Here is a 57,671-nt window from a genome sequence, read left to right as displayed (position 1 = left end):
CATGCCGTCTCGTCATCGCACTCACCTCTCTTTCCATTCATAGAGCAGACGCGGGCCGGGCGGGAAGTGTGAGGTGCGAGTCCGGACTCCTCTTCGGTCCTGCCTCGCGTTGGCCTAAGGTCGACGTCGATGAACGGCGACGAGGTCTGGTACGCGAGCTACGGCTCCAACCTGTGCGCGGCGCGACTGACCTGCTATCTCGCCGGTGGGCGCCCGGTCGGCGGCAGGCGCACGTACCCGGGCGCGCGCGACGCGACTGCACCGGCGCGCGACCTGGCGCTGACCCTGCCGGGCCGGATCTACTTCGGCGGCTCGTCGACCACCTGGGGCGGCGGCATGGCCTTCTACGATCCTCATCGGCCCGGACCGACCGCTGCCCGTGCCTACCTCGTCACCGTCGAACAGTTCGCCGACATCGCGATGCAGGAGATGGATCTCGCCCCGCATCCGGGCAGCCCGGTGGAGCGGGCCCTGCGCGATCGGTCGCTGCTCGCCGCGGACGGGCAGTCGTACCAGTGCGGCTCCGGACTCTATTCACGGCTGCTGCGCGTCGGCACACTGGACGACCTGCCGGTCCTCACGTTCACCGCGTCGCACGGGATCGACGACGTCCCGCACATCGCGCCGACTCCCCCGTATCTGTCGATGATCGGCGCCGGGCTCGCCGAGTCGCACGGGTGGTCGGAGGCCGAGGTCGCGGAGTATCTCGCCGTCCGCTCCCCGCGCTGACAGCCGCTCCCTCAACCTGCATCCGCGCATGTCCGGAGGTGAGCGGATGCAGGTTGAGAGAGCGGATGCGGCCGGAGTACGCGGAGCGGGGAGTTCACCTCCGCACGAGCCGCTAGGGTCGGGGTTGTGAACCGTCCGAACAGTCCCGGCGCCGACGATCGAGTCACACTGCGTGTCCTCGTCTACTCCGACGATTCCGGAACGCGCCGTCAGGTTCTCGGAGCACTCGGCGAGCGGCTGCACCCCGATCTTCCCGACCTGGAGTTCATCGAGGTCGCCACCGCACCGATGGTGCTGGCCCACCTCGACGACCGCAGCGTCGACCTCGCCGTGCTGGACGGCGAGGCCGCGCCGACCGGCGGCATGGGACTGGCGAAGCAGATCCGCGACGAGTACGAGCCGTGCCCGCCGCTGCTGGTCCTGATCGCGCGAGAGGCCGACCGCTGGCTCGCCGACTGGTCCCGCGCCGACGCCACCGCGATGCTGCCCGTCGACCCGCTGGAGTTGCCGCGGACGGTCGTCGGACTGCTGCGGTAGCGCGCCGACTGACCGGCATCGGGCGTGGGACTAGTATCCCGAACGCCGGGCGATGGAACGCATCTCGATCGTCGGGTGGACGAACTCGTCCGACCCGGGATGCGCTGACTGCAGAAGGACGACCAATGCAAACGCCGACCGGGGCGACGACCGCCGAACGGATCATCGTCGCCGCCGAACGACTGTTCAGCGAGCGAGGCCTGAACGCCGTCTCACTGCGAGAGGTCGGCGCCGAGGCCGGACAACGCAACAGCGGCGTGGTCCAGTACCACTTCGGCGACAAGGAGAAGCTGCTCGCCGCGATCCTCGACTACCGAATGCAGAGCATCAACGACGCCCGCACTCGAATGCTCGCCGAGCTCGACGCGGACGGCCGGTCCGGCGACCTGTGCGCGATCCTCGAAGCGTTCATCCTGCCGCTGGCCACCGATGACGCGACCGACACTCACTACGTGCGCTTCCTGTCTCAGCTCCTCGCCGATCCGCTGCGCCGCACCGGATTCAGCAGCGCTGCCGCCAGCAGCCTGCGCGACGTCTGGGGACGGATCGGCCAGGCGCTGGCGGGCCTGCCCGACGACGTCGTCGCCGACCGGCTGTCGATGCTCGTCAACATGGCGATCCGGACCGTCGCCGACCACGAGGGCGAGGCCACCCGGCCCGGCACCCCGTGGCTGGTCCACCTCGTCGACGCCTCGCTCGGGCTGCTGACCGCACCGGTGACCCCGACCGCGACTCAGAGCTGAAGCGACTTGGTCTCCAGGAACTCCTCGAGGCCGTGCTCGCCGAGTTCGCGGCCGACGCCGGACTGCTTGTAGCCGCCGAACGGTGCGTTCGGATTGAACGCACCGCCGTTGATGGCCACCTGGCCGGTGCGGATGCGACGGGCGACCCCGCGCGCCACCTTCTCGTCGGCCGACCACACCGCGCCGGACAGTCCGTACACGGTGTCGTTCGCGATCTCGACCGCTTCGTCGATCGTGTCGTAGGCGATGATCGACAACACCGGTCCGAAGATCTCCTCGCGATGGATGTCCATGTCGCGAGTCACCTCGGAGAAGACCGTCGGCTGGACGTAGTAGCCGCGGTCCAGCCCGTCGACGGGCGCACTGCCGCCGGTCACCAGCTTGGCACCCTGCGCCACGCCGCCGTCGATGTAAGCGCGCACGCGGTCGAGCTGCGCCGACGACACCAGCGGCCCGAGGCGCACACCGTCGGCCTTCGGATCGCCGACGGTGAACGTCTCGGCGATGGTCGCCGCCAGCTCCTCCACCTCCGCGAGCCGCTCACGCGGCACGACGAGTCGCGTGAGCGCGGCGCACGTCTGTCCCGAGTTGATCATCGCGCCGGCGATCGCCGCGGGCATCACCTCGGCCAGATCCGCGTCCGGCAGCACGACGTTCGGGCTCTTGCCGCCGAGTTCGAGGGCGACCCGCTTGACCGTGTCGGCCGCGGCCTTGGCGACGAGCTTGCCCGCGGCGGTGGAACCGGTGAACGACACCGCGTCGATGTCGGGATGCGCGGCGATCGCGTTCCCGACCACCGGACCGGTACCGCTGACCAGATTGAACACGCCCGGCGGCAGTCCGGCCTCGTCGAAGATCTCCGCCAGCCGCCACGCGTCGAGGGGCGCGACCTCACTGGGCTTCACGACGACGGTGTTGCCGCCGGCCAGCGCGTAGGCGGTCTTCGCGGCGATCTGATGCAGCGGGTAGTTCCACGGCGTAATGGCTCCGACGACGCCGATCGGCTCCCGGACGATCGTCGAATTGCCTTGCTGTGTCTCGAATTCGAAGGCCTCGGCCACGTCGGCCGCATGCCTGAACGAGTTGATGGGCATGCCCATCTGAACGGCTCCGGCGAACCAGGTCGGCGAGCCCATCTCCTCGGAGATCAGATTCGCGAGGTCCGCACTCGACTCCGTGAGCCGGTTTCCGACGTCACGCAGTAGCGCGGCGCGCTCGGCGACGGGTGTCCGCCACCAGCCGTCGAACGCGGCGCGTGCGGCGGCGACCGCCGCGTCGACGTCGGCCGCCGTGCCCGCGGGGACCGCGGCGATGACCTCTTCGGTCGCCGGGTTGATCACGTCGATCAGTCGCTCGCCCGCGGAGTCCACCCACTGGCCGCCGATGTAGAGCTTCGTGTAGTCGGTCACGTCTCTCCGATTCCTTCGTTGTCAGCGCCGGTCACAGCCCGTAGCTGCGCAGCACGCCCTTGCTGATGATGGTCTTCTGGATCTCGCTGGTGCCCTCGCCGATCAACAGGAACGGCGCTTCGCGCATCAGCCTCTCGATCTCATACTCCTTCGAGTACCCGTATCCGCCGTGAATCCGGAAACTCTCCTGCGTCACTTCGGCGCAGTACTCGCTCGCCAGGTACTTCGCCATCCCGGCGGCGACGTCGTTGCGGTCTCCGGAGTCCTTGAGCCGGGCAGCGTTGACCATCATCAGATGTGCCGCCTCGACCTTGGTGGCCATCTCGGCGAGCTTGAACGCGATCGCCTGGTGATCGACGATCGGCTTCCCGAACGTCTGCCGCTGCTGGGCGTAGCGGGCGGCGAGTTCGAAGCTGCGCAGGGCGACGCCGCAGGCGCGCGCCGCAACGTTGACCCGCCCGACCTCGACGCCGTCCATCATGTGCCCGAATCCCTTCCCCGGCGTGCCGCCGAGGATGTCGGAGGCCGCGGCGCGGTAGCCGTCGAAGATCAACTCCGTGGTGTCGATTCCCTTGTAGCCCATCTTGTCGATCTTTCCCGGGATCGTGATGCCGGGAACCACCTCGCCGAACCCGGCGGGCTTCTCGACCAGGAACGTCGTGAGGTTCCGGTGCGGCTTGTCGGCGCCCTCGTCGGTCTTCACGAGCGCCGCGACCAGCGTCGACGTTCCGCCGTTGGTCAGCCACATCTTCTGACCGTCGATGACGTAACCGTCGCCCTCGCGCACGGCGCGTGTCCGGATCGCCGCGACATCCGACCCGAGCTCGGGCTCGGACATCGAGAACGCGCCGCGCACCTCACCGGTCGCCATGCGCGGCAGGAACCGCTGCTTCTGCTCGTCAGTGCCGTGCCGACTGATCATGTACGCGGTGATGAAGTGCGTGTTGATCACGCCCGACACGCTCATCCATCCGCGCGCCAGTTCCTCGACGCACAGCGCGTACGTCAGCAGCGACTCACCGAGCCCGCCGTACTCGGTCGGGATCATCAGCCCGAACAGACCCATCTCCGCCATCTGGTCGACGATCTCCTGCGGATAGGTGTCGGAGTGCTCCAATTCCTGCGCGTTCGGAATGATCTCCTTGTCCACGAACGTCCGGACTGCGGCGAGCACGTCGGACTGGAATTCGGTGAGGCCGGGAGTCTGCGCGAGTCTGGTCACTGAGCTGATCCTGTCGGAGTCGGACGGGCGAGGAACGGTCGTGTGCGGCGCGGGTCACAGCGCACGCCGCTGGTGCCGTTATACGGGCAGGTCGACCGGCTGCCTGCGTCATGAGCATCGACTCTCGATCTGCTGACGACGCTCCGCGGCGCCCTGGGAGGGCCCACCGACCGACCGTTCCGTCGCCGCCCCCGGAACCACCTCGATCCCCGATTCCGCTGGCACGCTTCGGCGTTGCCGTCCGGCGGCCCCGAGGACACGCGACTTCACTGAGAAGTCCCACAGCGCACGCGTTTACGTGAGTAGGGTGTGGATTGAGTCACAGACCATCGCGGACGTGACAGCCGTCTCCCGGACGCGTTCGCGGAAGTGGAGGCTTTGCCGGAATGAACGCTTACGGACCGATCCTGATACTGGGCGGCGTCGCACTGGCGTTCGCCGTCGTGTCCGTGGTCATCTCGTCCGTGATCGGTCCGCGCCGGCGCAATCGAGCCAAGCTCGAAGCGTACGAATGCGGCATCGAACCGCTGCCTCCCACCGCCGGACTGGTCCAGCGCTTCCCGGTGAAGTACTACCTGACCGCGATGCTCTTCATCATCTTCGACATCGAGATCGTCTTCCTCTACCCCTGGGCGGTGGCGTCCGACAGCCTCGGCTGGTTCGGCCTGATCGCCGTCGCCCTCTTCATCGTCAACGTGTCGGTCGCCTACGCCTACGAGTGGCGCCGCGGAGGACTCCGCTGGGACTGACCCGAGAAGGACCCGTCAACCGAATACCAACCGACGTATCGCTCCCGCTCGTCCCGGGAGGTCGATCTGCCACGACTGGAGGAGGCGCACCATGGGGCTCGAGGAGCAACTGCCCGGCGGATTCGTGCTTAGCACCGTCGAGAGCCTCGCGGGGTACTTCCGCAAGGGGTCGCTCTGGCCCGCGACCTTCGGGCTCGCCTGCTGCGCGATCGAGATGATGGCGACCACCGCCGGCCGGTACGACCTCGCAAGGTTCGGCATGGAGGCGTTCCGCGCGTCCCCGCGCCAGGCCGACCTGATGATCGTCGCGGGCCGCGTCAGCCAGAAGATGGCGCCGGTGCTGCGCCAGATCTACGACCAGATGGCCGAGCCCAAGTGGGTACTCGCCATGGGCGTCTGCGCGTCGTCTGGCGGCATGTTCAACAACTACGCGATCGTCCAGGGCGTCGACCACGTGGTGCCGGTCGACATCTACCTGCCCGGGTGCCCGCCGCGTCCGGAGATGCTGCTGAACGCGATCCTCGAACTCCACGATCAGATCCAGCAGATGCCTCTCGGCGTGCACCGCGACGAGGCGATCCGGGCGGCCGAGGCGGCCGCGCTGTCGGCACCCGCCACCATCGAGATGAAGGGGCTGCTCCGATGAGCGACGAGGTCTCGCGGCCCGGGTCCGGGCACGAGGTGATCGGGACTCGGCACGGGCTGTTCGGCGCCACCGGCCCCGGCGACACGTCGGGATACGGTCGGCTGGTTGCACCGATCACTCTGCCCGGCAACACTTCCCGACCTTTCGGCGGCTATTTCGACGAGATCGCCGACGAACTCGAAGCCGGCCTGGCCCGGCGCGGTGTCGCCTACGACGACGCGGTCGAGAAGGTCGTCGTCGACCGCGGCGACATGACCGTCTTCGTCACCCGCGAGCATCTGCTGCCGGTCGCGGCGACGCTGCGCGACGAGCCCACTCTGCGTTTCGAACTCTGCCTCGGCGTCAGCGGCGTGCACTACCCGGAGGAGTCCGGCCGCGAACTCCACGCCGTCTACCCGCTGCGATCGATCACCCACAACCGGCGCATCCGGCTGGAGGTCGCGATCCCCGACGCCGACCCGCACGTGACCACCCTGCTGCCGGTGTATCCGACCGACGACTGGCACGAACGTGAGACCTACGACTTCTTCGGCATCGTCTTCGACGGCCATCCGTCATTGACGCGCATCGAGATGCCGGACGACTGGGAGGGGCACCCCCAGCGCAAGGACTACCCGCTCGGCGGCGTTCCGGTGGAGTACAAGGGCGCGACCATCGCGCCTCCCGAACAACGCAGGCGGTACAACTGATGACCGGCCGATCCTCGACGTTCACCGTAACCGGACGCGACTGGGAGGACGTGGTGACCGCGGTCCGCGAACGCGCGGCCGCGGGCCCCGACGACGAGCGGATCATCGTCAACATGGGCCCGCAGCACCCGTCGACGCACGGGGTGCTGCGGCTGATCCTGGAGATCGACGGCGAGACGGTCACCGAGGCCCGCTGCGGCATCGGCTACCTGCACACCGGGATCGAGAAGAACCTCGAGTTCCGAACCTGGACGCAGGGCGTCGCGTTCGTGACGCGGATGGACTACCTGGCGCCGTTCTTCAACGAGGTCGCGTACTGCCTGGCCGTGGAGAAGCTGCTGGGCATCACCGACGAGATCCCGGCTCGCGCCTCGGTGATCCGCGTGCTGCTGATGGAACTGAACCGGATCGCCTCCCACCTGGTGGCGCTCGCGACCGGCGGTATGGAACTCGGCGCGGTGACCCCGATGTTCCTCGGCTTCGGCGCGCGCGAGAAGATCCTCGACCTGTTCGAAGACATCACCGGCCTGCGGATGAACCACGCGTTCATCCGTCCCGGCGGCATCTCCCAGGACCTCCCGGACGGTGCCGAGCGGAAGATCGCCGACGTCCTCGACGCCCTCCCCGGCCAGATCGGCGAGGTGGAGTCGCTCCTCACTGAAAACTACATCTGGAAGGCCCGCACCCGCGGCATCGGGTACCTCGATCTCACCGGCTGCATGGCGCTGGGCGTCACCGGGCCGGTACTGAGGTCCACCGGACTGCCTTACGACCTGCGGAAGTCGGACCCGTACTGCGGCTATGAGAACTACGACTTCGACGTCGTCACCGACACCGGCTGCGACGCCTACGGCCGCTACCTGATCCGCGTCGAGGAGATGAAGCAGTCCATCCGGATCGCCCGGCAGTGTCTGGCGGCGCTGGAGCCGGGCCCGGTGATGGTGGCCGACCGCAAGCTCGCGTGGCCCGCCGATCTGGCCGTCGGTCCTGACGGTATGGGCAACTCCCCCGAGCACATCGCCGAGATCATGGGCATGTCGATGGAGTCGCTGATCCACCACTTCAAGCTCGTGACCGAGGGCATGCGAGTGCCCGCCGGACAGTGCTACGTCGCCATCGAGTCGCCGCGGGGCGAGCTCGGCGTGCACATGGTCTCCGACGGCGGCACCCGCCCGTACCGGGTGCACTTCCGCGACCCGTCGTTCACGAATCTGCAAGCCGTGGCCGCGATGTGCGAGGGCGGACTGGTGGCCGATGTGATCACCGCGGTCGCCAGCATCGACCCGGTGATGGGAGGCGTCGACCGATGAGCGAACCGGTCCGAGTGGAACTGACGACGAGACCGCAGGCCTTCTCCACCGGGGTCCCGAACCCGCCGGTGGAGTTCGGCGGACCCGAGGCGTACACCGCGGAAGCCGGCGCGGCGCTGGCCGCCGAGGCCGCGACCGTCATCGCGAGGTACCCGCGGTCCGGGTCGGCACTGCTGCCGTTGCTGCACCTGGTTCAGAGCCACGACGGCTATCTGACCCGGGCGGGCGTGGCGTTCTGCGCCGAGCAGCTCGGCCTGACGGCTGCGCAGGTCGCGTCGGTCGCCACCTTCTACTCCATGTACCGGCGCGAACCGACCGGCGACTACCTCGTCGGCGTCTGCACCAACACCCTGTGCGCGGTGATGGGCGGCGACGCCATCCTGTCCGAGCTCACCGAGACGCTGGGCATCCGGCCCGGCGAAACCACCCCGGACGGGCGGGTGACCCTCGAACACGTCGAGTGCAACGCCGCGTGCGACTTCGCACCGGTCGTGATGGTCAACTGGGAGTTCTTCGACGACCAGACGCCGGACTCGGCGAAAGCGCTCGTCGACGACCTCCGCAGCGGGGTGCCGCGCGCGCCGAGTCGCGGACCCGAGATCCTGTGCACCTTCCGACAGACCGCCCGGCTGCTCGCCGGTGTGAGCGAGCGCCCCGAAGCGCCGGAGGCCCGGTCATGATCGCCGTCAGCCTGCCGTCGACGACCCCGGAGCCGGCCGAGGTCCCGGTCCTGAGCAGGCACTGGTCGGAGCCGGAGTCGTGGACGCTCCGCAGTTACCTGCGCCAGAACGGCTACCAGGGCCTCAAGTCGGCACTGCGACTCTCCCCGGACGAGGTGATCGAGCAGGTCAAGGCCTCCGGCCTCCGCGGCCGCGGCGGCGCGGGCTTCCCGGTGGGCACGAAGTGGTCGTTCATTCCGCAGGGACCGCGACCGGGCGGCGCCGACACACCGCACTACCTCGTGGTGAACGCCGACGAGTCGGAGCCGGGCACCTGTAAGGACATGCCGCTGATGCTGGCCTCCCCGCACACTCTGATCGAGGGCGTGATCATCGCCGCCTACGCGATCCGGGCGCACCACGCGTTCATCTATGTCCGCGGCGAGGTCGCCGGCGTGATCCGCCGGCTCCGAACGGCGGTCGACGAGGCGTACTCGGCGGGGCTGATCGGCCGCGACATCTTCGGCTCCGGCTTCGGGATGGACCTGGTGGTGCACGCGGGCGCCGGTGCTTACATCTGCGGTGAGGAGACCGCGCTCCTCGACTCGCTCGAGGGTCGCCGCGGGCAGCCGCGCCTTCGGCCGCCCTTTCCCGCCGTCGCCGGCCTGTACGCGAGCCCCACCGTCGTCAACAACGTCGAGTCCATCGCGAGCGTCCCGTCGATCATGCGCAACGGCAGCGACTGGTTCCGCGAGTTCGGCACCGAGAAGTCGCCCGGATTCACCATGTACTCGCTCTCCGGCCATGTGGCGCGGCCCGGGCAGTACGAGGCGCCGCTGGGCATCACCCTCCGTGAACTGCTCGACCTCGCCGGCGGCGTCCGCGCCGGACATCAGCTCAAGTTCTGGACACCGGGCGGTTCATCGACGCCGATGTTCACCGCCGAGCACCTCGACGTGCCGCTCGACTACGAAGGCGTCGGCGGCGCCGGATCGATGCTCGGCACCAAGGCGATCCAGATCTTCGACGAGACCGTCTGCGTGGTCCGGGCCGTACTGCGGTGGACCGAGTTCTACGCCCACGAGTCCTGCGGCAAATGCACACCCTGCCGCGAGGGCACCTACTGGATGGTGCAGATGATGCGGCGACTCGAAGCCGGCGAGGGCACCGAGGACGACCTCACCACCCTCACCGAGATCACCGACAGCGTGGTCGGCAAGTCGTTCTGCGCGCTGGGCGACGCCTCGGGTGCCCCGATCACCAGTTCGCTCGCGCACTTCCGCGACGAATACCTCGCTCACTTCCCGCACGACGACCACCCGGGCGGCTGCCCGTTCGACCCGTCGAAGGCCACCGTGTTCGACCGCGCGGGCACGACCGAAGGAGGTGCCCGGTGACCGCTGCCGATTCGGCTCCGACCGATTCGGACCTGGTGTCCCTGACGATCGACGACGTCGAGGTCTCGGTGCCGCCGGGCACCCTGGTGATCCGCGCGGCGGAACTGGTGGGCGTCGAGATCCCGCGTTTCTGCGACCATCCGCTGCTGGCTCCCGTCGGCGCCTGCCGCCAGTGCCTCGTCGAGGTCGAGGGGCAACGCAAGCCGATGGCGTCGTGCACCATCACCGCGACCGAGGGCATGGTGGTCCGCACCCAGCACACGTCGGGGGACGCCGAGCGCGCCCAGCGAGGCGTGATGGAACTGCTGCTCATCAATCACCCGCTCGACTGCCCGACCTGCGACAAGGGCGGCGAGTGTCCGCTGCAGAATCAGGCGATGACCGCCGGTCGCCCGCAGTCGCGGTACGCGGGCGTGAAGCGGACGTTCACCAAGCCGGTGCCGCTGTCGAGCGAGGTGCTGCTGGATCGCGAACGGTGTGTGCTGTGCGCTCGATGCACGCGGTTCTCGAACGAGATCGCCGGCGATCCGCTGATCGAGCTCGCCGAGCGAGGTGCCTTGCAGCAGGTCAGCGCGTACTCCGAGGAGCCGTTCGAATCGTATTTCTCGGGCAACACCGTGCAGATCTGCCCGGTGGGGGCGCTCACCGGCACCGCCTACCGATTCCGGTCCCGCCCGTTCGATCTCATCTCATCGCCGAGCGTCTGCGAACACTGCGCGGCCGGATGCGCCCAGCGCACCGACCACCGGCGCGGCGAAGTCCTGCGGCGCATGGCCGGCGACGACCCCGAGGTCAACGAGGAGTGGAACTGCGACAAGGGTCGCTGGGCGTTCACCTACGCGAGCCGGCCGGACCGGATCACCTCGCCGCTGGTACGCGGCGACGACGGCGAGCTCCACCCCGCGCCGTGGTCGTACGCGCTGGCGACCGCCGCCCTCGGTCTGCGTGCCGCGGGCAGTCGGACCGGCGTGCTCACCGGCGGTCGCGTCACCGTGGAGGACGCCTACGCGTACGGGAAGTTCGCCCGCGTCGTCCTCGGCACCAACGACGTCGACTTCCGCGCCCGCACCCACTCCGCGGAGGAGGACGACTTCCTCTCCGCGCATGTCGCGGGCACCGGCATCGGCCTCACCTACGCGGAACTGGAGCAGGCTCCGGTCGTCGTCCTCGCCGGCCTCGAACCCGAGGAGGAGTGCCCGATCCTGTTCTTGCGGCTCCGCAAGGCGTCGCGGCGCCACGGACAGGCGATCCACGCGATCGCACCGTGGACCAGTCCCGGTGTCGCCAAGCTCGGCGGCACCATCGTGCAGTGCGTGCCGGGGCGAGAGGCTGCGGTGCTGCGCAGCCCGCACCTGCGCGAGCTGCTGTCCGCACCCGGCGCGGTGCTCCTCACCGGGGAGCGCCTCGCCGGGTGTCCGGGCGCACTGACGGCGGCGGCCGACGTCGCCGCCCAGACCGGTTCGCGCCTCGCGTGGGTTCCGCGTCGCGCAGGCGAGCGCGGTGCGCTCGACGTGGGCGCTGCTCCGAGTCTGCTGCCCGCCGGCCGGCCCCTGGGCTCGGAGCGGGCGCGTCGCGACGTCGCCGCGGTATGGGGTTCACAGCCGCCGGCGACTCCCGGCCGCGACACCGCAGGCATCCTCGAGGCCCTCATCTCCGGCGACCTGTCCGCGGTCGTCGTGGGCGGGGTGGAGACCGGCGATCTGCCGTGCCCGTCCGCGGCCGACGCCGCGCTCGAAGCCGCGGACTTCGTCGTGAGCCTGGAGCTCCGGCACAGTTCCACCACCGCCCGCGCGGATGTGGTCTTCCCGGTCGCGGCGGTCGCCGAGAAGTCCGGGACCTTCGTCGACTGGGAGGGCAGGCCGCGACCGTTCGACGTCGCGCTGCCTCCCGCGCAGCAGAGCGGTGGCTCGCTGCCCGTCTCCGACCATCGGGTACTGCACGCGCTCGCCGCCCAGCTGGACGTCGACCTCCGCTGCGACGACGCCGCGTCGATCCACCGCGAGCTCGGCGAGCTCGGCGCCTGGCCGGGTGAGCGGCACACGCCCGGCGTTGTGGTCGACGGCGCCGCACCCGCCGAACCCGTCGCAGGCCAGGCGGTGCTGGCGTCGTGGCGAATGCTCCTCGACTTCGGCCGCCTGCAGGACGGCGAGCCGCATCTGGCGGGCACCGCCCACGCCGCGACCGTCCGCTTGTCAGCCGCCACCGCCGCCGAGATCGGTGCCGCCGAGGGGGAACGCGTAGCGGTATCCACCGGTCACGGCACCGTCGTTCTGCCTCTCACCGTCGCCGATCTCCCCGACCGGGTGGTCTGGTTGCCGATGAACTCCCCCGGGTCCCGGGTGCATCCGATGCTCGAGGCCGAACCCGGACAGCTCGTCACGATCGGGAGGGACGATCATGCCTGATCTGTCGAGCTTCGGGCACGACGCCTGGTGGCTGATGCTGGCGAAGGCGATCGGAATCTTCGTCTTCCTGGTCCTGACCGTGCTGATCGGCATCCTGGCGGAGCGCAAGATCATGGCGCGTATGCAGTACCGGATCGGCCCCAACCGAGTGGGCTGGCACGGCGCACTGCAGTCGCTCGCCGACGGTGTGAAGCTCGCATTGAAGGAGGGTCTGACCCCGCTCGGCGTGGACAAGGTGCTGTACCTGCTGGCGCCGATCATCTCGGTGGTGCCCGCGATCATGGCGTTCGCCGTCATCCCCATGGGCCCGGAGGTCTCGGTGTTCGGTCACCGGACACCGCTGCAGCTGACCGACCTGCCGGTCGGAGTCCTGTACGTGCTGGCTCTCGCGTCGATCGGCGTGTACGGCATCGTCCTGGCCGGCTGGTCGTCGGGGTCGACGTACCCGCTGCTCGGCGGGCTGCGCTCCACAGCCCAGGTGATCTCCTACGAGATCGCGATGGGTCTGTCGTTCGCGGCCGTGTTCCTGCTGTCGCGCACGATGTCGACGTCGGAGATCGTCGGCGGGCAGGTGCACCACTGGTACATCCTGCTGGTGCTGCCGTCGTTCATCATCTACGCGATCTCCATGGTGGGCGAGACCAATCGCGCGCCGTTCGACCTCCCCGAAGCCGAGGGCGAACTCGTCGGCGGCTTCCACACTGAGTACTCCTCCCTCAAGTTCGCCATGTTCATGCTCGCCGAATACGTCAACATGGCCACCGTCTCCGCCCTGGCGACCACCCTCTTCCTCGGCGGCTGGCAGGCGCCGTGGCCGATCTCGATCTGGGACGGCGCCAACTCCGGATGGTGGCCGCTCCTGTGGTTCGTCGCGAAGATGTGGACCTTCCTGTTCGTGTTCTTCTGGCTGCGCACCACCCTTCCGCGGCTCCGGTACGACCAGTTCATGAGCCTGGGCTGGAAGGTTCTCATCCCGTTCGCACTCGGCTGGGTGATGGTGGTCGCGGTCATCCGCGAGGCCAGCCGCGACTCGTCGGAGTGGACTTCGAGCCTGATTCTCGCCGGCGCCGGTCTGGTCGTCGCAGCACTGCTGATCGTGGCGATCGCCAAGGTCGTCGGCGGCGGACGTCCCGCGCCCCCAACCGCACCGCCCACACCGGGCGCCCCGTTCGACCCGATGGCGGGCGGCTTCCCGGTCCCGCCGCTGCCCGGCCAAGTTCTGCCCGACCTGCCCGACCGGCAACTCCCGCCTGCAAAGGAGGCCCCCGTTGTCTGAATCCCAGCCCGGCTTGGGCGACGCGCTCGCCGGATTCGGTGTCACCTTCTCCGGAATGTTCCGCAAGACCGTCACCGAGCAGTACCCGGAGCAGAAGGAACCGACGTCGCGCCGCTACCACGGCAGGCATCAGCTGAACCGCTACGACGATGGACTGGAGAAGTGCATCGGCTGCGAGCTGTGCGCGTGGGCGTGCCCGGCCGACGCGATCTACGTCGAGGGCGCCGACAACACCGACGACGAACGCTATTCGCCCGGCGAGCGTTACGGCCGCGTCTACCAGATCAACTACCTGAGGTGCATCGGCTGCGGCCTGTGCATCGAGGCGTGCCCCACCCGCGCGCTGACGATGACCAACGACTACGAGATGGCCGGACCGTCGCGCGCCGGAATGATCTACGAGAAGGATCAATTGCTCGCGCCGATGGAACCGGGCATGACGCCGGCCCCGCACGCGATGGCCGACGGTGCGCGCGCTGAGAACTACTATCGCGGCGACGTCGGCGCAGAGGGCTTGAAGACCAGCGGCTTGACGAGCACCGACAAGCAGAACAGCGGCGACGCATGACGGCAGCGCTGCTCGCTCAGGAACTGACCCGCACCTCCGGCACCGAGGCGGTGACGTTCTGGGTACTCGGGGCGGTCGTGGTGATCGGCGCGCTCGGCGTGGTGCTCAGTCCCAAGGCCGTGTACTCCGCGGTCTTCCTCGCAATGACGATGATCATCCTCGCCGTCTTCTACGTGATGCAGGGCGCGCTGTTCCTCGGAGTGGTCCAAGTCGTGGTCTACACCGGCGCGGTGATGATGCTGTTCCTGTTCGTCCTCATGCTCATCGGCGTGGACTCGTCCGAATCGCTGGTCGAGTCGATCCGGGGACAGCGGCTCGCGGCCGCGGGCCTCGGTCTGGGGTTCGCGGTGCTGCTGATCGCGGCGATCGGCAGCGCCACTCTCGCCGTCTTCGTCGGCGCCCCCGATTTCAGCCACGGGACCGCACCGGGAGGCCCTTCGACGGAGCTCAGGACAGGCGGGAATCAGAACATCCGCGCGCTCGCCGAACTGATCTTCGGCCGCTACCTGTGGGCGTTCGAGCTGACCGGCGCGCTGCTGATCACCGCCACGCTCGGCGCGATGGTGCTGGCACACCGTCAGCGGTTCGGCCCGCGGAACGGCCAACGCGAACAGTCCGTCGAGCGGTTCTCGTCCGGCGCGCACGCCACGCCGCTTCCGCCGCCCGGGGTGTACGCCCGGCACAACGCCGTCGACGTGCCCGCGCGCGAGCCCGACGGCAGCCCCTCACGCCTGTCGGTGAACGCGAACCTCACCGCACGAGAACTGTTGGCGAGCGGCGCCGCCGAGGCGATCGAACCGGATCGCGGATCGAGCGCCGATTCCGAGTTGGAGGACCATCGATGAACCCGGCGAACTACCTGTACCTCGCCGCACTGCTGTTCGCGATCGGCGCCTCGGGGGTCCTGCTCCGACGCAATGCGATCGTGGTGTTCATGTGCGTGGAGCTGATGCTCAACGCGGGCAACCTCTCGTTCGTCACCTTCGCTCGCATGCACGGCAGCCTCGACGGCCAGGTGATCGCCTTCTTCACGATGGTCGTGGCCGCCGCCGAGGTCGTCGTCGGACTGGCGATCATCATGATGATCTTCCGGACACGGAGATCGGCCTCGGTCGACGACGCGAACCTGCTGAGGCGGTGAGGCGATGAGCCACGACCTGTCCGGAGCGCTCCTCTGGTTGATTCCCGGACTGCCCGCGCTCGGCGCGCTCTTCCTCCTGCTCGCCGGTCGTCGCACCGACCGCTGGGGTCACCTCCTCGCGACGGGCCTGGCGGCCGTCGCCGCCGTGCTCGGCATCGCGATGTGGATCGGCATGATCGGCCGCGACGACGCCTCCCGCACCGTCACCAGCGGAAGCTACCGGTGGATCACCGCCGGCAGTTTCAGCGTCGACGCCTCGCTGCGGCTCGACCAGCTGTCGATGTGCTTCGTCCTGCTGATCACCGTCGTCGGAACCCTGATCCACATCTATTCGATCGGCTACATGGCCGACGACCCCGGCCGCAGAAGGTTCTTCGCATACTTGAACCTCTTCGTCGCGGCGATGCTGTTGCTCGTCCTCGCCGACAGCTACCTCGGCCTGTACTTCGGCTGGGAGGGCGTCGGGCTCGCGTCGTACCTGCTGATCGGCTTCTGGCAGCACAAGCCGAGCGCCGCGACCGCCGCGAAGAAGGCTTTCGTGATGAACCGCGTCGGTGACATCGGCATGGTGATCGCGCTCGCGATCATGTTCGCGACCTTCGGCTCGGTCAGCTTCGACGGCGTCTTTTCCGGCGCGGCCGGCACGAGCGAGGCGACGCTGACCGCCATCTGCTTCATGCTCCTGCTCGGCGCGTGCGCCAAGTCCGCCCAGGTGCCGCTGCAGGCCTGGCTCGGCGACGCGATGGAGGGCCCGACACCGGTCTCGGCACTCATCCACGCCGCGACCATGGTCACCGCTGGCGTCTACCTCATCACCAGGTCCGCACCGCTGTTCGACCTCGCCCCGAACGCACAGACCGGCGTCCTCGTCATCGGCGCCGTCACCCTGCTGTTCGGCGCGATCATCGGCTGCGCCAAGGACGACATCAAGAAGGCGCTCGCCGCGTCCACGATGAGCCAGATCGGCTACATGGTGCTGGCGGCCGGTCTCGGTCCGGCCGGCTACGCGTTCGCGATCATGCACCTGCTGACCCACGGGTTCTTCAAGGCCGGCCTGTTCCTCGGATCCGGGTCGGTGATGCACGCGATGAACGACGAGACCGACATGCGTCGCTACGGCGGACTGCGGGCGGTCATGCCGATCACGTTCGTGACGTTCGGCCTCGGGTATCTGGCGATCATCGGCGTGCCGCCGTTCGCCGGCTTCTACTCCAAGGACCGCATCATCGAGGCGGCCTTCGGCGACGGTGGGCTGCGCGGCTGGCTGCTCGGGATCGTCACCGTCCTCGGCGCCGGGATCACCGCGTTCTACATGACACGCGTGATGATCATGACGTTCTTCGGTGATCGGCGATGGCAGCCCGAGAGCAAGCCGCACGAGGCACCGCGGTCGATGACCTGGCCGATGATCGTGCTCGCCGTGGGGTCGGTCCTGTCGGGCGGGCTGCTCGCGATCGGCGGAACCCTGGCCGACTTCCTGGCGCCGGTCGTCGGCTCGGCGCCCGAGTCGGCCGGTCCGCTGCCCGCGTGGGCGATCACGGTGGTCGTGCTGGCGGTCGTGGTCGTCGGCGCGGCGATCGCCTGGCGTCGGTACGGCCGCGCAGAGGTGCCGACGACGGCGCCCGACGACGTCTCGGCGCTCACCGTCGCAGCCCGGGCCGACCTGTACGGCGACGCCTTCAACGAACGCGTCTTCGCCGGGCCCGGTCAGCAACTCACCGCGGCGCTGGTCGACGTCGAGGATCGCGGACTCGGTGCCGTCCCGGCCGAGATCGGCGCGGGCGTGACGGCCTTGTCTCGGGTGTCCAGAGGCGCGCAGAACGGCTTCGTTCGGTCGTACGCCCTGTCGATTCTCGCGGGCACCGTCGTGGTGACCGCCCTGACCCTGGTGGTGAGCGCACTGTGAACGCGACAGCGACCCTGACAGAGACGGCAGCCCTGACTGATTCGACGCCCGTGCCCTGGCTGACCGTCCTGTGGCTGCTGCCTGCGGTCGCCTCGGTGGTCGTGATGCTGCTGCCGGCCGACCGCGGTGACAACGCCAAGAAGGTCGGTCTGGGCGCCGCGCTCCTGACACTGGTGTGGGCCGTGGTGGTGGCGACGGAGTTCTCGTCGAACGCCGGCGGCTTCCAACTCGTCGAGGACGTCAGCTGGATCCCGGCCTTCGGGGCGCGCTACACCCTCGCGCTCGACGGCGTCGGCCTCGCGCTGATCCTGCTGACCGCGGTCCTGACGCCGATCCTGCTGCTCGCCGGATGGCGGGACGCCGACCCCGGCGACACCGGGCCGAGTTCGCGGGCGCGCCGCGTGCACATCTACGTCGCGTTGATGCTCGCGGTCGAGGCCATGGTCCTGATGAGCTTCGTCGCCACCGACGTCCTGATGTTCTACATCTTCTTCGAGGCGATGCTGGTGCCGATGTACTTCCTCATCGGCGGCTTCGGCCGCGCGACGGAGGAGGTTCGATCCCGGGCCGCGGTGAAGTTCCTGCTCTACAACCTGTTCGGCGGCCTCATCATGCTGGCCGCAGTGATCGGACTGTACGTGGTGAGCGCGCGATCGGGTCTCGGTCCCGACGGCAACGGCACCTTCGACTTCACCGAGCTGGCGGCCGCGGCCGCGAACGGCAGGCTCGACGCGTCATCGACCACCTTGAATCTGCTGTTCCTCGGCTTCCTGTTCGCGTTCGCGGTGAAGGCCCCGCTCTGGCCGCTGCACGCCTGGCTCCCCGACGCCGCGGTCTCCACCACCCCGGCGGCGGCGGTCATGATGATGGCGGTGATGGACAAGGTCGGCACCTTCGCGATGCTCCGCTTCTGCATCGGTCTGTTCCCCGACGCGTCGGCCACCTTCGCGCCGTGGATCTCGGCGCTGGCGGTGGTGAGCATCGTCTACGGCGCGGTCTGCGCGATCGGTCAGCGCGACGTGATGCGGCTGATCGCCTACACCTCGATCTCGCACTTCGGGTTCATCGTGCTGGGCGTCTTCGCCCTCACCACGCAGGGCCAGTCCGGTTCCGCGCTGTACATGGTGAACCACGGGCTCTCGACGGCGGCGCTCTTCCTGATCGCCGGGTTCCTGGTCAGCCAGCGTGGCAGCGCGCTGATCGCCGATTACGGCGGCGTCCAGAAGATCGCACCCGTCCTGGCGGGCACGTTCCTGATCGCCGGCCTCGCGACCCTCTCCCTGCCCGGCCTGGCCCCGTTCGTCAGCGAGTTCCTCGTCGTCATCGGCACTTTCACCCGTTACCCGGTCGCGGCGATCATCGCGTCGTCCGCACTGGTCCTGTCCGCCGTGTACATCCTGTGGACCTACCAGCGAATGATGGGCGGTCCGGAGCGGTTGAGCGCCACCGTCGATGCGGCGTCGACGCCGCCGATCCGGGATCTCGACCTGCGGCAGAAGGCGGTGGTGGCGCCACTGCTCGTCGGGCTTCTGGTGCTGGGATTCTTCCCGCGACTGGTGCTGGACTACATCGATCCGGCGGTGGCCGCCAATCCGGTCGAGATGATGTGCGTGAACGCCGAGTGCACACCCGTCGCAGACGCCGATGAAGGGGGCCGACCATGATCGCCGTCGCAACCGCCGGTCCGACCGCGCTGACAGTCGATCCCCACAGCATCGACTACTTCCGGCTCTCTCCGATGCTGATCGTGTTCGGTGCGGCGGTGGTCGCGGTCCTCGTGGAGGCGTTCGCCGGTAAGAACGTGCGCTACCGGGTGCAGCTCTGGCTCGCGGGCGGCGGACTCGTCGCTGCGTTCGTCGCGCTGATGTTCGTCACCGCGTCCTACCGCCGCGACGGGGCCTCATCGGCGATGTCGGGCGCGGTCGTGATCGACGGCCCGACCCTGTTCCTGCAGGGCGCGATCCTGGTGGTCTCCCTCGGCTCGATCGCGGTGATGGGTGAACGACGCCTCGACCGGGTGTGGGCACCCCTGGAGATCCGCACGGCTGCCGGCGAGCGGATCGCGGTCGGCGGCTCAGGCGGCCCCGACACGCCCGACGACCCCGACGCCACGCTCCCCGCCGATGCGTTCACACCGTCCGGCGCGACCGTCCCGGGCTCCCCCGATGAGTTGATCGCCGGCCGGGCCGGCGCGATCACCACCGAGGTCTTCCCGCTCGCGCTGTTCGCGATCGGCGGCATGCTGCTGTTCGGAGCGTGCGGTGATCTGCTCACCATGTTCATCGCCCTCGAGGTGCTGTCGCTGCCGCTCTACGTGCTCTGCGGGCTGGCTCGTCGTCGCAGGCTGCTGTCGCAGGAGGCCTCCCTCAAGTACTTCCTGCTCGGTGCCTTCTCGTCCGCGATCTTCCTGTTCGGCGCGTCGTTCGCGTACGGTGCCACCGGATCGGTGTCGCTGGGCCAGATCGGTGCGGCGGTCGCCGGAAGCGGCCCCCAGCCGGCCGCCGACCGCACTCTGGCATTGCTTGCGCTGATGCTGATCGTCGTCGGACTGCTGTTCAAGGTCGGCGCCGTCCCGTTCGGGTCGTGGGTGCCGGACGTCTATCAGGGGGCACCCACGCCGGTCACCGCGCTGATGGCCTCGGCGACCAAGGTCGCCGCCTTCGGTGGGCTGCTGCGCGTGCTGCACGTGGGGTTCCCCGCGCTCCAGTCGGACTGGCGTCCCGCGCTCTGGGTGGTCGCGATCGCCACCATGGTCGTCGCGACGCTGATGGCCGTCACGCAAGCGGACATCAAGCGGATGCTCGCGTACTCATCGGTGAGTCACGTCGGGTTCGCGCTCGTCGGTGCCATCACCATCTCTCGAGCGGGCATCAGTTCGACGCTGTTCTACGTCGCCGCCTACGCGGTCAGCGCCTTCGGCGCGTTCGCGCTCCTGTCAGTGGTGCGAGACGGTACCGGGCGCGAGGCCACCGACATCGCGTCGTGGGCGGGGATCGGCCGCAGCCGCCCGCTCGTGGGCGCGATGCTGTCGCTGTTCCTGCTCGGCTTCGCAGGCATCCCGCTCACGAGTGGCTTCATCGCCAAGTTCGCGGTCTTCGGCGCGGCGGGCGCGGGCGGCGCGTGGCCGCTGGTGATCGTCGGCGTGATCTGCAGCGCGATCGCCGCCTATTTCTACATCCGGGTCATCGTCGCGATGTTCTTCACCGAGCCCCCGGCGGAGAACGCGCCGACGGTGGTGACCCCGAGCTTGCTGACGTCAGTCCCCATCGCGCTGTCCGCGATCATCACCCTGCTCCTCGGGGTCTTCCCGCAGTGGTTGCTCGATCTGGCGAACTCGGCCGCGCACTTCTTCGCGGGGTAGATAGTCGGCCTGCGAAGGGACACTAGGTGCGGTAGACGTGTGCTCGGTGGTTGATGTCAAGGATGACGATGATGTGCTTCGGTTCGTCGATACGGAGAAGGACTCGATAATCGCCGCGACGTGCCGATCGAGTTCCTTCGAGCTCGAATCGAAGTGGTTTGCTCAGCCGATAGGGATTCTCCGCGAGCGGCTCGGCGATGAACTGGACCACTGCGCGGACGATTCGTGGGGGCAGGCGTGCGAGTGCTCGTTTGGCCGCAGAAGCGAACTGGACGCCGTAGGGGTCGTCGCTCACTCCGCGATTCCGAGCTCCGCGCGCAGATCGGCGAGAGAGGTCGTTTGGCCGGACTCGTACTCGCGATCGCCGGCGTCGATGGTCTCTCGGATGCCGGGCTGGGACAGCCAGTGAATAGTCTCAGTGAGCTCTTCGAGGTCGTCCGCGGAGATGAGTACGGCGGCGGGCTTGCCGTGCTTCGTGATCGTGATGCGGTCATGCGTCTGTTCGGCACTGTCGACGAGTGCCGACAGGCGCGCCTTGGCTTCTCCGAGCGGTACCGTGGTCATGCAGAAATTATAGTCTGACTAATGGTCTCGTACCGACCGCGCCGCCAGGCGAGCGAGGGCAGTCCGCCTCGCGACGCTGGCGGCGCACTGGGATGCCGTGTAGGGGCACCGGGCTGGCACCGCGACGACGGCGCACCACGGCTACGTCCTGACTCCTGCAGCATGGCCCGAAGCGCAGGGACCCGGAATTGTCAGAGGCCGCGCTAGCGTTCAGACATAGATTCGAACGCCGGAGTGCAGGGTCCCGAGGGGGTGAGCCGGATGAGCGAGATGAGTCGCAGCGCAGTCGAATTGCCCGATGATCCGGCCGAGCTCGCCGCCCTGCTCGACGCGGTCGTCGCGCGGTTCGCGCGGGTGCCGCTGGCGGCGGTGTCCGAGGACGTGGTGCTGTCGGTGGCGGAGTCGTTGGAGCAGACACACCGCCGGTTCGACGGCGTCGATGCGGCGGTGCTGGTGGAGATCTCCGACCGCGGCGCCTACCGCAAGGCGGGGTATCTGTCGGTGCACTCCTACCTGGCGCAGGGACTGCGGCTGGGTGACGGAGCGGCGTCCCGGCGCCGTGCCAGTGCCGCGGGGATCGGGCGTTTCACCGCCATGACCGGCGAGACGTTGGCACCGGTCCTCCCGGACACCGCCGCCGCGGTCACCGAGGGTGCGATCGGCGCCGATCATGTGCGGGAGATCGATGCGGTGATGGACAAGATCCCGGCCGCGGTCGACGCCCAGACCCGGGCCCGGGCAGAGACCCAGCTGGCGACCGTCGCGCGGGAACTCAGCCCGAGCGGGCTCCGCGGGGCGGGCATCCGACTGCTGGCACATCTGGACCCGGACGGAGCTTTGACTAAGGAACGCGACCGCAAGCGCTGGCGCGGCCTGGCCCTCCTGCCGCAGGACCGTCAATTGATGAGCAAAGTCCGAGCCTCTCTGACGCCGGCGTTGCGGGCCGAGTTCGAGATCATGATCGGCTCCTGGGCCGCACCGGGAATGAACAACCCCGACGACCCGCAGTCCCCGGCCGGCGCCCTGGAAGCCGCGGACCCCGCAGTAGTGGCGGCCGCGGCCGAACGTGATGAGCGGACTGCGGCGCAGCGCACGCATGACGGGTTGCTGGCGGTGCTGCGATTCGTCCGGGCACACGGCGAAGCCAGCGGTACCGGCGGCGGCCGGTTGTCGTCGCAGTTAGTCATCACGGTCACCGACCGGGAACTGCGCGAGCATGCCGGGGTGGCGTTGACGGCGACGGGAACGCGGGTTCCGGTGGCCGATCTCGTGGAGGTCGCTGCGGAGGCGACACCGCATCTGGCCGTGTTCTCCCAGGCGACCGGCCAGCCGCTGTACCTGGGGCGGGGCCGCAGGTTGGCGTCGAAGGCGCAGCGGTTGATGTTGTTCGCGCGGGACCGCGGATGCACCGCACCCGGCTGCTCGGCACCGTTCGCGCGGACGCAGGCCCATCATTTCCCGGACTGGCAGGACGGCGGCCCGACCGACGTCGATCACCTCGGCGCCGCATGCGGGCGTCACAATCGGGCCGTCGGCAAGCGTCTCGGCGATTGGGAGACGATGATCCTGATCGACGGCCCACACGCCGGACGCGTCGCCTGGCGGCCGGTCGGCGAACGGCCCGGGCAGCGATGGCGGATCAACCAGATCCACCACGCCGAACTCCTCCCCGATCAGCGACCGCACGCACCGCCCGCACTCGACGCGTCCCGGGCCGAAGCGCATCTGGAGGCCGTGCTCGCCGCCTGACCCGACCAGCCATGGCCGGGCACTCGGGCGTGTCTAGGACTTCTGGAACGCCGCCTCGCCCGTGCCGGTGACCGCGAGTCGAATGCGCTCGCGCAGGTCGTCGGATGCCAGGTCGTCGAGGTCGTCGACCCGCCTCCACAGCACCTCGGTGAGTTCGCCGTCCGAGGGAACGGGCTCGCCGGCCATCCAGCGGCAGCGGAAGGTCAAGTCCAGGTAGTCCACCTGGTCCCCGTTGACGTGCGTGCGCCGCGGCAGTTGGTGCACCCACGCCAGGCGTTCCACCTCGATCTGTACGCCGGCCTCCTCCAGCGCCTCCCGAGCGGCGGCGACCGCGGGCTGCTCCCCCGGGTCGACGATTCCGGTGATCGGCGCGAGCGCACCGTTGTCGGCACGACGGCCGACGAGGACCAGGGTTCCGTCGGAGGTCTCACGCAGGATCACCGCGGTGACGCCGATGAGCACCAGCGGGTCGTGTCCGATGTGCTCGCGCAGTCGCAGGACGTAGTCGGGAGTCGGCATGACCGCCACGCTACGCGGGGCGGTCCCCCTCGATCCCCATCTCCTCGGCGATCCGGGAGATCTGCCGGGCCAGTCCGATGTCGAAAGTCGCCAACTGCCCCGCACTGTGCGTGACGAGTCGGAAGGTGACCGTGGGATAACGCAGGTCGATGTCCGGATGGTGGTTCACCTGCTCGGCCGCACCGACCACTGCCGTCACCAGCTCGAGGCCACGAACCATGTTGCCCGCTCGGTACGTCGCGGTGAGCATGCCGTCGGCCACCGACCACGCGGCCGGAGTCTGCGCGTCGGCGTCGGCATCTGTCACGGGTTCCGGCTGTTGGTCACTCATACCTTCGACGCTACGCTCGGCCGCGGGCGTCCTCACGGCTTCGGCCTAGGCGTCAGCCACCGGTCACCGGAGACACCGATACGCACGGCACCGGCCGCGGATGTGCGGGGTCGAGGGCGTTCAGCACGAGTGCGGCGCTGCGACGGTTCGAGGTGATCGACATATGGTCGGAATGATCGAGGGCGCAGCCGTTCTGGACGACGATGTTGCGCACCTGCGCGCCGGGCGGGCCGTCGAGCAGGCCCGCCGTGTAGGGGGTGACGATCTCGTCGTCGCGGGTCACGATGTTCGTGTACCGCACGCTCGGCAGGTACGGTGTCGGCTCCCGGACCGCCCGATTGAAGTTCACGTCCTTCGGCGGTGCCGTGCACTCCGGGCACGCCGGACGAACCGGTGCCGGAATCCCCAGTCGCGCACGGAACTCCGCGATGGCTTCGCCGCGCGCGTCGTCATCGTCGGGTCCCTGCCGCCAGTACGGAGCGAGAGACACGTAGTGGGCGACGTGCCCGCCGCCCCCGAGATACTTCATCCAATACGTCGGGATCTCGGTACCGAGCGAATGCCCGACGACGTCGACCTGCGCCGCTCCGGTCGCCGCCATCACCGAATCCATGAATCTCTTGACGTCCCACGCGCTGTCGAGTTTCGGGCCCAGACCGCCGAGCGCCGACGCCGGCCACTGCTGAGCGAGTGCACCGTATGTCGGTGCGAAGACGCAGTAACCCTCGTTCTTGAGGACCGCGGCCAGCGTCGCCCAGTTGGTCTGCCTGCCGCCGCCGCTGCCGTGCACCAGGACCACCGGTCGAGGGTGCCGCGCCGTCGGCCGGCACGCGAAGTCGTTCGTCCCCGGCAGCGACCCGCCCGGATTCGACAGTTCGGCCCGGATCCCGTCGAGGAAGTCGTAGGCGACCGGCAGCTTCGGTGCGGCGTCGGCCGTTGCGGCGCCGCCCGCGACCAGCAGCACTACTGCCGCCAGCACCGCCATCCACCGCGCCGTCATCGTCAGGCCCGACGCTCGGCGGCCAGGTAATCGTTCTGGAAGATGCCCATGCGGGTGGCGTCGCGGTAGGCGCCGTCGGCGAAGAACTCGCTGCGCAGGACGCCTTCGACGATGAACCCCGCCTTCTCGTACACGTGGATCGCCGCGGCGTTCTCGGTATCGACCAGCAGATACACCTTGTGCAGGTTCAGCGCGCGGAAGGCGAAGTCGAGAGCGCCCCGCGTCGCAGCCCCGGCGTATCCGCGGCCCTGCTCGCCCGGCGCGATGATGATCTGGAACTCGCAGTTCCGGTGCACGTGATCGATGTAGACCAGCTCCACCAGGCCCACACGACGGCCGGCCGCTTCCACGATGAACCGGCGTTCGCGGTCGCCACCACGCTGCTGCTGGGCGAATGTCTCCTCGAGGTCGGTGAGGGTGACATGCGCGGGCTCGAACCAGTAGCGCATCACGTCGGGATCGTTGAACAGTCCGTGGACGAATGCCAGGTCCGCCCGTTCCAGAGCCCGGAGTCTCGGCGCGGCGAAGGTCTCCGAAATCGTAGCGTCAGCCATGGCTTCGACCCTACTGCCGCCGACGCCGGGACGGGAGTGGCGACACGAGGACCGGCGACCGGTGGCCGGTCGCCTCAGATGTCGTCGAACGATCCACCGCGGCCCTTGCCCGAGGCGAACCGTCCCGCACCGCCCACGCCGTCGGACTGGAGCGACGTCATCCCGATGGCGAACTCGCGACGCAGTGCCGCCTCCTCGGTGTCCGACCACTGGGCCCGCGCCGAACGACGGTCGCCGCGCATGCACGTGGCGGGCATGCGAGCGATGTCGTGGGCGAGCGCGACGGCCGCCTCGCGCGCGGTGCCGGACGGAACCACGCGGTTCACGAGGCCGAATCCCAGCGCCTCCTCGGCGCCGATCGGCCGACCGGTCAGGATCAGATCCATCGCGCGGCTGTGACCGATCAGCCTGGGTAGCCGGATGGTCCCGCCGTCGATCAACGGCACGCCCCAACGACGGCAGAAGACACCGAGGGTGGCGTCCTCGTCGGCGACGCGGAGGTCGCACCAGATCGCGAGTTCCAGTCCACCGGCCACCGCGTGACCGTTGATCGCCGCGATCACCGGCTTGTCGAGGTCTATCCGCGTCGGCCCCATCGGCCCGTCGCCCTCCAGGGTGAGCGGGTTGCTGCGATCGGTGTCGACGGCCTTCAGATCCGCGCCCGCACAGAACGACGGACCGTCGCCGGCGAGCACCGCGACCTGTGCGTCGGAGGCCTCGAACTCCCGGAACGCGTCGGCCAGTTCCCGCGACATGTTGCCGTCCACCGCGTTGTGGCGGTCGGTCCGGGCCATGACGATCAGCGTCACCGCCCCGTCGCGCTCGATCCTGATGTCAGTCACCGTCGTTCCTCCTGTCGTCGAGGGTTCTTCATCGCCGTCTCACTTGTCCCAGAGCGGTTCGCGGAGTGCGCGTCGCAGGATCTTGCCGACCGCCGACTTCGGGATCGCGTCGACGAACTCCACGGTCTTCGGAGCCTTATGCGCCGCGATCCGGGAGCGGACGTGCGCGATCAGTTCCTCCGAGGTGACCTCGGCACCCGGTTCGACGGTGACGAACGCGGTCACCGCCTCCACCCATTTGTCGTCGGGCGCGCCGACGACCGCGCACTCGGCGACCGCCGGATGCGACGACAGCGCGTCCTCCACTTCACGCGGGTACACGTTGTAGCCGCCGGTGATGATCATGTCGCTGGTGCGGTCCACCAGGAACAGGTAGCCGCGATCGTCGAACCGCGCGAGATCGCGGGTACGCACCCAGCCGTCGGTGGTGAACGTCGCCTCGTTGAGTTCGTCTGCCTCGAAGTACCCGGCCATCTGGAACGGCGCCTTGAGGGTGATCTCGCCGATCTCACCGTGCGGAACCTCCCGGCCGTCGTCGCCGACGAGCTTGAGCTCCACGTCGCTGGCGGGCATGCCGCATGCTCCCCACAGGGATCGGTCGGCGTGCGCGTGTTCGTCGAGCACGGCGATCACCAGTGGCGATTCCGTCTGGCCGTAGTACTGGGCGAGAATCGGCCCGAACGCGTCCATGGAACGTTCCAGAACCGGCTTCGGCATCGGGCTCGCACCGTAGATCACCTTCCGCAGGGAACTCAGGTCCGCTCCGTCGAGCACGCCGCTGCTCAGCAGCATGGCGAACATCGTCGGCACCAGGTTGATCTCGGTGACGCGGTAGCGGCCGATCGCCGCGACGAATGCGGCGGGATCGAAGCCGGGCAGGATCGCCGACGCTCCGCCTCTGATCCAGTACGGCAGGACGAACGTCCCACTCGCGTGGATGAGGGACGCGGCGTGCAGCATCACCGAATCCGGCCGCGGGTTCAGCAGGTTCGCGAGGATGTTGGAGCAGATGGCCCCGTACGACGCCTGCGTGTGAATCACTGCCTTGAGCGTTCCGGTGGTGCCCGAGGTGTACAGCATCAGCGTCGGATCCTCGGGTGCCAGTTCGACGTCCGGTTCGCCGATCAGTCCGTCCGCGGGTGCCAGCAGATCTCCGCCGGACGCCGGGGTGCCGAGGCCGAGGATCCGCAGTCCCGGAATGCGCGAGCCCAGTTCGGCGGCTCGGCCGATCAGGGATTCGTCGGCGACGACGACGGTCGCGTGCGCCCCCTCGAGCATCTTCGTGTGCTCGTCGAGCGAGAGCCTCGAGTTGAGTGGGACGCGGACCACGCCGGCCTTGATCGCCGCGAAGTCCATCGGCACCGAGTCCAGACCGTTGTTGACCAGCAGCGCCACATGGGTCCCCTTGGCGATGCCCGCCTCGATGAGCCGATGCGCGATGAGGTTTGCACGCTCATTCACCTCGCGGAAGGTGAGGACGTCGTCGCCGACGTACACCGCGGGGCGATCGGCGTGCGCCAGCGCGCCCCGCCGGATATGCGTTGCTGCCAAGGTCATGGTGCGCTCCTTCGACTCCGTTTTCGGCCCGACCACGTCGGCCATAAACAGATCATTTGGTCTGTTTATCTTCTGACAAGATTGTGACGTGAGCAACGAGCCCCGTCAAGAGCGCGCAGTGCGCACCCGCGAGCAGATCCTCACCGGCGCCGTCGACGTCCTGGTCGAGCACGGCTACGCCGGGATGACGATGCAGCGGGTGCAGTCGGCAGCCGGAGTCACCCGTGGAGCGCTGACTCACCACTTCAAGTCGATGACCCAGATCGCCGTCGCAGCAGTCGATTTCATCGCCGCGAACCAGGCTGACGAGATCCGCGACGCGATCGCGCCGGGCATGTCGATCGACGACGCGGTGGAGGTGATCCACGAGATCACGCGTCGTCCCACGTACGTCGCCGGACTGCAGCTGTGGAGCGCGGCCCGCACCGAACCCGCCCTGCGGGAGGCCCTGCAGCCCGGCGCCCACCAGCTCTTCGTCGAGCTCCAGCAGACCTTGGCCCCGTTCGTCGACGACCTCGATGAGCAGCGTTTCACGATCTTCCTCGACGGCCTCCTCAGCCTCCTCCGCGGGCTGGCCATCGGCGCGGTGCTCCGCGACCGACCCGACCGCGAGAAGCAGGTGCTGGCTGCATGGCTGACGATTTTCGCTTCGAACGGACAGCCCGCGTGACAGGGTGACAGACATGCGCGATGTCGTGATCTGCGAACCGGTCCGGACGCCGATCGGCCGGTACGGCGGATCGCTGGCGTCGCTGACCGCCGCAGAGCTCGGCGAGATCGCCCTTCGCGCCCTCCTGGAGCGGACGAGCGTCGAACCCGCGACCATCGACGACGTGATCCTCGGCAACGTCTACCCGACCAGTGAGGCACCCGCCATCGGCCGGGTGGTGGCGCTCGACGCCGGTCTTCCGGTCACCGCGCCCGGCGCACAGGTCGACCGCCGCTGCGGCTCCGGCCTGTACTCCGTCGTCATGGCCGGGATGCAGGTGGCGACGGGCGCCGACGATCTCGTGGTCGCCGGCGGCGCCGAGTCCATGAGCAACGTGCCGTTCTACAGCACGGAGATGCGTTGGGGCGTCCGCGGACCGGACGTCGCCCTCCACGACGGCCTCGCCCGCGGACGAGTGACGGCGGGCGGTCGCAACCATCCGGTCCCCGGCGGCATGCTGGAGACCGCCGAGAATCTCCGCCGACAGTACGAGATCTCGCGCGACGATCAGGATGCCCTCGCAGTCGAGTCGCATCGTCGTGCGGTCGCAGCTCAGCGGGCGGGGATCTTCGCCGAGGAGATCGTTCCGGTCACCGTCTCGACCGGGAAGGGCGAGGTGATCGTCGACCGCGATGAGCACCCGAGGGCCGACACCACCCTCGAACGTCTCGCCGCGCTGCGGCCGTTGCTCCTGAAATCGGATCCCGAGGCGACGGTCACGGCCGGCAATGCGAGCGGACAGAACGATGCTGCCGCCGTCTGCCTCGTCACCCATCCCGACCACGCCGAGAAGGTCGGCCTGCGGCCCATCGCCCGACTGGTGTCGTGGGCCGTCGCCGGCGTCGATCCCGCCTACATGGGCATCGGGCCCGTCCCCGCCACCGAGGCGGCACTCGCCCGTGCGGGCCTGTCGATGGCAGACATGGACCTGATCGAGCTGAACGAGGCCTTCGCCGCGCAGGCGCTCGCGTGCACCCGCGAATGGGGTTTGGGTGCAGACGATTTCGCGCGACTCAACGTCAACGGTTCGGGAATCTCCCTCGGCCACCCCGTCGGCGCGACGGGCACGCGCATGCTCGGAACGCTCGCCCGCGAGCTGGAACGTCGCGACGCGCTGTACGGCCTTGCGACCATGTGCATCGGCGGCGGTCAGGGGCTCGCCGCGATCATCCAGCGCGTCTGACGGAGCGCCGGTCCGCAGTAAGCGGTCGTCGACCCCGCAGCGTCCGATTTACCCCTGCATGTCCCAGATATTTCGCCGCTGTCACCGAATCCTCGCCGCCCGGCCCCGCCCCGCGGTGCGTTCAACGAGTGGTTCACGATTGCTCGACCACCAGCGAGGAGGACACACATGCAGACAACCGATCGCCGGATCACGCTTCGGTTCATGGCCGCACCGACCGACGTCGCCACTCTCGGCGGCGGGGTCCGAGGCGGACGGATTCTCGAATGGGTCGACAAAGCCGCCTACGCCTGCGCCGCCGCGTGGTCCGGCGGCTACAGCGTGACCGCCTACGTCGGGAACATCAGTTTCGGCCGGGACATCGCGTCCGGTGACGTCGTCGAGGTGACGGCGACCCTAGTGCACACCGGCCGGTCGAGCATGCACATCGAATGCCGTGTGGCGTCGGCGGATCCGCGGCGGGGTCAGTTCACCGAAGCCAGCCGGTGCATGCTCGTGTTCGTGGCCGTCGACGACGAGGGCAGGCCCACCGCGGTCCGGCAGTGGCACCCGTCGAGCCCCGAGGACGTCGCCCGATCCGACCACGCCGCCCGACGCACCCGAGTGCGCGAGCGGATCACCGCGGCGATGTCCACCGCGGACTACGAGGCCCCGTCCACGGCCCCCGAGGCGTCGACCAGATTCCTCGCCGCCCCCACCGACGTCAACTGGGGCGGCAACACCCACGGCGGCCGGGTGATGGGATGGATCGACGACGTCGCATACCTGTGCGGCACTCAGTGGTGCCGCGGCGAAGCCGTCACCGTCTACATGGGCGGCGTCCGGTTCTACGAGCCGATCCGGATCGGCCAGGTGGTCGAGACCTCGGCACGACTGATTCACACGGGCCGCCAGACGATGCACGTCTCGGTGCACGTGTACGCGTACTGGCCACGCGACGGCAGGCGCGACCGCCGGCTCACCGCGCACAGCCTCACCGTGCTGGCAGCGCTCGACGAGCACGGCGACGCGACCGCCACCCCGGAGTGGATCCCGAAACTTCCCGGAGACGTCGCGCTCGACGCTCACGCGCGCGAACTCATCGTGATCCGCGGCCAGCGCCGACCGGCCCGCGAGCACCGAATGGTGGAGATCTGACGGCGCGGCCCTCCACCTTCCGTACCCGCCGTCGGGTCATCTCACCGCCAGCCGAGCGCCGGCGCGACCTCCGTCAGGATCGACTCGATCACGTGCGCGTTGTAGTCGACGCCGAGCTGGTTGGGCACCGTCAGCAACAGGGTGTCCGCCGCTGCGATCGCCTCGTCCTCGCGGAGCTGCTCGATCAGCTTGTCCGGCTCATCGGCGTACGACTTTCCGAACCGCGCGACGCCGCCGTCGATGTGACCGACTTGGTCGGAGCCGCCTCGTTCGCGTCCGAAGTAGGCCCGATCCGTGTCGCTCGTCAGCGCGAAGATGCTGCGGCTCACCGAGACTCGCGGCTCACGGTCGAAGCCCTGCGCCTTCCATTCGTCGCGGAAGCGGTGGATCTGCTCGGCCTGCAGCTGGTGAAACGGGACGCCGGTGTCCTCGGTCAACAGCGTCGAGCTCATCAGGTTCAGGCCCTGCCGCGCCGTCCACTCCGCGGTGGCCCGGCTTCCGGCGCCCCACCAGATGCGGTCACGGAGCGTCGGCGAATGCGGTTCGACGCGCAGCAGTCCGGGCGGATTGGGGAACATCGGCTGCGGGTTGGGCCGGGCGAAGCCCTCCCCCTCGAGCACCTTGAGGAAGACGCCCGTGTGCTGGCGCGCCATGTCGGCATCGGACTGATCGTCGCCGGGCAGGTACCCGAAGTACTTGTATCCCTCGATCACCTGCTCCGGCGATCCGCGCGAGATGCCGAGTTGCAGACGGCCCTCCGAGATCAAGTCCGCGGCGCCGGCGTCCTCGGCCATGTACAGCGGGTTCTCGTAACGCATGTCGATGACGCCGGTGCCGATCTCGATGCGGCTCGTCTTCGCACCGATCGCCGACAGCAGCGGGAACGGCGAGCCGAGCTGCTGGGCGAAGTGGTGCACCCGGAAGTAGGCGCCGTCGGCGCCGAGCTCTTCCACGGCGACGGCCAGGTCGATGGACTGGAGCAGCGCGTCCGACGCCGACCGCACCTGGGAGCCCGGTGCGTCGGACCAGTGCCCGAAGGAGAGGAATCCGATGTTCTTCACGGGTGGTTCAGCGCGTGTGGCGACGCCAGTATTCCGCCGGCCGAGCCAGTGCGACCACCCGCGCGGCGGCGAACGTCGCCGCCAGGACCAGACCTACTGCGACGACGACAGCGATCCACGTCGACTCCGACGTGGTGAAGTCGAGCAACCACGCAACGCCGACACCCGCGGCCGTGGCGAGCGCACCGCCCGGGATCAGGGCTATGGCGGTGGTGCGGACGGTCGCCCGGGCCGTGACGTCCTGCGACAGTCGGAGAACGAGCGCCACCGCGGCCAGCGCAAGCACATACGCGACGACCGCGCAGGCGGCGTAGACACCCAGGATCACCGCGGGCGCCGGAGCCGAGTCGAATACCCCGCCGAACGCCACTCCCACCGCGATCGCGAGACCCACCGCAGCCCCGGCGATCCCAGCGACCACGACACGCACGAGCCTGTTACCCGGCGGCCCCGACATCGTGAAACCGAGAAGTCGGAGGCTCGCGCCCACCACTCCGCCGACGACTGTTCCGAGGAGCGTCGTCGCCCACAGCGGATCGACGCCCGCGTAGCCGAGAGACGAGCCGCTCACGTACGACGCTTCAAACGTGACGCCCGGCCCGTACGCACCGCCGAGCGTTGAAACCAGCAGCGCCACAAGCGCGCCCAACACTGCGAATCCCACCGTCTGCCTCACGCGTGTCCTCCCCTGTGCGTCTCGGTCACCCTATCCGACCTGACCTGATCGGACGGGTCGTCGCGTTCGCTGGTTTTGCCGGAGAGCCTGCTCGGGGCCTGGCCTCGACGACGCGCGGATAATCGAGTCATGACAGATCGCGCCGACTCCCCGAAACCCGTGTTCCCCACCGCGATCGAGGTCGACGACTTCCGTGCGAACCTCGCGGCCGTCCGGGCGCGGATCGACGCCGCCGCCACTCGCGCGGGCCGCGACCCGGGCGAGGTTCAACTGCTGCCGGTCAGCAAGACGGTGCCCGAGGAACGGATCGTCAACGCAGTCGCAGCGGGCTGCCGCACGCTCGGCGAGAACAAGGTCCAGGAGGCCAAGCGGAAGCACGACGCCCTCGCCCACCTCGACGTCGACTGGTCGGTGATCGGACATCTGCAGACCAACAAGGCCAAGGACGTCGCCGCCTTCGCGAGCGAGTTCCAAGCGCTCGACAGCCTGCGCATCGCCGAGGCGCTGGATCGTCGACTGCAGGCCGCCGGCCGTGGAATCGACGTCTATGTGCAGGTCAACACGTCGAGCGAGGACAGCAAGTACGGTCTCACACCGGCGGAGCTCCCGGATCTGCTCAGGCAGCTGCCCGCGTACTCATCGCTGCGAGTCCGCGGTCTGATGACACTCGCGGTCTTCTCCGACGACGCCGAGCGCGTCCGCCCCTGCTTCCAGCTGCTCCGCAGTCTGCGCGACCGGATCCGCGACGAGGATCCGGACCTGATCGGCGACGGCGGCCTGTCGATGGGCATGTCGGGCGACTACGAGCTCGCGATCGAAGAGGGCTCCACGTGCGTCCGCGTCGGCCAGGCGATCTTCGGAGCACGAGCCACTCCCGACAGCGTGTACTGGCCGAGCTGACCGCCGGTCACGGTGTGGCGGAACCGTTTCCGACGGCGAGCAGCCCGTCGATCATGTCCATGGTGACGCCCTCGCCGCCGAACATCAGTACGCGGCCGATGGGGAATGTCTCGAGCATCGAGCTGAGATCGAAGCCGTCGGGGAACACCGACGACACGTCGCCGAGCCCCGCCGTCATCTCAGCGAGCGCCGCCTGCAGAACCGGTCCCGCCACCGGATGCGCCAAGACCTCGCCGATCGACGAGTCCCGGGTCAGCGGCAGCAGCACCTCATCCCCGTCGATCCGCACCTGCGCGTTCCCCCGGATATCGCGGCTCGACGCGCCGACCTCCAATGTGTACGCCCCGCCCTCGACCATCCAGCGATCGACGCGCGGATCCCAGTGGGCGAGATCGTCGCGTCGCACCGTCAGCACGGCCTCCGCCGACTGTCCGGGTTCGAGCGGCACACACGTGAAGGCCTTGAGCTCCCGGGGCGCACGCTGCACCTTCGATTCCGTCATCGACGAGTACACCTGGACCACTTCACGGCCTGCGACGTCGCCGACGTTGGTCACCGACACCCGGATCTCGACGTCGCCGTCCGGTGTCGGCGAGGCGGTCGGCGGGCCGTACTCGAACCTCGTGTACGACAGCCCGTGCCCGAACGGATAGGTGACCTCGAGGCCCCGCGCGTCGTACCAGCGATACCCGACGAACAGACCTTCGCCGTAGCGGACATGCGAGAAGTCGCCGCCGAAGTCGAGGTAGGCGGGCGTGTCCGCCAGCCGGACCGGAATCGTCTCGGTCAGCCGGCCGGACGGATTCACCACGCCGAACAGGACGTCGGCGGTCGCCCCGCCGCCGGCCTGACCGAGCAGCCAGCCCTCGACGATGGCCGGCACGCGATCGGCGAACGGCAGCGCGACCACGCCCCCGTTCGACAGCACGACCACCACCCGCCGATTCACCGCGAGTACCGCGTCGAGGAGTTCCAGCTGGTCGGCGGGGAGGTCGATGCCGGTGCGGTCGAAGCCCTCCGACTCGAGCCTCGCAGGCAGCCCCAGAAACAGCACGACAGTCTCGGCGTCTCGGGCGATGGCCACCGCCTGGTCGCGGAGCGAGACGATCTCGGCATCGGTCGCGTGGGCCGACAGACTGAAGCCGGGCGCGTAGACGACCTCGCGATCGGAGAGAGCGCGGATCTCGTCGAGCGCGGTGTCGACGCGGGTCGGGTTGATGAGCGACGAGCCGGCACCCTGAAACCGCGGAGTCTCGGCGAACGCGCCCACGACCGCGATGTCCGCGTCCGGTGCGAGCGGCAGCAGTCGGTCCTCGTTTCGCAGCAAGACGATCGACTTCCCGGCGGCCTCTCTGGCGAGCGCGTGGTGGGCGTCGACGTCGAGTGGCCCACTCGCCGCCCCGGCGCCCGCCTGATATCGGCGGATCAGATCGAGGACGCGATCGGCGACGACGTCGAGAACCCCCTCGTCGAGCGATCCGTCCCGCACCGCGGCCACGAGGTCGGCGTCGGTTCGCCCGTTCGACGACGGCATCTCCAGGTCCAGACCCGCGCGCAGCGCCGCGGTGCGGTCGGCGACGGCGCCCCAGTCGGACACGACGAGCCCTTCGAATTCCCACTCGTCGCGCAACACCTGCGTCAGCAGCCACGGATCCTGCGAGGCATGGACCCCGTTGATCCGGTTGTAGGAGCACATGACCGTCCACGGTCGCGCATCCTTGACCACCCGCTCGAAACCGCGGAGGTAGATCTCCCGGAGCGGGCGAGGATCGATGTCCGAGCTGGCGCGCATCCGGTCGTACTCCTGGTTGTTGGCGGCGAAGTGCTTCAGTGATGCACCGACCCCCATCGCTTGCACACCGTTCACGAGAGCTGATCCGATGGTGCCCGACACCACCGGATCTTCGGAGTAGTACTCGAAGTTCCGGCCGCAGAGCACCGAGCGCTTGATGTTGATGCCGGGCCCGAGCACCACCGCGACGTCTTCGATCGACGTCTCGGTACCGAGAGCCCGTCCGACCCGTTCGACGAGCTCGACGTCCCAGGACGAGCCGAGTGCCACGGCGGGCGGGAAACAGGTGGCGGGCACGCTGTCGCCGAGACCGAGATGGTCGCCGCCGGTGGCCTGCTTGCGCAACCCGTGCGGTCCGTCGGTGACCATGATCGACGGAACACCGAGTCGATCGACCCCCTTCAGGTGCCAGAAATCGAGCCCGCTGGTGAGCGCGGCCTTCTCCTCGAGCGTCAGATCAGCGGCGGTCACGCTATGCGCTTCTGTGGTCACTCCGGCGTCCTTCGATCGAGCTGGTAGGGGTCGGTTCCACATCTACACGGTCTGTGTTCCGTCCGCCGGATCGATCGACTCCGCCCGACTGCCATGCCACGCTGGCTTCATCCCGCCCTCCGACAGATGGACACAGAATGCCCGACGCAATGACCATGGCACAGGTCGAACGTGAGGAACTCGCATCGTTCCTCTCGACGCTGACGCCCGACGACTGGGAGCAGCCGTCGCTGTGCGACGGGTGGCGGGTCCGGGACGTCGCAGCACATATCGTCAGCTATGACACCCTCGACGCGCAGTCGCTCGCGACGCGACTCCGTCGGGGACACTTCACACTCGACGGCTCGAACGCCGCCGGCGTCGACGCATCACAAGGGCTGACGCCGCCCGAGATTCTCGAGACATTCAGTCGAAGCACCCGGCCCCGCGGACTGACCGCCGCGTTCGGCGGACGGGTGGCGTTGCTCGACACCATGATTCACCAGCAGGACATCCGGCGAGCACTCGCCTGCCCACGCACCATTCCCACGGATCGCCTGCGCGCCGCACTGTCCTTCTCGCGCATCGCACTGGCGCTCGGTCAGCCTTGGCGAACTCGCGGCCTGAGTCTGATCACGACCGATCTCGACTGGCGATCCGGATTCGGCAAGGAAGTCCGCGGACCCGCCGAGCCGCTCCTCATGACGATCGCCGGACGTCGCGGCTGCGCCCGGGAACTCACCGGAGTAGGAGTCGGTGTCCTGCGCCGGCGGATCGGCGACTGACGAGCACGGGTGCGCCGCAACGGTCGGACGCGGGCCTACCCCTCCCGGGCCCCGATCAACGCCTCGGAGATCGCGCCCGTCGCGCGCTTGAGCGCGGGCAGGGCACGCGCCTGCAGTTCCTCGTCCATGCGCGAGGTGGGCCCGGAGATTCCGACCGCCATCGGCGTGGGCGCGCCCGGGATCGCCATGGCGACGCAGCGGACGCCGATCTCCCCCTCCTCGTCGTCGACTGAGAAGCCTGCGGATCGCACCCGTTCGACGGCGGCGAAGACACCGGACAGGGACGTCACGCTGTGCTCGGTCGCCGCCGGAATGCCTGCCTGCGACACCAGCTTCACGATCCGCGCGTCGTCGAGCTCGGCGAGGATCGCCTTGCCGACACCCGAGTTGTGCAGATGCACCCGGCGCCCGACCTCGTTGTTGGTCCGCATCGTGTGCGGCGACGGCACCTGCGCGGTGTAGATCACCATGTCGCCGTCGAGCACGGCGAGGCTCGCGGTCTCCGACAGCTCCGCAACCAGCGACTCGAGGACGGGATCGGCGACCGCGCCCAGTTGGCGATTGGCGACTTCACCGAGCCGGATGAGCCGGGGGCCGAGCGCGTACCGCTTGTTCGGCAACTGCCGGACGTAGCCGATGCCGACCAGGGTGCGCAGCAGTCGATGAATGGTCGGCGGCGGCAGCGGCGACTCTCCCGACAGATGACTGAGCGAGCACTCACCGCCGGCCCGGCCGATCAACTCCATCAACTCGAACGCGCGCTCGACGGACTGGACGCCCCCCGACTTCGTCTCACCTGCCGCTGCGGCAACCATGTCGCTCCTCTGCTCGGACCACCTCACCCTATCTTCCACAATGCGGAATCAAAAGCATCACCATGATCGGAGATCCCTTGTCTGAGGTGCACACCTATGACTAAACTCCACGATGTGGAATTATGATTCCATTGACCAAGCACTCGGGAGGACTCATGACCAGCGGCCAGCTCGACGACGCGTTCCTCGCGAAGATCGACAAGCGGCTCACGCCCGCCGACGATGCCCTCGCTCGTCACTATCCGGGTGACGACGGCCGCCGCCAGCCGATCCACACCGTGTACGTCGCCGCAGACCGCTACACCCCCGAACTCCCCGCGCAGTGGGCCACCGCGGCACTCGATGCCGCGCAGGCCGCGGGCGGCCTCGACGAGGTCGCTTCGCTGGTCGGCCTGGGCGCCTCCACGGACTCGTCGCCGGAGAAGCTCGCCGAACTCACGGCCGCGAAACTGGCGACCGAGCCGATCGAGGACCTCCGACTGGACTTCGAGGACGGCTACGGCGACCGCGGCGACGAGGTGGAGGACAACGACGTCGAATCCGCTTCCGCCGCAGTGCGTTCGGCGGTCGCGGCCGGCGTCGCACCGCCGTTCATCGGGATCCGGTTCAAGTGCTTCGAGGCTCCTGTGCGCCGCCGCGGCCTGCGCACCCTCGACGGCTTCGTCGCCGGGCTCGTCTCGGCGGGCACGCTGCCCGACGGCCTCACGCTGACCCTCCCCAAGGTGACCTCGGTCGACCAGGTCGAGGCGATGGTCGAGGTGGCCGCAGCCCTCGAAGCGGCACACGGCCTGCCCGATCGCCGGATCGGCTTCGAGGTCCAGGTCGAGACGCCGCAGGTGATCCTCGGCGCCGACGGCGAGGCTCCGGTCGCCCGGCTGATCCACGCCGGCGACGGCCGCGTCACGTCGCTGCACTACGGCACCTACGACTACTCGGCATCGCTCGGCATCGCCGCCGCCTACCAGTCGATGGAGCACCCCGCGGCCGACCACGCCAAGAACGTCATGCAACTCGCTGTCGCGGGCACCGGCGTCCACATGTCGGACGGCTCGACGAACATCCTGCCGATCGGCGACCCCGACAACGTCGCGTCAGCCTGGCAGCTGCACGCCCGCCTCGTCCGCCGTCACCTCGAGCGCGGCATTTATCAGGGCTGGGACCTGCACCCGCACCAGTTGGTGACCCGCTTCCTGGCGACCTACGCGTTCTATCGCGACGGCTTCGCGCCCGCCGCCGCCCGCCTGCGCAACTACATGCACCGGCTCGACTCGGCGATCCTCGATGAGCCGGCCACCGCGAAAGCGCTCGCGGGCTTCATCAACCGGGGCGCGGTGTGCGGCGCGCTGCCCGCCGCCGACGTCGAGGCCGCAACCGACCTGCCGATCGAGACGGTCCGCGAGATCGCGCTCGGCCGCCGCACCACCCCGCTCACCTGAGCCACTCACCCACCGCCCAGCGACTCTTCCAGCACAACCAAGGAGAACCCGTGACCGCACCGCAGAAAGCGTCGTACTACACGCCCCGCGGCGGACTGCCCCCGCAGACCGACCTGCTGACCGACCGCGCCATCGTCACCGAGGCCTACACCGTGATTCCCCGCGGTGTCCTCTCCGACATCGTGACCTCGGTGTTCCCCGAGTGGACCGACACTCGCGGCTGGATCATCAACCGCCCCGTCGCAGGCGGTGCGACGACCTTCTTCCAGGCCATCATGGAGGTCAAGCCCGGCGGCGGCGCCGAGCGTCCCGAGCCGCAGGCCGAGGTCGAGGGCTTCCTGTTCGTCACCTCCGGCGCCCTGACGGTCGCCGCCGAGGGCCGCACCGAGACCCTCACCGAGGGCGGCTTCGCCTATCTGCCCGCAGGCACCGTCTGGTCGGCCCGCAACGACGGCGACGCCGACGCGTCGTTCGTGTGGATCCGCAAGCGGTACGAGGCCGTCGAAGGCCACACGCCGTCGCTGAAGTTCGGCAACGAGCAGGAGATCGAGCCGTCCGCCATGCCCGGCACCGACGGCAAGTGGCGCACCACCCGCATGCTGGATCCGCAGGATCTCGCGTACGACATGCACGTGAACGTCGTGACCTTCGAACCCGGCGCCAGCATCCCGTTCGCGGAGACCCATGTGATGGAGCACGGCCTGCTGATGCTCGAGGGCAAGGCCGTCTACCACCTCAACGGTGACTGGGTGGAGGTCCAGGAGGGCGACTACCTCTCGCTGCGCGCCTTCTGCCCCCAGGCCTGCTACGCCGGCGGCCCGTCGAACTTCCGCTACCTGCTGTACAAGGACGTCAACCGCCAGATCATGCTCTGATCGCACGTCCCCTCAAGCCCCGCCCGGCACGCTGACTCCCCCTTACAGCGTGTCGGGCGGTTTCCATTTCTCGCACAGCCACCACGTTCGTGCGGCGAAAGCCGGACATCTGGTAGGGAAGGGCCGCGATACGCGTTGGTAGTGCGACAAAAGCCGGGCACCTGGGAGGTGGTGCCCGGCTTCAGTTGTCGGTCACGAGGTTTCGACCGACGGCTCGGCCTTCGGCCTCGTTCGTCGGCTCAACCCGCGGCTCCGCCGCGGAACGGCCAGCCGATGACCTTCTTCTCACGCGGCTGCGCGTAGGTGCGCACCTTGGACGTTGAAAGTCCCATGCGGACAAGGCCTTCGGCGATGGTCACCGCCGAGCGGACGCCGTCGACGATCGGCACGCCGGTGGCCGCCCTGACCTTCTCCTCGAGCTCGGCCATGCCGCCGCAGCCCAGGCAGATCACCTCGGCGTGATCGCGCTCCACGGCCTCGAGCGACTGCGCGACGATCGCCTCGACGGCCCGCTCGGGGTCGGACTCCAGCTCCAACACACCCAGTCCCGACGCACGCACCGACGCGCACCGCGCGTCGAGGCCGGCCAGCTTGAGCCGGTCCTCGATGAGCGGAACGGTGCGGTCCAGTGTGGTGACGACCGAGTACTTGTGGCCGAGGTACATCGCGGTCGACGCGGCCGCTTCGGTGATGTCGACGACCGGAACCTCGAGCAGTTCCTGCAGTCCCTCCCGGCCGTGCTCGCCGTAGCCGGCCTGGATGACCGCGTCGAACGGCTCGGGGTACGAGGTGATCGCGTCCATGACCGCGATCGCGGCGAGGTACGACTCGAAGTTGCCCTCACACGAGTCGGCGCCGAATCGGGGCGTGATGCCGACGATCTCGGTGCCGGGCGAGGCGACCGCGCGGGCCGACTCCGCGATGGCGTCGGTCATCGACTGCGTGGTGTTGACGTTGGCGACGAGAATCCGCACGGGGTGTCTCCTTCGAATGTCGGGTGTCAGTGGGTGCTGGCGACGGCGATCGCTTCGCCGGAGACGTCGGCGAACGGTCCCTTACGGTCGGCGACGGCGAAGTAGAGCACCGCTCCGACGCCGGCTCCGATGAACCAGGAGAACTCCGAGACCGACTCGAACGCCGGGACGAACGCCATCACCAGGGCGAAGGCCGCGGTGGGCACCAGAGCGATCACGGCGCGCGGGTTGACGCCCGCCTTGTAGTGGTAGGCACCGTCGGGGTTCTCGCTGAAGAGCTCCGGGACGTTGACCCGCGAGCGGCGGACCAGCCAGTAGTCGGCCATCACGATGCCGAACAGCGGGCCGAGCAGCGCGCCGAGACCGCCGAGGAAGTAGTTGATCACGACCGGCGAGTTGTACAGGTTCCACGGCAGGATCACGATGCCGATGATGGCCGAGATCAGCGCCGCCCGGCGGAAGTTCAGCGACTTCGGGAACAGGTTGTTCAGCGCGTAGATCGGCGCGACGAAGTTGGCCATCATGTTGACCGCGACGGTCAGGATGAGCAGCGCGAGGCAGGCCAGGACCAGCAGGAAGGTGTTCGGCACGGCCTGGACGATGTCGGCGGGCGACTCGATGACGCGACCGTCGATCCGGAACTGCGCACCGGCCAGCGTGATGACGATGGCGCCGAAGAGCAGCATGTTCAGCGGGATGCCGTAGAAGTTGCCGCGGACGATCGAGCCCTTCGACTTCGCGTTGCGGGTGAAGTCGCAGAAGTTGAGGACGAAGGTGCCGTAGATGGCGACCCAGAGGCTCGCACCGCCGACGATCTTGGCCCACATCTCTCCGCCGGTCAGGCTGTCGGGCGTGGTCCACGCGATGGTCCAGTCCGCCTTGCTGAGCATCCAGACCGCCAGCGCGACCATGGTGATCAGAATGACGGGACCGGCGAACGCCTCGTACTTGCGGATCATCTCCATGCCGTAGCTGACGATGACGAGCTGAATCACCCACAGCGAGACGAAGGAGATCCATCCGAGGGTGGAGAGGCCGAGGAAGCTGTTGGCGTCGAGGGTCTCCGCCGACGGGATCAGGGCGACGATCAGGATGCGCAGCACCACGGAGGCGAGGAAGGTCTGGATGCCGAACCAGGCGATCGCGACGGCGCCGCGGATGAGGGCCGGGATCTGCGCACCGCGGATGCCGAACGAGATACGGCTCATCACGGGGAACGGCACGCCGGTCTTCTCGCCCATGAATCCGGAGAGGTTCAGCAGCAGGAACAGGAACAGTCCGCCGAGCCCGAGGGCGAGCAGGATCTGCCATCCGCCGAGGCCGAGAGCGAACAGTCCGATCGCGAAGGCGTAGTTGCCGAGGCTGTGAACGTCGTTGGCCCACAACGTGAAGATGTTGTAAGTGCTCCAACGACGGCCTTCGCGCTTGGTCGGCGCAAGGTCGGTGTTGTAGAGCGCGGGGCTGACGCCTTCGGGCAGAGCCGGGGCGAGGGCCGCGGCATCGTCGGACTGCGCCAGTGGTGCGATAGAACCGGCGGGGCCGGCGTCCTCGATCACTCCGGAGGATTCGGTGCTCATGGCAGGACTTTCACATTCATCGCGGAGGACCTTGCCGCCAACCGCGTATTCCACTGTGTGGAATTAAAATTCCGTGGGTCTGAATATTTACGCCTACTCGCCAGTCCGCTGTCAACCCTGCTACCCCACATCGCGGAAGTCGACGTGAGGCAGGCACCATCGTGCATCCTCGGTGGGACCCGCCACAGTTCGGCAAATTCCACTAAACAGGGACCAGATTCCACTATGAGGAATTTTGCTGCGGTAAGCTGTCCCCGACAGACCTGTCCGGCGACCACGTGGAGGAGCAGCCGCACATGAGCAACAGCCCGGAGAACACCGAATCGGCATCGACCGATCGAGCCCCGTTCGACCTGGTCCTGCGCGGTGAGCAGATGCTGACCACGGCGGGCATCGTCGCGCGGGAGATCGGTATCCGCGACGGTCGGGTCACCGCCATCGAGCCGCTCGGCAGCGGACTCCAGGGCGACGAGATCATCGAACTCGCGCCGAACCAGGTGATGATTCCCGGCCTGGTCGACACCCACGTCCACGTCAACGAGCCGGGCCGCACCGAATGGGAGGGCTTCGAGTCCGCGACCAAGGCGCTGGATGCACGGCGAGCTCCGACGTACGACGCAGGTGACGACCCGAGGAGACGCCCGAAGCGAGGTGAACTCCATTCCGTCCACGGTCACCGTGGAGGCGCTGAACATCAAGCGGAAGGCCGCCGCGGGCAAGACCCACATCGACGTCGGCTTCTGGGGCGGCGCCATCCCGGGCAACGAGGGCGACCTGCGCGGCCTGCACGACGAGGGCGTCTTCGGCTTCAAGTGCTTCCTGCTGCACTCCGGCGTCGACGAGTTCCCGCACCTCACCGCCGACGAGATGGAAGCCGACATGGCCGAGCTGGCCAAGTACGACTCCCTGATGATCGTGCACGCCGAGGACTCGCGCGCCATCGACCACGCGCCGACCGCCGAGGGCAACCAGTACTCGAACTTCCTCGCGTCCCGCCCGCGCGGCGCGGAGAACGTCGCCGTCGCCGAGGTGATCGAACGCGCCCGCTGGACCGGGGCCCGCGCCCACATCCTGCACCTCTCGTCGTCGGACGCACTGCCGATGATCGCGTCGGCACGCCGCGACGGTGTCAAGCTGACCGTCGAGACCTGCCCGCACTACCTCACGCTCCTCGCCGAGGAGATCCCGAACGGCGCCACGGCCTACAAGTGCTGCCCGCCCATCCGGGAGGCGTCGAACCGCGAGCTGCTGTGGCAGGGTCTGCTCGACGGCACCATCGACTGCATCGTCTCCGACCACTCCCCCTCGACCGTGGACCTCAAGGACGTCGAAGGCGGTGACTTCGGCGTCGCCTGGGGTGGCGTCGCGTCCCTGCAGCTCGGGCTGTCGTTGATCTGGACCGAGGCCAAGCGCCGCGGCATCGACCTGCCGCAGGTGATGCAGTGGATGTCGGCCAAGCCCGCCGAACTCGCCGGCCTCACACATAAGGGCCGCATCGGCCTCGGCTACGACGCCGACTTCGCCATCTTCGAGCCCGACTCGGCGCAGGTGGTCGACGTGAATCACCTGCATCACAAGAACCCGATCAGCCCGTACAACGGCCGCGCGCTCGCGGGCGTCGTCAAGGGCACCTGGCTCCGCGGCCAGAGGATCGACTTCCAGAACCCCCTCGGCCGGATGTTGCGTCGAGGAGACGTCTGACCCCATCACCTGGTCTGACATGAGGAAACGACTTCACCGGCGAGGCACCACCTCGCCGGTGAAGTGCATTCCGGGGTCGAGCGGTTGAGCGAGTACCGCACTTCCGCCGGTTGAGCGAGCGCAGCGAGTCGAAACCACCGCCCCCACCCAGCCCGCGCACACGAGGTTTCGACACGTCCTCCGCTCCGCTCCGGACGGCTCAACCAACGAGGAGGCACCGCTTCGGACGGCTCAACCAACGAGGAGGCACCGCTCCGGACAGCTCGACCAGCGAGACACCCCTACACCACGCGCGTCAGGCGGCCGCGCGGTTCGTCTGCCAGGTCGAGGACCTCGTTGAAGCCGTCGACGAGGCAGTCGGCGAAGAGTTCGGGCTCCGTCACGGCGGCGGCGTCGAAGTTGAGACCGAGGCATGCGGTGCCGTTGTGGGTGATCATCGTGGCCATCACCGCGCAACCGGGCAGCGGGCCGAACGGAAACATCCGCTCCACCTTCGCGCCGGCGACGAACGTCTCCCACGGGATGCCCGGCACATTGCTCGCCTGCAGATCGTTCTGCGATGTGGTGCCGCTGAACTGGGCGAGCAGCGGCCCGGGCAGCCAGGCGACGACCGGGCCGATCGTGTTCAGGATGTCGACGGCGGGCTCGGCCCGCGCCGCGCGAACCTGCTCGCGAATCGTCAGCACCCGCTCGAACGGATCGGCGATGCCGATCGGACCGGCCAGCCGCCCGACGGCGATGCGGTTGCCCGCTATCGGATCGTCCGGCTTCCGCACCGAGATCGGGATCGCGACGGGGATGGATTCGACGGACTCCCCCATCTCCTCGTGGTAGCGGCGGAACCCGCCGATCAGGCCGCCGAGGTACACGTCGTTGACCGATGCGCCGGTCGCCGCAGCCGCCGCGTGGATCGCGTCGAACGGTACTTCGAAGGCACTGAACCGCCACGACACGCTGCGCCCGGCGAGCAGGGGTGAACCCGGTGGGCTGATCATCCCCGCCACCCGCGGCACCGACCGGCCGTACCGCAGCACCCGGCTTAGCGACCTCTTCGGATCACCGAGCGCTCGGACCCCCTGCACGGCCAGCCCGGCGAGCTTCGGCAGTCGCTGCACCTCCTCGCTGAGCTGGCGGCCGAGGACGTCGAGCGCCGACAGATCACGAGTCATCGGGGCCGGCGGCTGGGGCTTTCCCGGAATAGGCTCACGTGTCTTCGAATGCAGTTGTGCGAGAACCAGAATCGCACCGAGGCCGTCGGTCAGCGCGTGATGTGCCTTGAAGAAGTACGCCGTCTTGCCGTCCGCGAGCCCATCGATCAGGTAGCCCTCCCACGGTGGTCGTGCCGGATCGAGCGGAGTCATGGCCAACTGCTCGCACAGGGTGAAGACCTCGCGCATACTCCCGTCGCCCGCCACCCGGATCCGTCGCAGGTGATAGTGCAGATCGAAATCCGGGTCCACCTGCCAGCTCGGCGTACCGGTGTGCAGCGGAGATTCGACCACCCGCTGTCGGAACCGCGGCGCCATGCGGCTGCCCCAGTCGTGCGCGGCGACCAGCCGGTCCCAGTCCGGCTCGCAGTCGTAGACCTCGACCATGGAGATGGTGGACCGCAGTCGACGGTCGGCGTCGCCACGCCACATCACGGTGTCGACCGGGCTCATCTCCAGATCACTGCCCCAGGCGAGCGGCTGGTCCGGCGTCGCCGCACCGGGTGCACTCCGATCGTCGGTCACTTTCGCCACTCCTGCCATTCGAAGACTCCCATGGTCCTGGTCATCCGACCATCGTCGAACGCGGTCACCGGCCAGTCCGCGAGCGCATCGAGGAACCGGCCGCGCACCTCCTCCGCGTACTCCCCCGCCTTCTCCGGCACCCACGACGAGGTGTCGACGGGCGGCAGCACCCGGACTTCGACGGTCCCGGGTTTGATCAACTGCGCGCCCCGCCACATCAGTTCGCCCGCATTCCGCAGCACCACCGGCACCACCGGCACCCCGGCGCGCATGGCGATGTGGAACGGTCCCTTCTTGAACGGTCCGATGCGCGGCGTCGCGGAGCGGGTGCCCTCCGGTGCGACCACCAGCGAGAACCCCTCGTCCTCGATCTTGCGAACCACCGGCTCCAACTGCTCGATCGCCCGACCGGCGTCGGCGCGGTCGATGAACGCGACGCCGCCGAGGTCGAGGATCTGCCCGAACAGCGGCAGATCGCGGATCTCCTTCTTCGCCACCCCCGTCGCGTGGTCGCGGATCAGGTGGATCATCACCGGCAGATCGAGCTTCGACTGGTGGTTGAACACGAACACGCACGGCCGGGCCGACGTCAGGTACTCGGCGCCGTCGAGCACCTCGACGCGGACTCCGGCCATCGCGAAGCCTGCGTCGATACCCGACGAGACGCCCTGCTGCATCGCCTCGGTGCCGTCGTCGCTGAGCACGCTCTTGGCGAAACCGACTGCGGCACCGCCGAGGAACGACCCGTAGAAGGCGCCGGTTCGAGCCAGCATCCCGATCCGGTTGTAGGTCGGGTTCCGCAGGTCGAGGATCGGCCAGCCGCGGGACTCGGCGACCGCGCGCAGTTCCCGCTGCGGCGAGACCGCCGCCGGATGGCCCACCGACTCGAGATAGGGGACGTCCTCGTTGCCGTCGCTGTACGCGAACGACGAGGCGAGGTCGAGATCGTGCTCGGCGGCCAGACGCCGGACGGCGGCCGCCTTGCCCGGCCCCCACAGCGGTCGGCCGAGGATGCGGCCGGTGACGATTCCGTCGACGACCTCGACGTCCGTCGCAAGCGCGTGATCGGCGTCGATCTGCTTGGCGATGGGCTCGATCTGGAAGCGCGTGGCCGACGACGCGATCACGATCCGGTGTCCTTTCGCGCGGTGTGCGCGGAGGATCTGCCACATCTGCGGTCGCAGCTTGGCCGCCGTGTCCTGTTTGAAGAGCTGCTCGCCCATCGCGAGGAGTTCTGCGTAGGTCTTGCCCGCGAAAGCGGGTCGGGTGGCCTCGAGCACCTCGGCGTAGTCCTGCTCTGACGAGCAGCCGCGCAAGCCGATCATCAGACCGTCGAGCAGTTCTCCCGCGGTGAACTCCAGACTCCGCAGCCTGGCACGCAGAATCGCCGTCGCCGAGAAACCTTCGAGCAGGGTGCCGTCATAGTCGAAGAACGCACAGATCTGCTTGCCCTCGGGCGCCGAACGGATCTCGGTCAGCCGGTCGGCGAGCGCGCTCATCGCCCGGCCTCCTTCTGCCTCGCCTGTTCGGCTTCGATCGCGGCGATCCGCCCGAGTCTGGCCCGCATGACCTCCACCTCGTTCAGCCAGGCGCGCCGCCGCGCCATGACCTCCTGAGGCTCACCGGTGATCGCTCCCCGGTTGTCCGCGAGCTGATAGGCGGCGTCGTAGAGCTCGCGCGACACCGAATCCTTGCTGTGCACCACGCCCTGCAACGACATCTGACGCCCCAGCCCCAGGCAGTCGGTGAGCACCGCCTCCTTGTCGAGCCCGTCGGAGCCCGCCGAGACCAGTCGCGTGGCGACCACCAGCTGCGCGTCGAAGAACGTCTGCAGCGTCCGCCGAGCGAACAGCTGGCCACCGCTGGCCAGCAATGCGGTATGCACCCACTCCTTGGTCCGGCGATCCGTCCGCCAGCCCGGAGCGATCAAGTCCATCTCCGCGCCGAGTCGGTGCAGATACTCCTTCTTCGCCGGGAAGAAGAACTCGAACTTCAGCAGGTCGCGGATGCGCAGCGCCTCCTGCTGTGCCGGAGCCAGCAGGCCTTCGTCGGCCGAGGCCTGGGCGTCGGGCGACGGTGCTCCTTCGACGACGTCCCCGTCGGACACCGCCAGCATCCCGAGTTCGACGATCGCCCGGTCGACGAAGTGATGCAGTGCGCCGTTCCGGTAGTACGCGGCGACGGCGTGGTTCTCGGGCGCGATGGACCACACCTGCTCCGGCCCGCCGGCGAACGTGTCGAGGACACCGGCGTCGGTCAGCTCGCGCAGGGTGTTGAGCAGGCCTAGCCCGCGACACAGCGACGGATCGGGTCCGGGCAGCCGGCGGGTGTCGATGTACGACAGCAGCGGCTCCAGGATCACTTCGATCTCATGCGCGGTGTACGCCCGATCCTCAGCGCCGAGCAGTGCGAAGCCGGCGAGCGACGTCGCCGAGATGGGCGTGGCCGCGTTGATCTCGTCCATCACCTTGAACGACACCTTCTCCAACCGGACGCGACCTTCCCCGGCCTCGGCCAGCGCCTGGCGCAAGGAGAACGGCTCGCCGAACCTCACACGGGCCTCGCCACGATAGGTTCGCTGACCCCGCGCGTATTTGACCAGCCATTTCAGGTCCTCGGGCGACTTCGCGCCGCCCGCCGACTCACGCGCCATCGCGGCGATCTCCGGCAGCTGGTCGTAGACGATCGACGTCGGCACGACCACCACGTCGGCGCCGTCGAGCGACTCCACCGCGTCCGCGACGTAGGCCAGCAGACCCAACTTCGGCGGTCGGAGCTTGCCGGTGCGGCTGCGCCCGCCTTCGATGTACCACTCGAGGTTGAAGCGCTTCTCGACGATGAACGACAGGTACGAACGCATGGCGAACTTGTACACCGGATCGGAGCCGAACTTACGGCGGATGAAGATGGTGCCCGCACGGCGCGCGATCGGCCCCATCGGCCAGAACGCGAGGTTCTCGCCGCCGAGGACCAGATTCGACGGAAAGTCTTGCTGGTGCAGCACACTCGCGAGGATCAGCGAGTCGACGTACGAACGGTGCGACGGCAGGAAGACCAGTGAGCTCGACTTGTTCAGCGTTCGCAGTCGCCCCAGGGTGTCCAGGTCCACCGACACCGACCACGCACGCTGGTACAGCCCGCTGAAAGTCGACGTGAAGACGTCCTGCACGAGCCTGCTCTGGGTGGCGACGAACGTGCTCATCTTATCGGTCGCCTCTTGCGCCACCGACGCCGCCGACCGGCCCAGTTCCGCGGCGAGCTGAGACGCGGCCGTCTGGAACCGCGCCGATGAACTGATCTGCTCGGCCACCAGTCGAGGCACCTTGTACCGGGTGCCCACCAACTCGAGTTCGGCTCGCTCTGCCGAGATGACCGCCTGCATCCCGACGAACGCCGCGAACGAGGTCCCCTCGGCCTGCTGCGCGTCGTACCGCGCGCCGAGCGCCTCGACGGTCGCGGGCACGCCCTGGACCACGCGCACCCGATCCGGGCCGAGGCGGCGGATGGCGGCCTGGCGGAAACTCGGCGGCCTGCGCGGATTCGACAGCACGATCGCATCGGCCAGGGCGACCTTGCGCTCACCGCGTCGGACCGGCGGCAGCCACACCACGCGCGCAGGCACCAGGACGGTCGCCGGGTCCAGACCGGCGATGTCGATGTCGTGCAACCGGCGCACCGGCACCCCGGGGTGGTGCAGCGCCGCCCATTCGTCGACCAGCTCCTGCTCGATCCCCGTGTGCACATCGGCCAGCACGATCTCGCTCACCGAACCTCCTCGTCCGACGTTCCCCCCGGGCGCGACTGAACCCGGCAGCGACTGAATTGTCGCCGATGGACGATCGACTCGGGGCATATTCAAGCCCACCGGGACGACAAACCCTCCCAGTCACTCGATCGTCTGATCTACTCGATCGCGTGAGCCTCCCCTGCCCGACGTCGGGCGACGAACAGTGACGACCACGGGACTGCCGCGGCGAGTGACCGCTGGATTCGCGGCGGGCAGTCTCGGCACCGGCGGTTTCGGGGTGCTGCCCGGCCTCGTGCTGGCGTACTACCTCACCGACACGCTGGCCGTCGGCGCTCTGCCGGCGGCGGTGATCGTGGTGATCCCGAAGATCGTGGACGTCCTGGTCAACCCGTTGATCGGGGCACGCAACGACGCCGCGTTCGCGACCACCGGTTCGCGCACCCGCCTGATGTGGATCGGCACCGCGACGATCGTGCCGATGTTCGTGCTCACCTTCGCCGCGCCGACGCAGGCTCCGCCGGTGGTCGGAGCGCTGTGGGTGCTGGTGTTCTTCACCGCCGCCGCGGTCGCCTACGCGTGCTTCCAGGTTCCGTACATCGCGCTTCCCACCGACCTGACCCCTGATTATCACGCGCGGACCCGGCTGATCTCGGCCCGGATCGCCGTGCTGGCGCTGGCCATCCTGCTGATCGGAGCCGGGGCGCCCGCGGTGCGCGACGCGCTCGGCGGCGGGGCCACCGGGTACGTCGTGATGGCCGCGGTCTCGGTCGCGGTGATCGCGGGCGGGATGACGGTGTCGACGGCCGTCGCCGGAGCCGCCGGGCGACGCGCTCCGAACACCGCCACCACGACCACGGCGCCCGACGGCCGCGACGCGTTCCGTGCCGCCCGTGACCATCGTCATTACCGGATCCTGTTGTCGGTATTCGTGATTCAGGCGCTGGCGAGCGCGGTGATGCTGGCGGGTGCGCAGTACCTCGCGACCTACGTCCTCGACGATTCGGGCGCGTTGACCCCGTTGTTCGTGGCCCTGGTCGCACCGGCGCTGCTGGTGATGCCACTCTGGGTCCGCGTGGGCCGCCGATTCGGGAAGCTGCGCGCGTTGTTCGCCGCGTCGGCGCTGTTCCTGCTGGCCGATGTGATCCTTGTGGTCGCGATCGCCGCCCCGGGGGCATGGGTCTTCGGCGTCCTCGCGATCACCGGGGTCGGCTACGCCGGGATGCAGACCTTTCCACTCGCCATGCTGCCCGACGTGATCGACGAGTACTCCGCGGTCACCGGCCGGGAGCAGGGCGGGGCGATGTCCGGGCTCTGGACCGCGGGCGAGACGCTCGGGATGGCGATCGGGCCGGGGCTGTACCTGCTGGTGCTTGCGGCGACGGGCTTCGTCTCGTCGTCGGCCGACGTGGACGCCGAGCAACCCCGCAGCGCGATCGTCGGCATCACCGCAGGTTTCTCGGTACTGCCCGCGATCCTGGTGGCACTGAGCATGGTGTTCCTCACCCGATACGACCGGAGGTAGGCGTGACGACGCGAGATCCCGACGAAGTGCTGGCCCGACTGCGCGAGCTCCGTGCGTCGGACGCCCCGACGCACGGCGGTCGCGTGCTGTCGTACGTGTACGACAGCGGGCTCGCCGAACTGGACCGGCTGGCCGCCGACGCCGCCGAACTGGTCCGACCGGTCAACGGGCTCGATCCGACGGTCTTCGGTTCGGTCGCCGCGATGGAACGCGATCTGATCGCGTTCGCGCGCACAGCCTTCGGCTCCCCCGAGGCAGTCGGCACGATCACCTCCGGCGGCACTGAGAGCTGCATTCTGGCGGTCGCGTCGGCACGGCGGCTGTCCGGACTCGCTGCCGGTCACGGCAACGTCGTGGCCCCGTCGACCGTGCACGCCGCCTTCGACAAGGCCGCGGAACTGCTGGGCGTCGAGCTCCGACGAGTGCCCGTCGATCCGCACACCACCCGGGTCGATCCCGACGAACTCGCCGCACGGATCGACGGCGAGACGTTTCTACTGGTGGCGTCCGCCCCCAACTACCCGACCGGCACCATGGACCCGATCGCCGAGATCGGCGCAATGGCGCTGGAACGGAGTCTGCCGCTGCACGTCGACGCGTGCCTCGGCGGATTCGCACTGGCCTGGTGGCCTAAGCGGACTCCGCCGTGGGATCTGCGGGTTCCCGGCGTCACCAGCCTCGCCGCCGACTTCCACAAGTACGGCTACGCACCCAAGGGCGCATCGGTCCTGCTGTACAACGACCGCGACCGTCACCGCGCCGGGTACTTCGCGACGGCCGACTGGCCCGGCTACCCGATCGTCAACCCGACGCTCCTCGGATCGCGGTCGGCGACCGGCACGGCTGCGGCCTGGGCCATCACCCGGTTCCTCGGTGACGACGGCTTCGGCGCACTCGTCGCCGACATCGACGCCGCGCGCGCCGAGCTGATCGCGACCGTGAACGCGATCGACGGACTGCGCGTGGTCGGCGAGCCGTTCGGCCCGGTGTTCGCGGTGGCGGCGGATCCGACGTCGACCCACCCGATCGATCCGCATCGATGGTCCGACGCGGTGCGCGCACGCGGATTCACCCTGCAGGCGCAGCCACGTTATCGACAGGCGGACGGCACCGACCTGGCCGCCAGCACTCATCTGACGATCACTCCGGTGACGAGACGATCGGTCGGCGAGTTGTCGGCGGCGATGGTCGAGGCCTCGCGCGACGCTCGCTCGCTGCCGCCGATCGAGGCTCCCGGACCGCTCCGCGATCTCGCCGCGGCGTTCGACTCCGGTGCCGTCACCGTCGCCGACGCGCTGGGTCTCGACTCGGTGACCACCGAAGCGGTCCTGATCGGTGCGGGCATCGACCCGCATACCGACCCGTCGCAGACGGGAGAGGCCATCGACATCGGCGCCGTGATCGCCGCGATCGATGTCCTCCCCCGTCCGGTGACGGCGAGGATGCTCACCGAGTTCCTCGCCTCCTACACCAATCCCGCCCCGGAGGGCTGACGCGCTACAGAGCGCGCGAGATGATCTCCTTCATGATCTCGTTGGTGCCGCCGTAGATCATCTGGACGCGGTTGTCGGCCCACATGCGCGCGATCGGGTACTCGTTCATGTAGCCGTAGCCGCCGAACAGCTGCAGACAGGTGTCCGCGACCTCCATGGCCTTCTCGGTGGTCCACCACTTCGACATCGCGACCGTCGGGATGTCGAGCTCACCGCGCAGGTGCTGCTCGATGCAGTCGTCGATGAAGACACGGGCGATGTGCGCCTCGGTCGCGACCTCGGCCAGCTTGAACTTGGTGTTCTGGAAGCCGTAGATCGGGCGGCCGAACGCGGTGCGCTCCTTGGTGTACTCGAGGGTCTTCTCGAGGGCGACCTCCATGCCCGCAACCGAGGCGACACCGATGATCAGGCGCTCCTGCGGAAGCTGCGTCATCAGCTGGATGAACCCGAGACCCTCCTGGTCGCCCAGCAGATTCGCCTGCGGAACGCGGACGCCGGTGAAGTTCAGCTCGGCGGTGTCCTGGCCGCGCATGCCGACCTTGTCGAGGATCCGGCCGCGGCTGAAGCCCTCGCGCTCGGTCTCGACGATGATCAGCGAGATACCCTTGGCGCCCTCGGTGCTGTCGGTCTTGGCGACGACGATCACCACGTCGGCCTGGCCGCCGTTGGTGATGAAGGTCTTCGAGCCGTCGATGACGTAGTCGTCGCCGTCCTTGATCGCCTTGGTCTTGACGTTCTGCAGGTCGGAGCCGGTGCCGGGTTCGGTCATGGCGATCGCACCGACCACTTCACCCGACGCCATCTTAGGCAGCCAGTGCTGCTTCTGCTCCTCCGAGCCGTACGCGAGGATGTAGTGCGCGACGATGCCGTTGTGCAGGCTCTGTCCCCACGACGAGTCGACCGCGCGCGCCTGCTCCTCGATCAGTACGGCCTCGTGCGCGAAGCTGCCGCCGCCACCGCCGTACTCCTCCGGGATCGACATGCAGAGCAGACCGACCTCGCCGGCCTTCAGCCAGAGGTCCCGGTCCACATGGTGCTGCTCGATGAAGCGTTCCGTGTTGGGAGCGAGCTCCTTCTCACAGAATGCGCGGGCCATGTCGCGCAGTGCGGTGAGGTCTTCGGTCTCCCACGAAGGACGTCGTGCCATGAGTTGAGCTACCTATCTCGAGTGCGGTGATTCGGGCGGTGGGCCGAGCCCACCCCGGCGACTATACAGTCGTACCGGATTTTATGTGCGTTCGGAGCTTAACATCAATCAATGGCATCGTCACGGTCGACCTCCTCGCTCAGCAGCACGACCGAAATGCGGAAACGCCCGGAACCAGGAGGTTCCGGGCGTTTCCGCGAGAGGAGCTCAGATCAGGTCAGGCGTTGCCCTTCGACCACGTCGACCACGGGATGTTCCAGTCGCCGAGTCCGTCGGTTCCCGGCAGCTCCGGACCGATGGTGTTCTTGACGGTGACCGGGTCGCCGCGCAGCGTGTTCCGGACCACCCACAGGGCGTCGTCGGGACTGAGGTTCAGGCAGCCGTGACTGGTGTTCGTGTTGCCCTGGGCCCACACCGACCAGGGTGCCGAGTGCAGGTAGATGCCGCTGTACGACATCTGCGTGGCGTAGTCGACCGGCGTGCGGTAACCGTCGGCGGAGTTCGTCGGGACGCCGTAGGTGGACGAGTCCATGATGATGTTGTCGAGGCGGTCGCCGATGATGTAGACGCCGTTGTCGGTGGGCGCGCTCTCCTTGCCCATCGAGGTCGGCATGGTGCGGATGACCTTGCCGTCGCGCTTGACCGTGACCATCTTCGTGTTGTCGTCCGCGAACAGCTCGAGCTGGCGGCCGACCTTGAACGACGACGACACGTTCTCCTGGCCGAACAGACCGTCGCCGAGATCGATGCCGAAGGTGTTGACCTTGACGTTGACCTTGGTGCCCGGCTTCCAGTAATGCTCGGGCCGCCAGCGGACCTCCTGGTCGCTGATCCAGTAGAAGGCGCCGTTCACGCTCGGGGTCGAGGTGATCTTGATGGCCGCCTGCGCCGCCTTGCGGTCCGGGATCGACTCGTCGAACCGGACGCCGACGGTCTGCGCGATACCGACCGTCTCACCGTCGGGCGGGCTGATGTACGCCTGGGTGACGTTGTTCGGGGCGCGCGTGGTGAAGGAACTCTTGCTGCTCGTCGCGCCGCCCACGCCGACGGCGTTGGCGGTGACCGTGTACGTGCGGTCGTACCCGAGCGGCTCGGCACTGGTCCACTTGGTGCCGTCCTCGCTCAGCACACCCTTGATCGTGCCGCCGTCGGCCTTCGGGATGCTGACATCACTGATGGTGCCCTCGGTGGCGGTGACGACGATCGGCTCGCCCGGCTGCACGCCGACCTCACCCTTCGCCAGCGGCTTGCCCGCCTCGTCAGTCACCGCGATGGCGGGCTTGATCATGTCGCCGAACTCGCCGTTCGCATGGACCTGACCGTCGTAGCTGCTGCACGACGAGATCAGTGCGATCGCGGCGAGGAAGGCGAAGACGACAGTGGCCTTGGCCCCGAACCGACGGCCGCGCATCCGACGAAAACGCATTGTGCTCCCCAAGAAAATCATCGGGATCCGCCAGAAAGCGGACCCTGTTCCGGTTGCCCATTGTACGAGAGCACCCCGGCCTCCTCCACATCGGACGCGTGTGGAGCGACACACATCATTCACCCGAACGACCTGCGCACGTTTGAGTCGTGGCAGGGATCCGACCGGCGGTCGAGCTGGAGGGTCGGAGCGACCCATGCCACTCCGACCCTCCAGCGAATCGATGCAGGTCAGGCTGCAGATTCAACCATGTCTCGAGAGTTCGCCCGATCGGCATCGGGCTCTTCCGGACGCGCCGAACGGCGATCGACCTGCGCAAATCCGGGACGCGCCTTACCCGCGAACGAACGGAACCACGAGAGCACCGCGCCGACGCGGTTGCGGAACCCGACGAGATAGAACAGGTGCACACCCAGCCACGTGAGCCAGCCCAGGAAGCCCGTGAGCTTGATCCCGAACGGCGCGTCGACGACGGCGTTGTGCCGGTTCACCACCGCCATGCTGCCCTTGTCCAGGTAGCGGAACCGCGTGCCGCGGACGGTCGTGCCGCGGATCATGTCGGCCGCATGCCTGCCCTGCTGCATCGCGACCGGGCTCTGACCGGGGAGTCGGTCCAAGCTCGTCATGTCACCGATCGCGAAGACGTCGGCGCGCCCACCGACCGTCAGGTCCGGATTGATGAGCAGTCGTCCCGCACGGTCGGTGTCGCAGCCGGTGGCCTCCGCGACCACAGCCGCCAGCGGCGTCGCCTTGACGCCCGCCGACCACACGACGGTCCGCGCCCGCAGCACGCGGTCGTCGCCGTCCGCGGTCCGCACGGTCACCGCCTCACCCTGAATATCGGTGACGACCGTTCCGGTCATCACGTCGATGCCGGACTTCTCCAGCGTCTTGCGTGCGAACGCCGAGAGCTTGCCGCCGTAGACGGGCAGCACGTCACCGGCCCCTTCGACGAGATGAACGGTCGCGGGTGCGTCGGTGAAGTACCGATTGCCCAGTTCCTGGATCTGGCCCGCGACCTCGACGCCGGTCGCGCCCGCGCCGACCACGACGAAGGTGTGCGCGGCGTCGTCGTTCGCCGGAGCCTCGAAGCAGTCCAGCAGATGAGCGCGCAGATCGACGGCGTCGGCCCGAGTCTTGAGCGAGAACGTACAGTCGGCCCACTCGTCGTGTCCGAAGTAGCCTTGGCTCGCACCGGCGGCGACGATCAGGTACTCGTACGCGATCTGCTCCACGCCGTCGGCGGTGCTGTACGTCAGCACCTTCTGCCGCGCGTCGAGTGCGGTCACATACCCTTCGACGACGCTGATCGACTCCTTGTCGGCCAGCACCTCGGCGATCTGCGGGGCGATCTCCTGAGCGGGCAGCACACCGGTCGCGACCTGGTACAGAAGCGGCTGGAACAGATGCTCGGCCGTGGCGGAGATCAGCACCGTCTCGACGTTCGACTTCGCGAGTTGTTTCGCGGCCGCCAGGCCCCCGAATCCCGAGCCGATGACGACGACCTCGGTGCTGCGCATGTGCCCCATCTCCTTCTCATCACTTGGTGAATGCTCATTAATCACCCTGTCAGATGGTCGAGGCCCCTTCAATCTCGATGAGCACTCGTTCACGCATGGCATCTATCTGTTCTGTTCATATAATCGAGGAATGGAGTTTCGACAGCTGGAGTATCTCGTCGCGGTCGCCGAGACCGGCGGCTTCTCGCGGGCCGCGCAGCGCTGCTTCGTATCGCAGTCGGCGATCAGCCACCAGATCGCCGCCCTGGAGCGGGAACTCGGAACCGAGTTGTTCGACCGTTCGACGCGCCGGGTGGAACTGACCGAGGCCGGACAGGTCCTCCTCCCCCGCGCTCACGACCTCGTCCGTCTGCGCGACGAGGCGATCGCCGCCGTGGCCCCGCAGCCGAACCGGGTGCGGATCGCCGCGAACATGTCGTTCGCCGGATCGGCGCTGGCCGCGGTGTCGGCGATCCGTGACAGGTACCCGGACGCCGAGATCGACTTCCTCATCAAACCCTTCGCCCAGCGCATCGACGCGGTCGCCGCCGGGGACGCCGACATCGCGTTGATCCGCGGCAGTCTCGATCACGACGGGCTGTACCTCGACCCGCTGTGGATCGAGCAGCCGGTGGTCGCGTTCGGTCCCCGGCATCCGCTGGCCAAACTGGGACGACCGCCGCGCCCGGCAGAACTCGCCGAGTACCCGCTGCTCCTCCCACCGATCGAGAAACAGGTTCTCCTGCACCGGCTCGTCGAGCGCGTCTTCGCGCAGGCAGGCGCCACCGTGGCGCTGGGCCCCGAGATCCGCGACGGTCATCCGGTGACGTTCGACCTCATCAACCGCCCCGAGTCCTGGACGCTCCTGTACGAGGACCTCAAGCAACCCGGCATCATCTGCCGCCACAATCCGGCGTTCACACTGACCGTCTCGGCAGCCCTGCGCACCGACGCCGAGCCGAATCCACTCGTCGCCGACCTGCTGACCGAGTTGTCCGGCGGGTACCGCCGCGGGTGAACCGCGCACGGCGGTCGTCGGGAGTTCGAGTATCGTCGTCCAGATGCAGAACAGCCCCCGTCGCGAACGACGGGGGCTGTGCGGAGTGCGCCATCAGGGACTCGAACCCCGAACCCGCTGATAGGTTGCT

Annotated in this window: 51 protein-coding genes and 1 pseudogene (1 of these 52 running past the window's edge); 29 read left to right on the top strand and 23 right to left on the bottom strand. The window is 68.5% G+C overall.

All coding sequences use genetic code 11. The features are described from left to right. Positions 1–16, bottom strand: partial view of a methylated-DNA--[protein]-cysteine S-methyltransferase gene (locus SCNU_RS07445; protein WP_040517959.1) — the 5' portion only. It extends 494 nt beyond the left edge of the window; 16 of the gene's 510 nt are visible here — the first part of the coding sequence; it begins with the start codon at positions 14–16; its stop codon lies beyond the left edge, outside the window. Between the two features lie 113 nt (positions 17–129). Here SCNU_RS07445 and SCNU_RS07440 point away from each other — a divergent pair, with 113 nt between their 5' ends. The 3 genes from SCNU_RS07440 (at position 130) to SCNU_RS07430 (ending at position 2,009) form a co-directional block, all read left to right on the top strand. Continuing rightward, complete coding sequence (locus SCNU_RS07440) at positions 130–729, top strand: hypothetical protein (RefSeq protein WP_009678742.1); 600 nt, start codon at positions 130–132, stop codon at positions 727–729. A 126-nt stretch (positions 730–855) separates the two neighbouring features. Then, entirely contained in the window at positions 856–1,266 is a 411-nt protein-coding gene (locus SCNU_RS07435; protein ID WP_009678741.1) for a DNA-binding transcriptional response regulator, read from the top strand. 125 nt (positions 1,267–1,391) lie between these two features. Beyond that, complete coding sequence (locus tag SCNU_RS07430) at positions 1,392–2,009, top strand: TetR/AcrR family transcriptional regulator (RefSeq protein ID WP_009678739.1); 618 nt, start codon at positions 1,392–1,394, stop codon at positions 2,007–2,009. Here the strand turns inward: SCNU_RS07430 and SCNU_RS07425 are convergent. After that, a complete protein-coding gene (locus SCNU_RS07425; protein ID WP_009678738.1) occupies positions 2,000–3,418 on the bottom strand; it encodes an aldehyde dehydrogenase family protein in 1,419 nt (472 codons plus the stop codon). The genes SCNU_RS07430 and SCNU_RS07425 overlap by 10 nt on opposite strands. 31 nt (positions 3,419–3,449) lie before the next feature. Next, positions 3,450–4,640 (bottom strand): acyl-CoA dehydrogenase family protein, encoded by a 1,191-nt coding sequence (locus tag SCNU_RS07420; RefSeq protein ID WP_009678737.1) that lies wholly within the window; start codon positions 4,638–4,640, stop codon positions 3,450–3,452. 386 nt (positions 4,641–5,026) lie between these two features. On the opposite strand from SCNU_RS07420, the gene SCNU_RS07415 reads away from it, so the two are divergent. The 14 genes from SCNU_RS07415 to nuoN all read left to right on the top strand — a co-directional run bounded on the left by SCNU_RS07415 (position 5,027) and on the right by nuoN (position 20,747). Then, positions 5,027–5,389, top strand: a complete 363-nt coding sequence (locus SCNU_RS07415) for an NADH-quinone oxidoreductase subunit A (RefSeq protein WP_009678736.1) — start codon at positions 5,027–5,029, stop codon at positions 5,387–5,389. A gap of 91 nt (positions 5,390–5,480) precedes the next feature. Then, complete coding sequence (locus tag SCNU_RS07410) at positions 5,481–6,035, top strand: NuoB/complex I 20 kDa subunit family protein (RefSeq protein WP_009678735.1); 555 nt, start codon at positions 5,481–5,483, stop codon at positions 6,033–6,035. Further along, on the top strand, positions 6,032–6,724 hold the full coding sequence (locus tag SCNU_RS07405; RefSeq protein ID WP_009678734.1) for an NADH-quinone oxidoreductase subunit C: 693 nt from the start codon (positions 6,032–6,034) through the stop codon (positions 6,722–6,724). Before SCNU_RS07410 ends, SCNU_RS07405 begins: the two co-directional genes overlap by 4 nt. Next, positions 6,724–8,034 carry an NADH dehydrogenase (quinone) subunit D gene (nuoD, locus tag SCNU_RS07400; protein WP_009678733.1) on the top strand — a complete coding sequence of 437 codons (1,311 nt, stop codon included), beginning with the start codon at positions 6,724–6,726 and terminating at the stop codon, positions 8,032–8,034. Before SCNU_RS07405 ends, nuoD begins: the two co-directional genes overlap by 1 nt. Continuing rightward, positions 8,031–8,714 (top strand): NADH-quinone oxidoreductase subunit NuoE, encoded by a 684-nt coding sequence (nuoE, locus tag SCNU_RS07395; RefSeq protein ID WP_009678732.1) that lies wholly within the window; start codon positions 8,031–8,033, stop codon positions 8,712–8,714. The genes nuoD and nuoE overlap by 4 nt, the downstream gene beginning before the upstream one ends. Beyond that, complete coding sequence (nuoF, locus tag SCNU_RS07390) at positions 8,711–10,090, top strand: NADH-quinone oxidoreductase subunit NuoF (RefSeq protein WP_009678731.1); 1,380 nt, start codon at positions 8,711–8,713, stop codon at positions 10,088–10,090. Before nuoE ends, nuoF begins: the two co-directional genes overlap by 4 nt. Beyond that, positions 10,087–12,495 carry an NADH-quinone oxidoreductase subunit G gene (locus SCNU_RS07385; RefSeq protein ID WP_009678730.1) on the top strand — a complete coding sequence of 803 codons (2,409 nt, stop codon included), beginning with the start codon at positions 10,087–10,089 and terminating at the stop codon, positions 12,493–12,495. The genes nuoF and SCNU_RS07385 overlap by 4 nt, the downstream gene beginning before the upstream one ends. Beyond that, entirely contained in the window at positions 12,488–13,771 is a 1,284-nt protein-coding gene (nuoH, locus tag SCNU_RS07380) for an NADH-quinone oxidoreductase subunit NuoH (protein ID WP_009678729.1), read from the top strand. The genes SCNU_RS07385 and nuoH overlap by 8 nt, the downstream gene beginning before the upstream one ends. Before the next feature lie 55 nt (positions 13,772–13,826). Beyond that, entirely contained in the window at positions 13,827–14,339 is a 513-nt protein-coding gene (gene nuoI / locus SCNU_RS07375; protein ID WP_050792789.1) for an NADH-quinone oxidoreductase subunit NuoI, read from the top strand. Beyond that, entirely contained in the window at positions 14,336–15,184 is an 849-nt protein-coding gene (locus tag SCNU_RS07370; RefSeq protein ID WP_009678727.1) for an NADH-quinone oxidoreductase subunit J, read from the top strand. Before nuoI ends, SCNU_RS07370 begins: the two co-directional genes overlap by 4 nt. Further along, positions 15,181–15,480, top strand: coding sequence for an NADH-quinone oxidoreductase subunit NuoK (gene nuoK, locus SCNU_RS07365; protein ID WP_009678726.1), 300 nt, complete (start codon positions 15,181–15,183; stop codon positions 15,478–15,480). The genes SCNU_RS07370 and nuoK overlap by 4 nt, the downstream gene beginning before the upstream one ends. A gap of 4 nt (positions 15,481–15,484) precedes the next feature. After that, the gene (gene nuoL / locus SCNU_RS07360; RefSeq protein ID WP_009678725.1) at positions 15,485–17,386 is read left to right on the top strand and encodes an NADH-quinone oxidoreductase subunit L; all 1,902 of its coding nucleotides are present in this window, start codon (positions 15,485–15,487) and stop codon (positions 17,384–17,386) included. Then, positions 17,383–19,050, top strand: a complete 1,668-nt coding sequence (locus SCNU_RS07355; protein WP_009678724.1) for an NADH-quinone oxidoreductase subunit M — start codon at positions 17,383–17,385, stop codon at positions 19,048–19,050. Before nuoL ends, SCNU_RS07355 begins: the two co-directional genes overlap by 4 nt. Continuing rightward, a complete protein-coding gene (gene nuoN, locus SCNU_RS07350; protein WP_009678723.1) occupies positions 19,047–20,747 on the top strand; it encodes an NADH-quinone oxidoreductase subunit NuoN in 1,701 nt (566 codons plus the stop codon). Before SCNU_RS07355 ends, nuoN begins: the two co-directional genes overlap by 4 nt. 22 nt (positions 20,748–20,769) lie before the next feature. On the opposite strand, the gene SCNU_RS07345 is transcribed toward nuoN, so the two are convergent. Both SCNU_RS07345 and SCNU_RS07340 read right to left on the bottom strand, forming a co-directional pair. Then, a complete protein-coding gene (locus SCNU_RS07345) occupies positions 20,770–21,042 on the bottom strand; it encodes a type II toxin-antitoxin system RelE family toxin (RefSeq protein WP_040517953.1) in 273 nt (90 codons plus the stop codon). Then, positions 21,039–21,311, bottom strand: coding sequence for a type II toxin-antitoxin system Phd/YefM family antitoxin (locus SCNU_RS07340; RefSeq protein WP_009678721.1), 273 nt, complete (start codon positions 21,309–21,311; stop codon positions 21,039–21,041). The genes SCNU_RS07345 and SCNU_RS07340 overlap by 4 nt, the downstream gene beginning before the upstream one ends. Before the next feature lie 270 nt (positions 21,312–21,581). Between SCNU_RS07340 and SCNU_RS07335 the strand changes: the two genes are divergently transcribed. Then, complete coding sequence (locus tag SCNU_RS07335; protein WP_009678720.1) at positions 21,582–23,060, top strand: HNH endonuclease signature motif containing protein; 1,479 nt, start codon at positions 21,582–21,584, stop codon at positions 23,058–23,060. A 33-nt stretch (positions 23,061–23,093) separates the two neighbouring features. Here the strand turns inward: SCNU_RS07335 and SCNU_RS07330 are convergent, their stop codons facing one another. The 6 genes from SCNU_RS07330 to SCNU_RS07305 form a co-directional block, all read right to left on the bottom strand. Continuing rightward, a complete protein-coding gene (locus SCNU_RS07330) occupies positions 23,094–23,579 on the bottom strand; it encodes an NUDIX domain-containing protein (RefSeq protein ID WP_040518000.1) in 486 nt (161 codons plus the stop codon). 10 nt (positions 23,580–23,589) lie between these two features. Continuing rightward, positions 23,590–23,910 carry a 4a-hydroxytetrahydrobiopterin dehydratase gene (locus SCNU_RS07325; protein WP_009678718.1) on the bottom strand — a complete coding sequence of 107 codons (321 nt, stop codon included), beginning with the start codon at positions 23,908–23,910 and terminating at the stop codon, positions 23,590–23,592. Positions 23,911–23,962: 52 nt separating this feature from the next. Then, positions 23,963–24,895 carry an esterase/lipase family protein gene (locus SCNU_RS07320; RefSeq protein WP_009678717.1) on the bottom strand — a complete coding sequence of 311 codons (933 nt, stop codon included), beginning with the start codon at positions 24,893–24,895 and terminating at the stop codon, positions 23,963–23,965. Positions 24,896–24,912: 17 nt separating this feature from the next. Continuing rightward, positions 24,913–25,464, bottom strand: a complete 552-nt coding sequence (locus SCNU_RS07315; protein ID WP_009678716.1) for a GNAT family N-acetyltransferase — start codon at positions 25,462–25,464, stop codon at positions 24,913–24,915. Between the two features lie 74 nt (positions 25,465–25,538). Continuing rightward, on the bottom strand, positions 25,539–26,306 hold the full coding sequence (locus SCNU_RS07310; protein ID WP_009678715.1) for a crotonase/enoyl-CoA hydratase family protein: 768 nt from the start codon (positions 26,304–26,306) through the stop codon (positions 25,539–25,541). 39 nt (positions 26,307–26,345) lie between these two features. Further along, a complete protein-coding gene (locus SCNU_RS07305; RefSeq protein ID WP_040517999.1) occupies positions 26,346–27,863 on the bottom strand; it encodes a class I adenylate-forming enzyme family protein in 1,518 nt (505 codons plus the stop codon). Positions 27,864–27,951: 88 nt separating this feature from the next. On the opposite strand from SCNU_RS07305, the gene SCNU_RS07300 reads away from it, so the two are divergent. The 3 genes from SCNU_RS07300 (at position 27,952) to SCNU_RS07290 (ending at position 30,892) form a co-directional block, all read left to right on the top strand. Beyond that, entirely contained in the window at positions 27,952–28,533 is a 582-nt protein-coding gene (locus tag SCNU_RS07300; protein ID WP_139025871.1) for a TetR/AcrR family transcriptional regulator, read from the top strand. Positions 28,534–28,546: 13 nt separating this feature from the next. Further along, on the top strand, positions 28,547–29,755 hold the full coding sequence (locus SCNU_RS07295) for an acetyl-CoA C-acetyltransferase (protein ID WP_009678712.1): 1,209 nt from the start codon (positions 28,547–28,549) through the stop codon (positions 29,753–29,755). Between the two features lie 168 nt (positions 29,756–29,923). Continuing rightward, the gene (locus SCNU_RS07290) at positions 29,924–30,892 is read left to right on the top strand and encodes an acyl-CoA thioesterase (RefSeq protein ID WP_009678711.1); all 969 of its coding nucleotides are present in this window, start codon (positions 29,924–29,926) and stop codon (positions 30,890–30,892) included. Positions 30,893–30,933: 41 nt separating this feature from the next. Here SCNU_RS07290 and SCNU_RS07285 read toward each other — a convergent pair whose 3' ends face one another. Then, complete coding sequence (locus SCNU_RS07285) at positions 30,934–31,953, bottom strand: LLM class flavin-dependent oxidoreductase (RefSeq protein WP_009678710.1); 1,020 nt, start codon at positions 31,951–31,953, stop codon at positions 30,934–30,936. Positions 31,954–31,960: 7 nt separating this feature from the next. Next, positions 31,961–32,629, bottom strand: coding sequence for a hypothetical protein (locus SCNU_RS07280; RefSeq protein WP_009678709.1), 669 nt, complete (start codon positions 32,627–32,629; stop codon positions 31,961–31,963). A gap of 129 nt (positions 32,630–32,758) precedes the next feature. On the opposite strand from SCNU_RS07280, the gene SCNU_RS07275 reads away from it, so the two are divergent. Next, the gene (locus tag SCNU_RS07275; protein ID WP_009678708.1) at positions 32,759–33,529 is read left to right on the top strand and encodes a YggS family pyridoxal phosphate-dependent enzyme; all 771 of its coding nucleotides are present in this window, start codon (positions 32,759–32,761) and stop codon (positions 33,527–33,529) included. Between the two features lie 7 nt (positions 33,530–33,536). Here SCNU_RS07275 and SCNU_RS07270 read toward each other — a convergent pair whose 3' ends face one another. Then, positions 33,537–35,792, bottom strand: a complete 2,256-nt coding sequence (locus SCNU_RS07270) for a glycoside hydrolase family 3 C-terminal domain-containing protein (protein ID WP_009678707.1) — start codon at positions 35,790–35,792, stop codon at positions 33,537–33,539. Positions 35,793–35,962: 170 nt separating this feature from the next. Here SCNU_RS07270 and SCNU_RS07265 point away from each other — a divergent pair, with 170 nt between their 5' ends. Next, the gene (locus SCNU_RS07265; protein WP_009678706.1) at positions 35,963–36,577 is read left to right on the top strand and encodes a maleylpyruvate isomerase family mycothiol-dependent enzyme; all 615 of its coding nucleotides are present in this window, start codon (positions 35,963–35,965) and stop codon (positions 36,575–36,577) included. A gap of 35 nt (positions 36,578–36,612) precedes the next feature. On the opposite strand, the gene SCNU_RS07260 is transcribed toward SCNU_RS07265, so the two are convergent. Beyond that, positions 36,613–37,392, bottom strand: a complete 780-nt coding sequence (locus tag SCNU_RS07260) for an IclR family transcriptional regulator (protein ID WP_009678705.1) — start codon at positions 37,390–37,392, stop codon at positions 36,613–36,615. A 155-nt stretch (positions 37,393–37,547) separates the two neighbouring features. On the opposite strand from SCNU_RS07260, the gene SCNU_RS07255 reads away from it, so the two are divergent. Together SCNU_RS07255 and SCNU_RS07250 are read left to right on the top strand one after the other, a co-directional pair. Further along, positions 37,548–38,828 (top strand): DUF6986 family protein, encoded by a 1,281-nt coding sequence (locus SCNU_RS07255; protein WP_009678704.1) that lies wholly within the window; start codon positions 37,548–37,550, stop codon positions 38,826–38,828. A 50-nt stretch (positions 38,829–38,878) separates the two neighbouring features. Then, positions 38,879–39,703, top strand: coding sequence for a bifunctional allantoicase/(S)-ureidoglycine aminohydrolase (locus SCNU_RS07250; protein ID WP_009678703.1), 825 nt, complete (start codon positions 38,879–38,881; stop codon positions 39,701–39,703). Positions 39,704–39,942: 239 nt separating this feature from the next. On the opposite strand, the gene SCNU_RS07245 is transcribed toward SCNU_RS07250, so the two are convergent. Together SCNU_RS07245 and SCNU_RS07240 are read right to left on the bottom strand one after the other, a co-directional pair. Further along, positions 39,943–40,677, bottom strand: coding sequence for an aspartate/glutamate racemase family protein (locus tag SCNU_RS07245; protein ID WP_009678702.1), 735 nt, complete (start codon positions 40,675–40,677; stop codon positions 39,943–39,945). A 26-nt stretch (positions 40,678–40,703) separates the two neighbouring features. Next, the gene (locus SCNU_RS07240) at positions 40,704–42,254 is read right to left on the bottom strand and encodes an NCS1 family nucleobase:cation symporter-1 (RefSeq protein WP_009678701.1); all 1,551 of its coding nucleotides are present in this window, start codon (positions 42,252–42,254) and stop codon (positions 40,704–40,706) included. 296 nt (positions 42,255–42,550) lie between these two features. Here SCNU_RS07240 and allB point away from each other — a divergent pair. Then, positions 42,551–43,955 (top strand): annotated as a pseudogene (allB, locus tag SCNU_RS07235) (allantoinase AllB). Between the two features lie 281 nt (positions 43,956–44,236). Here the strand turns inward: allB and SCNU_RS07230 are convergent. From SCNU_RS07230 to SCNU_RS07220, 3 genes are read right to left on the bottom strand one after another with little or no spacing between them, the layout of a single operon-like run. Next, on the bottom strand, positions 44,237–45,688 hold the full coding sequence (locus tag SCNU_RS07230) for a wax ester/triacylglycerol synthase domain-containing protein (RefSeq protein WP_009678699.1): 1,452 nt from the start codon (positions 45,686–45,688) through the stop codon (positions 44,237–44,239). After that, the gene (locus tag SCNU_RS07225) at positions 45,685–47,187 is read right to left on the bottom strand and encodes an HAD-IB family hydrolase (protein ID WP_009678698.1); all 1,503 of its coding nucleotides are present in this window, start codon (positions 47,185–47,187) and stop codon (positions 45,685–45,687) included. The genes SCNU_RS07230 and SCNU_RS07225 overlap by 4 nt, the downstream gene beginning before the upstream one ends. Next, on the bottom strand, positions 47,184–49,454 hold the full coding sequence (locus SCNU_RS07220) for a glycerol-3-phosphate 1-O-acyltransferase (RefSeq protein WP_009678697.1): 2,271 nt from the start codon (positions 49,452–49,454) through the stop codon (positions 47,184–47,186). The genes SCNU_RS07225 and SCNU_RS07220 overlap by 4 nt, the downstream gene beginning before the upstream one ends. A gap of 211 nt (positions 49,455–49,665) precedes the next feature. On the opposite strand from SCNU_RS07220, the gene SCNU_RS07215 reads away from it, so the two are divergent. Next, a complete protein-coding gene (locus tag SCNU_RS07215; protein ID WP_238526398.1) occupies positions 49,666–50,958 on the top strand; it encodes an MFS transporter in 1,293 nt (430 codons plus the stop codon). Positions 50,959–50,960: 2 nt separating this feature from the next. Next, positions 50,961–52,451 (top strand): pyridoxal phosphate-dependent decarboxylase family protein, encoded by a 1,491-nt coding sequence (locus tag SCNU_RS07210; RefSeq protein ID WP_009678695.1) that lies wholly within the window; start codon positions 50,961–50,963, stop codon positions 52,449–52,451. Between the two features lie 4 nt (positions 52,452–52,455). On the opposite strand, the gene SCNU_RS07205 is transcribed toward SCNU_RS07210, so the two are convergent. From SCNU_RS07205 to SCNU_RS07195, 3 genes are all read right to left on the bottom strand, one after another. Then, positions 52,456–53,598 (bottom strand): acyl-CoA dehydrogenase family protein, encoded by a 1,143-nt coding sequence (locus tag SCNU_RS07205; RefSeq protein ID WP_009678694.1) that lies wholly within the window; start codon positions 53,596–53,598, stop codon positions 52,456–52,458. Between the two features lie 217 nt (positions 53,599–53,815). Beyond that, the gene (locus SCNU_RS07200) at positions 53,816–55,024 is read right to left on the bottom strand and encodes a L,D-transpeptidase (protein ID WP_139025867.1); all 1,209 of its coding nucleotides are present in this window, start codon (positions 55,022–55,024) and stop codon (positions 53,816–53,818) included. A gap of 230 nt (positions 55,025–55,254) precedes the next feature. Then, a complete protein-coding gene (locus SCNU_RS07195; RefSeq protein WP_009678692.1) occupies positions 55,255–56,544 on the bottom strand; it encodes an NAD(P)/FAD-dependent oxidoreductase in 1,290 nt (429 codons plus the stop codon). A gap of 130 nt (positions 56,545–56,674) precedes the next feature. Between SCNU_RS07195 and SCNU_RS07190 the strand changes: the two genes are divergently transcribed. After that, entirely contained in the window at positions 56,675–57,541 is an 867-nt protein-coding gene (locus SCNU_RS07190; RefSeq protein ID WP_009678691.1) for a LysR family transcriptional regulator, read from the top strand. Positions 57,542–57,671 lie beyond the last annotated feature (130 nt).

It is taken from the genome of Gordonia neofelifaecis NRRL B-59395, from assembly GCF_000192435.1.
Taxonomy (GTDB): Bacteria; Actinomycetota; Actinomycetes; order Mycobacteriales; family Mycobacteriaceae; genus Gordonia; species Gordonia neofelifaecis.
This window is presented reverse-complemented; position numbering and strand designations above follow the sequence as displayed.

Bases quoted from the DNA above. Each gene is read 5' to 3' on its own strand.
- SCNU_RS07440 (WP_009678742.1), top strand. From the start codon at position 130: ATGAACGGCGACGAGGTCTGGTACGCGAGCTACGGCTCCAACCTGTGC.
- SCNU_RS07430 (WP_009678739.1), top strand. From the start codon at position 1,392: ATGCAAACGCCGACCGGGGCGACGACCGCCGAACGGATCATCGTCGCC.
- SCNU_RS07415 (WP_009678736.1), top strand. From the start codon at position 5,027: ATGAACGCTTACGGACCGATCCTGATACTGGGCGGCGTCGCACTGGCG.
- SCNU_RS07410 (WP_009678735.1), top strand. From the start codon at position 5,481: ATGGGGCTCGAGGAGCAACTGCCCGGCGGATTCGTGCTTAGCACCGTC.
- SCNU_RS07405 (WP_009678734.1), top strand. From the start codon at position 6,032: ATGAGCGACGAGGTCTCGCGGCCCGGGTCCGGGCACGAGGTGATCGGG.
- nuoD (WP_009678733.1), top strand. From the start codon at position 6,724: ATGACCGGCCGATCCTCGACGTTCACCGTAACCGGACGCGACTGGGAG.
- nuoE (WP_009678732.1), top strand. From the start codon at position 8,031: ATGAGCGAACCGGTCCGAGTGGAACTGACGACGAGACCGCAGGCCTTC.
- nuoF (WP_009678731.1), top strand. From the start codon at position 8,711: ATGATCGCCGTCAGCCTGCCGTCGACGACCCCGGAGCCGGCCGAGGTC.
- nuoH (WP_009678729.1), top strand. From the start codon at position 12,488: ATGCCTGATCTGTCGAGCTTCGGGCACGACGCCTGGTGGCTGATGCTG.
- nuoI (WP_050792789.1), top strand. From the start codon at position 13,827: ATGTTCCGCAAGACCGTCACCGAGCAGTACCCGGAGCAGAAGGAACCG.
- SCNU_RS07370 (WP_009678727.1), top strand. From the start codon at position 14,336: ATGACGGCAGCGCTGCTCGCTCAGGAACTGACCCGCACCTCCGGCACC.
- nuoK (WP_009678726.1), top strand. From the start codon at position 15,181: ATGAACCCGGCGAACTACCTGTACCTCGCCGCACTGCTGTTCGCGATC.
- nuoL (WP_009678725.1), top strand. From the start codon at position 15,485: ATGAGCCACGACCTGTCCGGAGCGCTCCTCTGGTTGATTCCCGGACTG.
- nuoN (WP_009678723.1), top strand. From the start codon at position 19,047: ATGATCGCCGTCGCAACCGCCGGTCCGACCGCGCTGACAGTCGATCCC.
- SCNU_RS07340 (WP_009678721.1), bottom strand. From the start codon at position 21,311: ATGACCACGGTACCGCTCGGAGAAGCCAAGGCGCGCCTGTCGGCACTC.
- SCNU_RS07335 (WP_009678720.1), top strand. From the start codon at position 21,582: ATGAGTCGCAGCGCAGTCGAATTGCCCGATGATCCGGCCGAGCTCGCC.
- SCNU_RS07330 (WP_040518000.1), bottom strand. From the start codon at position 23,579: ATGCCGACTCCCGACTACGTCCTGCGACTGCGCGAGCACATCGGACAC.
- SCNU_RS07325 (WP_009678718.1), bottom strand. From the start codon at position 23,910: ATGAGTGACCAACAGCCGGAACCCGTGACAGATGCCGACGCCGACGCG.
- SCNU_RS07320 (WP_009678717.1), bottom strand. From the start codon at position 24,895: ATGGCGGTGCTGGCGGCAGTAGTGCTGCTGGTCGCGGGCGGCGCCGCA.
- SCNU_RS07315 (WP_009678716.1), bottom strand. From the start codon at position 25,464: ATGGCTGACGCTACGATTTCGGAGACCTTCGCCGCGCCGAGACTCCGG.
- SCNU_RS07305 (WP_040517999.1), bottom strand. From the start codon at position 27,863: ATGACCTTGGCAGCAACGCATATCCGGCGGGGCGCGCTGGCGCACGCC.
- SCNU_RS07295 (WP_009678712.1), top strand. From the start codon at position 28,547: ATGCGCGATGTCGTGATCTGCGAACCGGTCCGGACGCCGATCGGCCGG.
- SCNU_RS07290 (WP_009678711.1), top strand. From the start codon at position 29,924: ATGCAGACAACCGATCGCCGGATCACGCTTCGGTTCATGGCCGCACCG.
- SCNU_RS07275 (WP_009678708.1), top strand. From the start codon at position 32,759: ATGACAGATCGCGCCGACTCCCCGAAACCCGTGTTCCCCACCGCGATC.
- SCNU_RS07265 (WP_009678706.1), top strand. From the start codon at position 35,963: ATGACCATGGCACAGGTCGAACGTGAGGAACTCGCATCGTTCCTCTCG.
- SCNU_RS07260 (WP_009678705.1), bottom strand. From the start codon at position 37,392: ATGGTTGCCGCAGCGGCAGGTGAGACGAAGTCGGGGGGCGTCCAGTCC.
- SCNU_RS07255 (WP_009678704.1), top strand. From the start codon at position 37,548: ATGACCAGCGGCCAGCTCGACGACGCGTTCCTCGCGAAGATCGACAAG.
- SCNU_RS07240 (WP_009678701.1), bottom strand. From the start codon at position 42,254: ATGAGCACCGAATCCTCCGGAGTGATCGAGGACGCCGGCCCCGCCGGT.
- SCNU_RS07225 (WP_009678698.1), bottom strand. From the start codon at position 47,187: ATGAGCGCGCTCGCCGACCGGCTGACCGAGATCCGTTCGGCGCCCGAG.
- SCNU_RS07205 (WP_009678694.1), bottom strand. From the start codon at position 53,598: ATGGCACGACGTCCTTCGTGGGAGACCGAAGACCTCACCGCACTGCGC.
- SCNU_RS07200 (WP_139025867.1), bottom strand. From the start codon at position 55,024: ATGCGTTTTCGTCGGATGCGCGGCCGTCGGTTCGGGGCCAAGGCCACT.
- SCNU_RS07195 (WP_009678692.1), bottom strand. From the start codon at position 56,544: ATGCGCAGCACCGAGGTCGTCGTCATCGGCTCGGGATTCGGGGGCCTG.
- SCNU_RS07190 (WP_009678691.1), top strand. From the start codon at position 56,675: ATGGAGTTTCGACAGCTGGAGTATCTCGTCGCGGTCGCCGAGACCGGC.